Origin of the sequence: Pseudomonas sp. BF-R-30 (assembly GCF_019956175.1) — a bacterium.
GTDB classification, from domain to species: domain Bacteria; phylum Pseudomonadota; class Gammaproteobacteria; order Pseudomonadales; family Pseudomonadaceae; genus Aquipseudomonas; species Aquipseudomonas jessenii.
The window spans coordinates 1-56,734 of sequence record NZ_JAHBDE010000074.1 but is presented as its reverse complement, the minus strand read 5'-3'; the positions used below and the strand labels follow the sequence as shown (position 1 = coordinate 56,734).

The 56,734-nt window shown below is 60.5% G+C and carries 51 protein-coding genes, 2 tRNA genes and 3 pseudogenes (1 of these 56 cut by a window edge); 34 read left to right on the top strand and 22 right to left on the bottom strand.

Going from position 1 to position 56,734, the window contains the following annotated elements; all coding sequences use genetic code 11:
- Together upp and KGB20_RS25995 are read left to right on the top strand one after the other, a co-directional pair.
- Positions 1–177, top strand: the 3' end of a protein-coding gene (gene upp / locus KGB20_RS26000) for a uracil phosphoribosyltransferase (RefSeq protein WP_053159679.1). Its footprint begins 462 nt before the window's first position; the window shows 177 of its 639 coding nt (coding positions 463–639); its start codon lies off the left edge, out of view; the stop codon is at positions 175–177.
- Between the two features lie 2 nt (positions 178–179).
- Entirely contained in the window at positions 180–1,454 is a 1,275-nt protein-coding gene (locus tag KGB20_RS25995; RefSeq protein WP_057713328.1) for a uracil-xanthine permease family protein, read from the top strand.
- A gap of 103 nt (positions 1,455–1,557) precedes the next feature.
- Here the strand turns inward: KGB20_RS25995 and hemH are convergent, their stop codons facing one another.
- Positions 1,558–2,580 carry a ferrochelatase gene (gene hemH / locus KGB20_RS25990; RefSeq protein WP_154860512.1) on the bottom strand — a complete coding sequence of 341 codons (1,023 nt, stop codon included), beginning with the start codon at positions 2,578–2,580 and terminating at the stop codon, positions 1,558–1,560.
- A 13-nt stretch (positions 2,581–2,593) separates the two neighbouring features.
- Positions 2,594–3,496, bottom strand: a complete 903-nt coding sequence (locus KGB20_RS25985) for a TIGR01777 family oxidoreductase (RefSeq protein ID WP_090457644.1) — start codon at positions 3,494–3,496, stop codon at positions 2,594–2,596.
- Between the two features lie 196 nt (positions 3,497–3,692).
- Here KGB20_RS25985 and KGB20_RS25980 point away from each other — a divergent pair, with 196 nt between their 5' ends.
- From KGB20_RS25980 to KGB20_RS25950, 7 genes and pseudogenes are all read left to right on the top strand, one after another.
- On the top strand, positions 3,693–4,679 hold the full coding sequence (locus tag KGB20_RS25980) for an NAD(P)/FAD-dependent oxidoreductase (RefSeq protein WP_057713325.1): 987 nt from the start codon (positions 3,693–3,695) through the stop codon (positions 4,677–4,679).
- A 153-nt stretch (positions 4,680–4,832) separates the two neighbouring features.
- Entirely contained in the window at positions 4,833–5,792 is a 960-nt protein-coding gene (locus tag KGB20_RS25975) for a YbgA family protein (protein WP_154860513.1), read from the top strand.
- Positions 5,792–6,733 carry a MerR family transcriptional regulator gene (locus KGB20_RS25970; RefSeq protein WP_057713323.1) on the top strand — a complete coding sequence of 314 codons (942 nt, stop codon included), beginning with the start codon at positions 5,792–5,794 and terminating at the stop codon, positions 6,731–6,733. Before KGB20_RS25975 ends, KGB20_RS25970 begins: the two co-directional genes overlap by 1 nt.
- Positions 6,734–6,754: 21 nt before the next feature.
- A complete protein-coding gene (phrB, locus tag KGB20_RS25965; RefSeq protein WP_154860514.1) occupies positions 6,755–8,197 on the top strand; it encodes a deoxyribodipyrimidine photo-lyase in 1,443 nt (480 codons plus the stop codon).
- Positions 8,198–8,199: 2 nt separating this feature from the next.
- Positions 8,200–8,298: pseudogene (locus KGB20_RS25960) on the top strand (nuclear transport factor 2 family protein); the annotation flags it as partial.
- Positions 8,295–9,077, top strand: coding sequence for an SDR family NAD(P)-dependent oxidoreductase (locus tag KGB20_RS25955; protein ID WP_223533214.1), 783 nt, complete (start codon positions 8,295–8,297; stop codon positions 9,075–9,077). The pseudogene KGB20_RS25960 and the gene KGB20_RS25955, both read left to right, overlap by 4 nt.
- Positions 9,078–9,176: 99 nt before the next feature.
- Positions 9,177–9,482, top strand: coding sequence for a YkgJ family cysteine cluster protein (locus tag KGB20_RS25950; RefSeq protein ID WP_056726267.1), 306 nt, complete (start codon positions 9,177–9,179; stop codon positions 9,480–9,482).
- Positions 9,483–9,614: 132 nt separating this feature from the next.
- Here the strand turns inward: KGB20_RS25950 and KGB20_RS25945 are convergent, their stop codons facing one another.
- From KGB20_RS25945 to hemA, 6 genes are all read right to left on the bottom strand, one after another.
- Positions 9,615–10,133 carry an acyloxyacyl hydrolase gene (locus tag KGB20_RS25945; RefSeq protein WP_150814907.1) on the bottom strand — a complete coding sequence of 173 codons (519 nt, stop codon included), beginning with the start codon at positions 10,131–10,133 and terminating at the stop codon, positions 9,615–9,617.
- Positions 10,134–10,255: 122 nt separating this feature from the next.
- Positions 10,256–11,047 (bottom strand): glutamate racemase, encoded by a 792-nt coding sequence (gene murI / locus KGB20_RS25940; RefSeq protein WP_150814906.1) that lies wholly within the window; start codon positions 11,045–11,047, stop codon positions 10,256–10,258.
- On the bottom strand, positions 11,040–11,795 hold the full coding sequence (locus KGB20_RS25935) for a molybdopterin-synthase adenylyltransferase MoeB (protein WP_154947307.1): 756 nt from the start codon (positions 11,793–11,795) through the stop codon (positions 11,040–11,042). The genes murI and KGB20_RS25935 overlap by 8 nt, the downstream gene beginning before the upstream one ends.
- The gene (gene prmC, locus KGB20_RS25930; protein ID WP_090457656.1) at positions 11,789–12,619 is read right to left on the bottom strand and encodes a peptide chain release factor N(5)-glutamine methyltransferase; all 831 of its coding nucleotides are present in this window, start codon (positions 12,617–12,619) and stop codon (positions 11,789–11,791) included. Before prmC ends, KGB20_RS25935 begins: the two co-directional genes overlap by 7 nt.
- Positions 12,620–13,702 carry a peptide chain release factor 1 gene (prfA, locus tag KGB20_RS25925; RefSeq protein WP_007981853.1) on the bottom strand — a complete coding sequence of 361 codons (1,083 nt, stop codon included), beginning with the start codon at positions 13,700–13,702 and terminating at the stop codon, positions 12,620–12,622. It abuts the gene before it with no gap.
- Positions 13,699–14,988: a glutamyl-tRNA reductase gene (gene hemA / locus KGB20_RS25920; RefSeq protein WP_154860518.1), complete on the bottom strand. Its 1,290-nt coding sequence runs from the start codon at positions 14,986–14,988 to the stop codon at positions 13,699–13,701. The genes prfA and hemA overlap by 4 nt, the downstream gene beginning before the upstream one ends.
- A 235-nt stretch (positions 14,989–15,223) precedes the next feature.
- Here hemA and KGB20_RS25915 point away from each other — a divergent pair, with 235 nt between their 5' ends.
- From KGB20_RS25915 to ychF, 8 genes are all read left to right on the top strand, one after another.
- Positions 15,224–16,948: a tetratricopeptide repeat protein gene (locus KGB20_RS25915; RefSeq protein WP_154860519.1), complete on the top strand. Its 1,725-nt coding sequence runs from the start codon at positions 15,224–15,226 to the stop codon at positions 16,946–16,948.
- A 4-nt stretch (positions 16,949–16,952) separates the two neighbouring features.
- Positions 16,953–17,570 (top strand): lipoprotein insertase outer membrane protein LolB, encoded by a 618-nt coding sequence (lolB, locus tag KGB20_RS25910; RefSeq protein WP_057713315.1) that lies wholly within the window; start codon positions 16,953–16,955, stop codon positions 17,568–17,570.
- A gap of 1 nt (position 17,571) precedes the next feature.
- Positions 17,572–18,423: a 4-(cytidine 5'-diphospho)-2-C-methyl-D-erythritol kinase gene (gene ispE, locus KGB20_RS25905; RefSeq protein ID WP_057713314.1), complete on the top strand. Its 852-nt coding sequence runs from the start codon at positions 17,572–17,574 to the stop codon at positions 18,421–18,423.
- 36 nt (positions 18,424–18,459) lie between these two features.
- Positions 18,460–18,534 (top strand) — tRNA-Gln (locus KGB20_RS25900).
- Positions 18,535–18,580: 46 nt separating this feature from the next.
- Positions 18,581–19,522, top strand: coding sequence for a ribose-phosphate pyrophosphokinase (locus KGB20_RS25895; protein ID WP_003171603.1), 942 nt, complete (start codon positions 18,581–18,583; stop codon positions 19,520–19,522).
- Between the two features lie 142 nt (positions 19,523–19,664).
- Positions 19,665–20,264 carry a 50S ribosomal protein L25/general stress protein Ctc gene (locus KGB20_RS25890; protein ID WP_007973891.1) on the top strand — a complete coding sequence of 200 codons (600 nt, stop codon included), beginning with the start codon at positions 19,665–19,667 and terminating at the stop codon, positions 20,262–20,264.
- A gap of 169 nt (positions 20,265–20,433) precedes the next feature.
- Positions 20,434–21,018 carry an aminoacyl-tRNA hydrolase gene (gene pth, locus KGB20_RS25885; protein WP_154860520.1) on the top strand — a complete coding sequence of 195 codons (585 nt, stop codon included), beginning with the start codon at positions 20,434–20,436 and terminating at the stop codon, positions 21,016–21,018.
- 22 nt (positions 21,019–21,040) lie between these two features.
- Positions 21,041–22,141 carry a redox-regulated ATPase YchF gene (gene ychF / locus KGB20_RS25880; RefSeq protein ID WP_007981836.1) on the top strand — a complete coding sequence of 367 codons (1,101 nt, stop codon included), beginning with the start codon at positions 21,041–21,043 and terminating at the stop codon, positions 22,139–22,141.
- A 187-nt stretch (positions 22,142–22,328) separates the two neighbouring features.
- Here ychF and KGB20_RS25875 read toward each other — a convergent pair whose 3' ends face one another.
- Positions 22,329–23,546 (bottom strand): MFS transporter, encoded by a 1,218-nt coding sequence (locus tag KGB20_RS25875; protein WP_154860521.1) that lies wholly within the window; start codon positions 23,544–23,546, stop codon positions 22,329–22,331.
- A gap of 333 nt (positions 23,547–23,879) precedes the next feature.
- Here KGB20_RS25875 and KGB20_RS25870 point away from each other — a divergent pair, with 333 nt between their 5' ends.
- Positions 23,880–25,937, top strand: coding sequence for a methyl-accepting chemotaxis protein (locus KGB20_RS25870; RefSeq protein ID WP_154860522.1), 2,058 nt, complete (start codon positions 23,880–23,882; stop codon positions 25,935–25,937).
- Between the two features lie 15 nt (positions 25,938–25,952).
- Here the strand turns inward: KGB20_RS25870 and KGB20_RS25865 are convergent, their stop codons facing one another.
- Complete coding sequence (locus KGB20_RS25865; RefSeq protein WP_057713310.1) at positions 25,953–26,858, bottom strand: LysR substrate-binding domain-containing protein; 906 nt, start codon at positions 26,856–26,858, stop codon at positions 25,953–25,955.
- A 228-nt stretch (positions 26,859–27,086) separates the two neighbouring features.
- Here KGB20_RS25865 and KGB20_RS25860 point away from each other — a divergent pair, with 228 nt between their 5' ends.
- The 6 genes from KGB20_RS25860 to KGB20_RS25835 all read left to right on the top strand — a co-directional run bounded on the left by KGB20_RS25860 (position 27,087) and on the right by KGB20_RS25835 (position 32,700).
- A complete protein-coding gene (locus KGB20_RS25860; protein WP_154860523.1) occupies positions 27,087–28,205 on the top strand; it encodes an ABC transporter ATP-binding protein in 1,119 nt (372 codons plus the stop codon).
- Positions 28,206–28,220: 15 nt separating this feature from the next.
- On the top strand, positions 28,221–29,141 hold the full coding sequence (locus KGB20_RS25855; RefSeq protein WP_007981819.1) for an ABC transporter permease: 921 nt from the start codon (positions 28,221–28,223) through the stop codon (positions 29,139–29,141).
- A complete protein-coding gene (locus tag KGB20_RS25850) occupies positions 29,141–29,947 on the top strand; it encodes an ABC transporter permease (RefSeq protein WP_057713307.1) in 807 nt (268 codons plus the stop codon). Before KGB20_RS25855 ends, KGB20_RS25850 begins: the two co-directional genes overlap by 1 nt.
- A 27-nt stretch (positions 29,948–29,974) precedes the next feature.
- The gene (locus KGB20_RS25845; protein WP_150814898.1) at positions 29,975–31,021 is read left to right on the top strand and encodes an extracellular solute-binding protein; all 1,047 of its coding nucleotides are present in this window, start codon (positions 29,975–29,977) and stop codon (positions 31,019–31,021) included.
- A 60-nt stretch (positions 31,022–31,081) separates the two neighbouring features.
- The gene (locus KGB20_RS25840; RefSeq protein ID WP_154860524.1) at positions 31,082–32,536 is read left to right on the top strand and encodes an amidase; all 1,455 of its coding nucleotides are present in this window, start codon (positions 31,082–31,084) and stop codon (positions 32,534–32,536) included.
- Positions 32,537–32,623: 87 nt separating this feature from the next.
- A tRNA-Met gene (locus KGB20_RS25835) sits at positions 32,624–32,700 on the top strand.
- 98 nt (positions 32,701–32,798) lie between these two features.
- Here KGB20_RS25835 and KGB20_RS25830 read toward each other — a convergent pair.
- Positions 32,799–33,908 (bottom strand): DUF2817 domain-containing protein, encoded by a 1,110-nt coding sequence (locus tag KGB20_RS25830; RefSeq protein WP_154860525.1) that lies wholly within the window; start codon positions 33,906–33,908, stop codon positions 32,799–32,801.
- Between the two features lie 166 nt (positions 33,909–34,074).
- Between KGB20_RS25830 and ggt the strand changes: the two genes are divergently transcribed.
- From ggt to KGB20_RS25815, 3 genes are all read left to right on the top strand, one after another.
- Positions 34,075–35,907: a gamma-glutamyltransferase gene (gene ggt / locus KGB20_RS25825; protein ID WP_154860526.1), complete on the top strand. Its 1,833-nt coding sequence runs from the start codon at positions 34,075–34,077 to the stop codon at positions 35,905–35,907.
- Positions 35,908–36,082: 175 nt separating this feature from the next.
- Entirely contained in the window at positions 36,083–36,385 is a 303-nt protein-coding gene (locus KGB20_RS25820) for a type II toxin-antitoxin system HigB family toxin (protein ID WP_090457679.1), read from the top strand.
- Positions 36,386–36,388: 3 nt separating this feature from the next.
- Positions 36,389–36,760, top strand: a complete 372-nt coding sequence (locus KGB20_RS25815) for a type II toxin-antitoxin system HigA family antitoxin (RefSeq protein ID WP_057398063.1) — start codon at positions 36,389–36,391, stop codon at positions 36,758–36,760.
- Between the two features lie 57 nt (positions 36,761–36,817).
- On the opposite strand, the gene ddlA is transcribed toward KGB20_RS25815, so the two are convergent.
- The 5 genes and pseudogenes from ddlA to KGB20_RS25790 form a co-directional block, all read right to left on the bottom strand.
- Positions 36,818–37,912, bottom strand: coding sequence for a D-alanine--D-alanine ligase (ddlA, locus tag KGB20_RS25810; protein WP_154860527.1), 1,095 nt, complete (start codon positions 37,910–37,912; stop codon positions 36,818–36,820).
- A 47-nt stretch (positions 37,913–37,959) separates the two neighbouring features.
- Positions 37,960–38,559 carry a flavin reductase family protein gene (locus KGB20_RS25805; RefSeq protein ID WP_154860528.1) on the bottom strand — a complete coding sequence of 200 codons (600 nt, stop codon included), beginning with the start codon at positions 38,557–38,559 and terminating at the stop codon, positions 37,960–37,962.
- 166 nt (positions 38,560–38,725) lie between these two features.
- Positions 38,726–39,163, bottom strand: a pseudogene (locus KGB20_RS29390) (methyl-accepting chemotaxis protein); the annotation flags it as partial.
- A gap of 150 nt (positions 39,164–39,313) precedes the next feature.
- Positions 39,314–39,952 (bottom strand): annotated as a pseudogene (locus KGB20_RS29385) (PAS domain-containing protein); the annotation flags it as partial.
- Positions 39,953–40,160: 208 nt separating this feature from the next.
- Complete coding sequence (locus KGB20_RS25790) at positions 40,161–41,471, bottom strand: MFS transporter (protein WP_411566946.1); 1,311 nt, start codon at positions 41,469–41,471, stop codon at positions 40,161–40,163.
- 202 nt (positions 41,472–41,673) lie between these two features.
- On the opposite strand from KGB20_RS25790, the gene KGB20_RS25785 reads away from it, so the two are divergent.
- The 3 genes from KGB20_RS25785 to KGB20_RS25775 all read left to right on the top strand — a co-directional run bounded on the left by KGB20_RS25785 (position 41,674) and on the right by KGB20_RS25775 (position 45,184).
- Positions 41,674–43,092: a short-chain fatty acid transporter gene (locus KGB20_RS25785; protein WP_057713298.1), complete on the top strand. Its 1,419-nt coding sequence runs from the start codon at positions 41,674–41,676 to the stop codon at positions 43,090–43,092.
- Between the two features lie 249 nt (positions 43,093–43,341).
- Positions 43,342–44,514 (top strand): hypothetical protein, encoded by a 1,173-nt coding sequence (locus tag KGB20_RS25780; RefSeq protein WP_057713297.1) that lies wholly within the window; start codon positions 43,342–43,344, stop codon positions 44,512–44,514.
- 145 nt (positions 44,515–44,659) lie between these two features.
- Positions 44,660–45,184, top strand: coding sequence for a lysine methyltransferase (locus KGB20_RS25775; protein WP_154860530.1), 525 nt, complete (start codon positions 44,660–44,662; stop codon positions 45,182–45,184).
- 6 nt (positions 45,185–45,190) lie between these two features.
- On the opposite strand, the gene can is transcribed toward KGB20_RS25775, so the two are convergent.
- Entirely contained in the window at positions 45,191–45,835 is a 645-nt protein-coding gene (gene can / locus KGB20_RS25770) for a carbonate dehydratase (RefSeq protein ID WP_057713295.1), read from the bottom strand.
- Positions 45,836–46,004: 169 nt separating this feature from the next.
- On the opposite strand from can, the gene KGB20_RS25765 reads away from it, so the two are divergent.
- Complete coding sequence (locus tag KGB20_RS25765) at positions 46,005–46,412, top strand: serine kinase/phosphatase (protein WP_154860531.1); 408 nt, start codon at positions 46,005–46,007, stop codon at positions 46,410–46,412.
- Positions 46,413–46,513: 101 nt separating this feature from the next.
- Here the strand turns inward: KGB20_RS25765 and rimI are convergent, their stop codons facing one another.
- Both rimI and KGB20_RS25755 read right to left on the bottom strand, forming a co-directional pair.
- On the bottom strand, positions 46,514–46,966 hold the full coding sequence (gene rimI, locus KGB20_RS25760) for a ribosomal protein S18-alanine N-acetyltransferase (protein ID WP_007981794.1): 453 nt from the start codon (positions 46,964–46,966) through the stop codon (positions 46,514–46,516).
- Positions 46,959–47,705, bottom strand: coding sequence for an energy transducer TonB (locus KGB20_RS25755; protein ID WP_154860544.1), 747 nt, complete (start codon positions 47,703–47,705; stop codon positions 46,959–46,961). Before KGB20_RS25755 ends, rimI begins: the two co-directional genes overlap by 8 nt.
- A 219-nt stretch (positions 47,706–47,924) precedes the next feature.
- Between KGB20_RS25755 and mksB the strand changes: the two genes are divergently transcribed.
- The 3 genes from mksB to mksF are packed head-to-tail and all read left to right on the top strand — an operon-like array spanning position 47,925 to position 52,730.
- On the top strand, positions 47,925–49,202 hold the full coding sequence (mksB, locus tag KGB20_RS25750) for an Mks condensin complex protein MksB (RefSeq protein WP_174245530.1): 1,278 nt from the start codon (positions 47,925–47,927) through the stop codon (positions 49,200–49,202).
- A complete protein-coding gene (gene mksE, locus KGB20_RS25745; RefSeq protein WP_154860532.1) occupies positions 49,192–49,893 on the top strand; it encodes an Mks condensin complex protein MksE in 702 nt (233 codons plus the stop codon). Before mksB ends, mksE begins: the two co-directional genes overlap by 11 nt.
- Positions 49,890–52,730 carry an Mks condensin complex protein MksF gene (mksF, locus tag KGB20_RS25740; RefSeq protein WP_057713290.1) on the top strand — a complete coding sequence of 947 codons (2,841 nt, stop codon included), beginning with the start codon at positions 49,890–49,892 and terminating at the stop codon, positions 52,728–52,730. Before mksE ends, mksF begins: the two co-directional genes overlap by 4 nt.
- A gap of 212 nt (positions 52,731–52,942) precedes the next feature.
- On the opposite strand, the gene KGB20_RS25735 is transcribed toward mksF, so the two are convergent.
- Genes KGB20_RS25735 through KGB20_RS25725 form a run of 3 tightly spaced genes read right to left on the bottom strand, consistent with a single transcriptional unit; the run spans position 52,943 to position 56,508 of the window.
- On the bottom strand, positions 52,943–55,246 hold the full coding sequence (locus tag KGB20_RS25735; RefSeq protein ID WP_154860533.1) for an intermembrane transport protein PqiB: 2,304 nt from the start codon (positions 55,244–55,246) through the stop codon (positions 52,943–52,945).
- The gene (locus tag KGB20_RS25730; protein ID WP_007997011.1) at positions 55,239–55,862 is read right to left on the bottom strand and encodes a paraquat-inducible protein A; all 624 of its coding nucleotides are present in this window, start codon (positions 55,860–55,862) and stop codon (positions 55,239–55,241) included. Before KGB20_RS25730 ends, KGB20_RS25735 begins: the two co-directional genes overlap by 8 nt.
- Positions 55,849–56,508 carry a paraquat-inducible protein A gene (locus KGB20_RS25725; protein ID WP_154860534.1) on the bottom strand — a complete coding sequence of 220 codons (660 nt, stop codon included), beginning with the start codon at positions 56,506–56,508 and terminating at the stop codon, positions 55,849–55,851. Before KGB20_RS25725 ends, KGB20_RS25730 begins: the two co-directional genes overlap by 14 nt.
- Positions 56,509–56,734 lie beyond the last annotated feature (226 nt).

The following is a 56,734-nucleotide window of genomic DNA, read 5'->3' as shown; positions in this document are numbered from 1 at the left end:
CGCGCCATGGTGCTGGTTGCAGCCCCGGAAGGCATCGCTGCTGTAGAAAAAGCTCACCCGGACGTGATCATCTACACCGCTTCCATTGATCAAAAACTGAACGAACACGGCTACATCATCCCAGGGCTGGGCGATGCCGGTGACAAGATCTTCGGCACCAAGCAGAAGGACGCGTGACCATGCAGCAAGAGTTCAACGATCCGCTCTGGCGCACGGTGCTGTCGGGTGCACAGATGCTGTTCGTGGCCTTCGGCGCCCTGGTGTTGATGCCGCTGATTACCGGTCTCGACCCGAACGTGGCGCTGTTCACGGCCGGCCTGGGGACGATCCTGTTCCAGATCGTCACCGGGCGTCAGGTGCCGGTGTTCCTGGCATCGAGCTTTGCCTTCATCACCCCGATCATTCTCGCCAAGGGCCAGTTCGGCCTGGCCGCGACCATGGGCGGCGTGATGGCGGCAGGTTTCGTCTACACCTTCCTCGGCCTCGCGGTGAAGATCAAAGGCACCGGTTTCATTGACCGCCTGCTGCCGCCAGTGGTGATCGGGCCGGTGATCATTTCGATCGGCCTGGCCATGGCGCCGATTGCAGCCAACATGGCCATGGGCAAGGCCGGCGACGGCAGTGAGTTGATTCATTACCAGACGGCAATGATGATTTCGATGCCCGCACTGCTGACCACACTGATCGTCGCGGTATTCGGCAAGGGCATCTTTCGCCTGGTGCCGATCATCTCCGGCGTGCTGGTGGGTTTTGGCATGGCGTTCTACTTCGGTGTGGTCGACACCGCGAAGATTGCGGCGGCACCGTGGTTCGCCATCCCGCACTTCACCGCACCGGAATTCAACTGGCAGGCGATTCTGTTCATCGTTCCGGTGGCCCTGGCCCCGGCCATCGAACACATCGGCGGCGTGATTGCCGTGGGTAGCGTGACCGGTCGCGACTACCTGAAGAAGCCCGGCCTGCACCGCACCCTGCTCGGCGACGGCATCGCCACCACGGCGGCCGGTCTGTTCGGCGGCCCGCCCAACACCACCTACGCCGAAGTGACCGGCGCGGTCATGCTGACCAAGAACTACAACCCGAAAATCATGACCTGGGCGGCGATCTTCGCCATCAGCCTGGCGTTCATCGGTAAATTCGGCGCACTGCTGCAGAGCATTCCGGTGCCGGTGATGGGCGGAATTCTGTGCCTGTTGTTCGGTTCGATTGCGGCGGTGGGGATGAATACGCTGATCCGCCACAAGATCGATCTGGGCGAGGCGCGCAATCTGGTGATTGTTTCGGTGACCCTGGTGTTCGGGATCGGCGGCGTGCTGATCGGCACCGGCACCGGGCCGGACGATTTCGGCCTCAAGGGTATCGCGCTGTGCGCGGTGGTGGCGATCGGCTTGAACCTGATCCTGCCGGGCAATGACAGCTGGAAGCACAAGAAGGCGAATGAACCGCTGATCTAAGCAGACTTGGATTCTTCGCTGACTGAAAGACCCACTTCGCGAGCAAGCCCGCTCCCACAGGTTAATCACCGACCCTGTGGGAGCGGGCTTGCTCGCGAAGCTTTTAAAGCGCCAACGGCGCCCTTTCGCACAACGCACTCAACGCCTTCGCCCAATGCGGGTCATCGTTGAGGCACGGCACCAGCACCAGATCCTCTCCCCCTGCTGCGCGGAATTGCTCCTTGCCGCGATCACCGATCTCTTCCAGGGTCTCGATGCAATCGGCTACGAACGCCGGGCACATCACCAGAATCTTTTTCACGCCGCTTTTGGCCAACTCATCGAGGCGCGCTTCGGTGTAGGGTTCGATCCATTTGGCGCGCCCCAGCCGCGACTGAAACGACACCGACCACTTGCCCTCCGGCAATCCCATGCGCTTGGCAAACTCTGCCGCCGTACGCAGGCATTGGCCTCGATAACAGGTGGCGACCACCTCCGGCGGCGCACCGGCGCAGCAATCACCGCCACCCTCGAAGCTGTGACCGGGGTTGAGCTTCTTCAGATGCCGTTCCGGCAAGCCATGAAAGCTCATCAGCAAGTGATCGAAATCCTGCTGCAAATGCGGCCGGGTCGTGGCCACCAGCGCATCGAGGTATTCCGGTTGGTCGTAGAACGGCTGGAGCACCGACAACTGCACGTCGAGGTTTTTCTCGCGTACCACGCGCCGGGCCTCTTCTATGACCGTAGTCGTGGTGCTGTCGGCGAACTGTGGATAAAGCGGCGCCAGGGTGATTCGCTTGTGCCCCGCCGCGACCAGGCGCACCAGCGTCGATTCGATCGACGGCTCGCCGTAACGCATCGCCAGTTCGACCGGGCCGTGTTGCCACTGACTGGTCATCGCTTGTTGCAGGCGACGGCTGAGCACCACCAGCGGCGAGCCCTCGTCCCACCAGATCGAGGCATAAGCATGGGCCGACTGCTCGGGACGCTTGATCAGGATCAGCGATACCAGCAGCCGTCGAACCGGCCATGGCAGGTCGATCACGTACGGGTCCATCAGAAATTGATTGAGGTAGCTGCGCACATCCGCCACCGAGGTGGAGGCAGGTGAACCCAGGTTGACCAGAAGCAACGCGTGATCGGTCATGCAACGTCCTATTTCAAAGGCGACTGGACAGATCGTCCAAAGCCGCGCGCAAATCCGTGAACTTAAAAGTGAAACCAGCCTGTAACAAACGCACTGGAGTCGCGCGCTGGCCGCCCAGCAACAACGAAGACAATTCGCCCAGGCCTACTTTCAAGGCAAGGGTCGGCATCGGCATGAACGCCGGGCGATGCAGCACGCTACCCAGTGTTTTGGCAAACTCGCGATTACGCACGGGTTCGGGCGCGCACGCATTATAGGGACCGCTGGCCTCGTTGCGATGCAGAAGAAAATCAATCAGGGCGATTTGATCGTCGATATGAATCCACGGCATCCACTGCCGGCCGTTGCCGATCGGCCCTCCCAGGCCCAGTTTGAACGGCAGTAACAGCCGCGACAAAAAGCCGCCCTCTGCCGACAGCACCAACCCGGTTCGAATAAGGATGACGCGAATGCCCAGCACCTCAGCTCGCTGTGCGGTCTCTTCCCAGGCGATGCATAACTGACTGGCAAAATCATCGATGACCGGTGGCGACTCTTCGGTCAACTCACGTTCGCCACCATCACCATACCAACCGATTGCAGAACCGGAGATCAGCACCTGCGGTTTCTGTGCGCGGCTTTCAAGCCAGGCCAGAAGGGTTTCGGTCAGCGTGATGCGGCTACTCCACAGCAGGGCTTTGCGTTTGTGCGTCCAGAGTCGGTCGGCAATCGGTGCCCCGGCAAGATTGATAATCGCATCGACAGGTTCTTGCCCCAGATCCTCCAGCCGTGCAACTCCACGCACTTGGGCACCACATATTTTCGCGACATTTTCAGGTTGGCGACTCCAGACCGTCAGGCGATATCCCTGACCCGACCAGTGCCGGCAAAGCTGACGTCCTATCAAACCAGTACCGCCGGTCAGCAATATGTGCATGACTTCTTCCTCGCGTGGCGTTTTACCTTGTCCATTAGTCTATTTTTATAAGCAGGGATCTTTGGTATCGAGCAGGCTCTATGTTTAACAATAGGCCAAGCTGTCAGATCGAGAACGCTAAAAGTTATACCAAAAAACAATATTGTACAGGTTTGAACCCCGGCGTAGTCTGTACAGAAAGGTAAACGAGGCCCCTATGACTGTACCTATCGCAATCATCGGCACCGGCATTGCCGGACTCTCCGCCGCCCAGGCCCTGACGGACCTCGGGCACGTGGTCCAACTGTTCGATAAAAGTCGCGGCAGCGGCGGGCGCATGTCGAGCAAGCGCAGCGATGCGGGTGCTCTGGACATGGGCGCGCAGTATTTCACTGCCCGCGACCGGCGTTTTGTCAACGAAGTCCAGCGCTGGCAAGCCAAGGGCTGGGTCGCCGAATGGACGCCGCAGCTGTACACCTACCATGGCGGCCAACTCAACCTGTCGCCGGACGAGCAGACCCGCTGGGTCGGCACGCCTCGCATGAGCGCCATCACCCGCGCCCTGCTCGGTGACCTCGAAGTGCATTTCGCCTGCCGGATCACCGAGGTCTATCGCGGTGAAGAACACTGGCACCTGCAGGACGCCGAAGGCTTCACCCACGGACCGTTCAGCCATGTGGTCATCGCCACGCCGGCCCCACAGGCCACGGCTCTGCTGGCATCTGCGCCGAAACTCGCCGGGGCCGCCGCCGGGGTGAAAATGGACCCGACCTGGGCCATCGCCCTGGCCTTCGAAACGCCGCTGGAAACGCCCATGGAAGGCTGCTTCGTACAGGACAGCCCCCTCGACTGGCTGGCCCGAAACCGCAGTAAACCCGGACGCGACAACACCCTCGACACCTGGGTCTTGCATGCCACCAGCGCCTGGAGTCGCCAGCACATTGACCTGTCCAAGGAAGCGGTGATCGAACAGTTGCACGGCGCATTTGCCGAACTGCTGCACGATTCAATGCCCGCGCCGAGCTTCAGCCTCGCCCACCGCTGGCTCTACGCCCGCCCCGCCAGCAGTCACGAATGGGGCACCCTGGCCGATGCCGACCTGGGGCTGTACGCCTGTGGCGACTGGTGCCTGTCCGGACGCGTCGAAGGGGCCTGGCTCAGCGGTCAGGAGGCCGCCCGTCGCTTGCATGAGCACCTGCAGTAAAGAGCATCAACCCGAGCAAATCGCTGCTGTCGCCCTGACAGCAGCCCGCCAAAAACCTATACAAAGAATTTGACTTGTAGAACTTCGAATCTATGATGAAGTTATCTTGTACAGACCCGAATGTTTGTACAGGTTTAGATTCGAGGTGCTCCGATGTTCCACTCCCCCGCCAAACCGAAAATCGCCATCAGCGCCTGCCTGATGGGGCTCGACGTACGCTACAACGGCGGACACAAGGAATCGCGGTTGTGCAGCCGCACCCTCACTGACTACTTCGATTTCATCCCGGTATGCCCGGAAGTGGCCATCGGCCTGGGCGTACCCCGCCAACCGATTCGGCTGGTGGGCAGTGCAGATCAACCCGAAGCCCTGGGCACCCTCGATCACAACCTTAACGTGACACAACCGCTGGCCACCTACGGCCAGGAAATGGCAGTGCAGCTGGGGGAAATTTGCGGCTACATCTTCATGCAAAATTCTCCGTCCTGCGGCCTGGAGCGGGTCAAGGTCTACCACGCCAACGGCGCACGGGCGGACAGTGGCGGGCGCGGGATCTACGCCCGGGCTTTCTGCCTGCGGCACCCGGACTTGCCGGTGGAGGAAGACGGCCGGCTCAACGATCCGGTGCTGCGGGAAAACTTCCTCACCCGGGTGTTCGCCTACAACGCCTGGCAGCAGCTACGCCAAGAGGGCATGAGCCGGCGCAGTCTCACGGACTTTCATTCGCGCTACAAATACCTGCTGATGGCCCACAACCCGGTGCAATACAAAACCCTGGGCAACCTGCTGGGCAACATGGGCAAAACCGATCCGCAGGAACTGGGCCCCCGATATTTCAGCGAACTGATGGCGGCGCTGAAAAAATGCGCCACACGTCGCACTCACACCAACGTCCTGCAACACCTCAGCGGCTACCTGAAACAGGCCATCAGCGGCGAAGACAAGCGGGAAGTGCAGCACGTGATCAGCCAGTACCGTCTGGGCATCGTGCCGCTGGTGGTGCCGCTGACACTGCTCAAGCATCACTTTCGCCAACACCCCGATCCGTACATCGCACAGCAGGTTTACCTGCAACCGCACCCGGAAAACCTCAGCCTGCGAAACGCCATTTGATGAAAAAAGCACTCGACACCAGCGCCCGCGAAGACCTCGGCGATGACTTTAAAAAGGCGCTGGACGAAGGCTGGCTGCCGATCCGTGAAGTGGCGCGGCAAACCGGGGTCAATGCCGTGACCTTGCGTGCCTGGGAGCGGCGCTACGGTCTGATCGTGCCGCTACGCACGCCCAAGGGCCATCGGTTGTTCTCGGCCGACCACGTACAACGCATCCAGACCATCCTCACCTGGCTCAACCGTGGCGTTGCCGTCAGCCAGGTCAAACCATTGCTCGACACGCCGCAAGCCTTCAGCGAGTCCGTCGACAACGATTGGCACGCCTTGCTGCAAACGTTGCTGCAGGCAGTCAGTCGATTGCAGGAACGCGCCCTGGATGACAGCGTCAATCAGGCGATGGCGCTGTATCCGCCGCGAACCCTGTGCGAGCAATTGCTGATGCCCTTGCTGGCCGCTCTGGAGCAACGCTGGCAAGGCCAGTTCGGGGCGCAGATGGAGCGGGGCTTTTTTTGTGCCTGGCTGCGCAGCAAGTTCGGTGCGCGCATCTACCATAACAATCGTCAGTTGCGCACCGCGCCGCTGCTGCTGGTCAACCACTCGGACCTGCCCGTGGAACCGCACCTGTGGCTCACGGCCTGGCTGATCAGCAGCGCTGATTGCCCGGTGGAGGTCTTCGACTGGCCGCTGCCTGTCGGAGAATTGGCATTGGCGGTCGAACTTCTGCAACCCCGAGGGGTTCTGCTGTACTCAAGCAAAGCCCTGAATCCGGCGCAGCTGCCGAAACTTTTCAAAGGTGTCAGTTGCCCAAAAATGATTGCTGGACCAACGGTATGCATCCACCACACCGAGTTGTCCGCAAGTACTGCCGTGATCGCTGATCTGTACCTGGCCGAAGATCCGTTGTCGGCACATCAGGCACTCGTTCAGCGCGGGCTGATTTAAATGAATCGCGTGGATACCAAAATGCAATTGATCTGGCTGCGCAGCGACTTGCGCCTACATGACAACACCGCCCTCTCGGCCGCCGCGGCTCGCGGCCCGTGCGTGGCGGTGTACCTGCTGAGTCCGGAGCAATGGCTGGAACACGACGATGCGCCCTGCAAAGTGGACTTCTGGCTGCGTAACCTGCGCGAGTTGAGCCGCGAACTGGGTCAACTGAACATCCCCCTGCTGATCCGTCAGGCCCCTCGCTGGGATGACGCACCCAGCGTATTGCTGAACCTGTGCCGACAGTGGCAGGTCGATGCGTTGCACCTCAACGAGGAATACGGCATCCACGAGTCCCGTCGCGATGCAGCGGTCGCCCGGACGCTACAGGCTGAAGGGATCGAAGTTCGCCGCTACCTCGATCAATTGCTGTTCAAGCCCGGGAGCGTGCTGACCCGCACCGGCACTTACTTTCAGGTCTTCAGCCAGTTCCGCAAAGTCTGCTACGAACGACTGCACCACTCGCTGCCCAGCCTCGTACGCGCGCCGCACAAACAAGCGCCGCTGAACATTGCCAGCGATGCGATCCCCTTGAGTGTCGACGGTTTCGCAACACCCGCTGATAACCTGCGCAACCTGTGGCCGGCGGGCGAAGCCGAAGCCCGGCGTCGCCTCGACAGCTTTAGCGATGTGCAGATCGAGCACTATCAAAGCGAACGGGATTTCCCGGCGAAGCCCGGCACCAGTCAGCTTTCGGCCTATCTCGCCGCCGGGGTGATTTCTGCGCGCCAATGCCTGCACGCGGCCTTGAACAGCAATCAAGGTGAATTCGAAAGCGGCAAGATCGGCGCCGTCACCTGGATCAACGAACTGCTGTGGCGCGAGTTCTACAAACACATCCTGGTGGGCTACCCACGGGTTTCCCGGCACCGCGCGTTTCGTCCGGAAACCGAAGCGCTGGCCTGGCGCAACGCCCCCGAAGAACTGGCCGCCTGGCAACAGGCACGCACCGGCTTGCCGATCATCGACGCCGCCATGCGCCAACTGCTGGCAACCGGTTGGATGCACAACCGCCTGCGCATGGTGGTGGCGATGTTCCTGACCAAAAACCTGCTGATCGACTGGCGCGAAGGCGAACGCTTTTTCATGCGTCACCTGATCGATGGCGACCTGGCGGCGAACAATGGTGGCTGGCAGTGGAGTTCTTCCACCGGCACCGACTCGGCGCCTTATTTCCGGATTTTCAACCCGTTGAGCCAGTCGGAAAAATTCGACCCCGAAGGCGTGTTCATCAAGCAATGGCTGCCGGAACTGGCCGCTCTGAATAAAAAAGACGTGCACAACCCCGCCAATCTCGGCGGCCTTTTCGGTGTTGTGGATTACCCCTCCCCGATCGTCGACCTGGGTACTTCCCGTACGCGTGCGTTGACGGCATTCAAAAACCTGCCCTCGCGGCAATACGCCGCCGTTGGGTCATGAATTACCGCCACCGGGATTACTTCGATGCCGGGGCTCTGCTTTATGAACATTTACCCGTATTGAGCCGGGCAATTGCCTGGTTGAAAAGGAGATTGGGATGAGTCGCACACTCGCACGACGATACTGGTTGACCGGTGCAAGCAGCGGCATCGGTGCCGCCCTGACCGAAGAAATCCTGAAAACCGGTGCGCACCTGGCCGTCAGTTCGCGCACCGTGGCCCCCCTGAATGACTTGTCGCTACGTTATCCGGGGCAAGTGCTGGTGGTCCCCGGAGACCTGACCAACAGCCAGACCGTACGCGAGATCAGCGAGCAGATTGCCGAGGACTGGGGCTCGCTGGACACCGTGATACTGAACGCCGGCACCTGCGAGTACGTGGATGCCAAGCAGTTCGATGCGTCGATTGTCGAGCATGTGGTGCGCACTAACCTGTTGGCCAGCAGCTATTGCATCGACGCCGCCCTGCCATTGCTGCGTGCCGGCACCGCACCGCATATGGTGGCCATGGCCAGTACGGTGACCTACCTGCCGCTGCCCAAGGCAGAAGCCTACGGCACTTCGAAGGCCGGGCTACGTTATCTGTTCGAATCCCTGCGCATCGACCTGGCCCCGGAAGGCATAGAACTCACGGTAATCAGCCCCGGGTTTGTCGAGGCGCCGCTGACGGCAAAAAACGACTCGCCCATGGCCTTGAGCTGGCCGGTGGAGAAAGCCGCGCGGCACATCTTCGAAAAACTCAAGGACCGCCCGTTGGAAATCGCTTTCCCCGCAGCGTTCATGACCGCCCTCTGGCCACTCTCCAAACGGCCGGACCAAGTAAAACTGGAGATCGGCAAACGCATGGTGCGCAGCCAGCCGCCGATCAAGGATCAACCCTGAAAGTCGTCATCAATGGCGGCGGTGTCTCGGACGCTCCGATATTTGAGCGTCCGTCAGACCTTTCACACAGTACCCGGTGACTGCCTTACACTGCGCGCCATGAAAACCATCCCCCATACGCAAATCGCGGAACCCGCGGTCACCTGCTCGACCTGCGCAGCCTGCTGCTGCCAGCTCGAAGTCATGCTGATCACAGATACGGGCGTGCCTGAACGGTTCATCGATACCGATGACTGGGGCGGGGAAGTGATGTTGCGCCTGGATGACGGTTGGTGTGCCGCGCTGGATCGCAACACGATGATGTGCACGATCTACGAAAAACGCCCGCTGATCTGCCGGGAGTTCGAGATGGGCGCTCCGGAGTGCATCGAAGAACGCCAGGGGATTTCGACGGCGTATCGCTAGTTTGAAGTTGTCCCAATACCAATGTGGGAGCGGGCTTGCTCGCGAAAGCGTCAGGTCAGTCGATTACAGTGTCGACTGATCCACTGCTTTCGCGAGCAAGCCCGCTCCCACATTTAGTACAGCGTTGCTGTCTTACAACGGCATCGTGTAATGCAATGCGTAACTTTCTACACCATCGTTCGGAGTGGTGATCCCGGCGTTGGAATAGTGCGTCGCACGAACCCCGACTTCATGTCCGCCGGCAAAGCGCAAACCGAAACCAAAGCGGTCTTCGAACTGGAAGGCGCTGCCCAGATCGTTGCTTTCGACTTCGGTGCTGGCAAACGCCGCCACGCCAATCCCAAACTCAATGTAGGGTTTGACGTTCTGGCCGGCAAATTCATAAACAAGCACGGGTGAGAACGACAGGCTGTGGTTACTGGATTTCTCGTCACCCTCCCAATAGGTATAGGCGCCGTCCCAGTAACCGGTCAGACGACCAACGTCGCTCTGCCACCAGCTCTGGTCCCAATCGAATTGCACCCCCAATCGATAGGTCATGGTCGACTCGCCGGTTTGCCCCACGGCAAATTCCACACCTGCCGCCTGCGCGGTAAAAGTGTGCCCCAAAAGTGCGGTCGCAATCGCGGCCAAGCAGAATAGTCGCTTCACTTGAAACTTCCTTTTCCGAACGATTTCGTATGGTTTTTTTGTTACCAAGCCCTGCAAAACTATAGAAGTCAGCGATTTATCAGAAGTTTACCCCGACTCTTCGTATCCCCCCGGACAGCCATCTACCTGTTGAAGCTTCGCACAACACCAGAGGTATTCCACAGTATCGGCAAGATATTTCTGAAATGAAGCGGATCGGCGCTGGTCCAGAACTGTGCCTCACGGGAAGGTCCCTGGGCGAGCAGCTCGCCTTCGGCCAGCAGACGCTGAAGTTGTCGCGCGACGGCGGCGCCGGTGTCGATCAGGCTGATGTCCTCGGGGATCATCTGCCGCAGCATCGGCTTGAGAAAGGGGTAATGGGTGCAGCCGAGAATCAGAGTGTCCGCGCCGGCAGCCAGCAGTGGCTCGACATACCCGGCCAACAGCTGGCGCAACTCGGGGCTGCGCAGGTCGCCGTTTTCAATCAGCTCCACAAGCCCTGGACAGGGCTGGGTGATCACTTTCACATCCGTGGCGAAGCGGTCGAGCAACGCGGCGAACTTGGCGCTCTGCAAAGTGCCTGTGGTGGCCAGCACCCCCACCACGCCGGAACGGGTTGCGGCGGCGGCCGGCTTGACTGCCGGCTCCATGCCAACGATGGGCCATTCCGGATAGTCGCGACGCAGGTCGGCGACCCCGGCAACCGTCGCCGTGTTGCACGCCAGCACCAAAGCCTTGGCGCCCTGCTGCCGAAAGAAGTCGGCCATCACGCTGCAACGTTGCTGGATAAATGCCGGGGATTTTTCGCCGTAGGGAACATTTCCGCAGTCGGCGACGTACAACAGAGACTCATTGGGCAGCAAACGCTGGATCTCGGCCAGTACCGAGAGCCCACCGACACCGGAGTCGAACACGCCGATCGGCGCTTCACGCATGTTTCGGCCCACAGACGCTGCAGCCCGGATCGCGCTTGACCCGCAGTTCACGGAAGCGCGTGCCCAAGGCATCGATCAACAACAGGCGCCCCACCAGCGGCTCGCCGAATCCGGCCAGCAACTTCAACGCTTCAAGCGCTTGCAGACTGCCGACCAGCCCCACCAGCGGACCGACCACGCCGGCCTCGCTACAGGTCAATTCGGCTTCGCTGCCGTGCCCGTATAAGCAGTGGTAGCACGGACTCTCCGGTCGACGCGGATCGAACACGGACAGCTGCCCTTCGAGGCGAATCGCCGCGCCGCTGACCAGCGGTTTGCCGGCCGTCACGCAAGCGGCGTTGACCGCTTCACGGGTGGAAAAATTGTCAGAACAATCAAGGACCAGATCCACTCTGGCCACTGCGGCGGCCAGGGAGTCTTCGTCCAGCGCCGCACGATGGGCGATCAGTTGAATCTCGGGGTTGATCGCCGTCAGGCGCTTGATTGCCGAATCGACCTTGGTCATGCCGACGCTGTCGGTGTCGTGAATTATCTGGCGTTGCAGGTTGGTCAGGTCGACCGTATCGAAGTCCGCCAGGTGCAACTCACCAACGCCGGCAGCCGCCAGATACAGCGCCACTGGCGCGCCAAGGCCGCCAAGACCGACGATCAATACGCGGCTTTCCTTGAGCCGCAACTGGCCGTCGATATCGATGTGTTGCAGCAGAATCTGCCGGCTGTAGCGCAGCAATTCCTGATCATTCAGCACGGCAGGCGCCCCAGACTGATGCGTTGATGACCGCCCAGATCGGTGCGGCTGTGGACTTCTTCGAAACCCCGGGTCAGCAGCAAATCGCGAACCGCCTCGGCCTGATCATAGCCGTGTTCGAGCATCAGCCAACCGCCGGCGTCCAGATGGTCCGGTGCCTGGGCAACGATCAAGCGCAGATCGTCGAGCCCGTCGACACCCGCCACCAGGGCGCTGGCCGGTTCAAAGCGCACGTCGCCCTCGACCAGATGCGGATCGGCCGCTGCGATGTAGGGCGGATTGCTGATGATCAGTTGAAAACGCTGACCTTCCAGGGCACTGAACCAATGGCTGCTCAGCACGGTGGCGTTGTCCAGGTGCAGGCGCTGGCGATTGCGTTCGGCCAGGGCCACGGCTTCCAGAACACGATCCACGGCAGTGACGCTCCAGGCCGGACGCTCGCTGGCCAGGGCCAGGGCAATCGCGCCGCTGCCCGTGCCAAGGTCGAGTACCTTGGCCGGTGTGGCCGGCAACAGTTCCAGCGCGGCTTCCACCAGCAGTTCGGTGTCGGGGCGCGGGATCAGCGTGTGCGGTGCCACTTCCAGGTCCAGCTTCCAGAAACCCTGCTGGCCGAGGATATAGGCCACCGGCTCACCGCTGCGGCGGCGCTGCAAATACTCGGCGAACGTCAGCGCCGCTTCGCTCGGCACGATGCGCTCCGGCCAGGTATGCAGGAAACTGCGGGACTTGCCCAAGGCCGCCGCCAGCAGCAGTTCGGCATCCAGACGCGCCGTCGGCGAGTCGGGTAAATCGGCGGCGCGCAACAAACTGGCAATGATCGTCATTTACTCACCTATCGCTGCCAGTTGATCGGCCTGGTACTCGGCCAGCAACGGCTCGATCACCGCCTCGACGCCGCCGGCGAGGATCTCGTCGAGGGAATACAAGGTCAGGTTGACCCGATGATCGGTGACTCGGCCCTGGGCAAAATTATAGGTGCGGATACGCTCTGAGCGGTCGCCGGAACCGACCAGCAACTTGCGCTCGCTGGCGATGGCGTTGGCCGCGGCGGAGGTCTGCTGATCGTTCAGCTTGGCCGACAACCAGGACATCGCCCGGGCGCGGTTCTTGTGCTGTGAACGTTCTTCCTGGCACTCGACCACAATACCGGATGGCAAGTGCGTGATACGGATCGCCGAGTCGGTCTTGTTGACGTGCTGGCCACCGGCGCCGGAGGAGCGATAGGTATCGATGCGCAGATCGGCCGGGTTGATCTCGATGGCTTCCTGTTCGTCCGGCTCGGGCAATACCGCCACGGTGCAGGCCGACGTGTGAATGCGGCCTTGGGATTCGGTCGCCGGAACCCGCTGCACGCGGTGCGCGCCGGATTCGAACTTCAGCTTGCCGTAGACGTTGTCGCCCTCGACCCGGGCAATCACCTCTTTATAGCCGCCGTGTTCACCCTCGTTCTCCGAAAGGATCTCCACCCGCCAGCCACGACGCTCGGCGTAACGCGAATACATGCGGAACAGGTCGCCGGAGAAAATCGCCGCTTCGTCACCACCGGTACCGGCACGGATCTCGAGGAACACGTTGCGGCCGTCGTTCGGGTCCTTGGGCAGCAGCATGCGCTGCAGGTCGGCTTCGAGCGTGACCAGGCGTTCCTTGGCCTCGCGGACTTCTTCCACGGCCATTTCCCGCATGTCCGGGTCGCTGTCCTTGAGCAGTGCCTGGGCGCCTTCGAGGTCGTCCTGCACTTTCAGCAGTTCTTTATAGGCGCCCACGATCGGTTCAACTTCCGCGTACTCCTTGGAATAGGTGCGGAACTTGTTCTGATCGGAAATAACCTCGCCATCGCCCAACAGGGCGGTCAATTCCTCGAAACGGTCCTGGAGGATATCCAGCTTATTGAGCAGTGACGCTTTCATTGCGGTTTTTTATCCGAAAAGCTATCCGATGAGCCCTCACCGAGGGCAAAGAGTTCCTGGGCCATCGCCAGCGCATCCAGGCGACCTTCGGCAGAGAGCTTTTTCAACTGCACGCTCGGTGCGTGCAACAGTTTGTTGGTCAGCCCGCGGGCCAGTTGCACCAGCACCTCTTCGGCACTGCTACCGTTGGCCAGCATGCGCTGGGCCTTTTGCAATTCTTCGTCGCGCAGGCGTTCGCTCTGTTGACGATAGGCCTTGAGCACGTCCACCGCCGCCAACTCGCGCAGGCGGATCATGAAATCTTCGGCACCGATCGAGACCATCTCTTCGGCGGCCTGGGCTGCGCCCTGGCGGCTCTTGAGGTTCTCTGCAACCACTTCGTGGAGGTCGTCGACGCTATAGAGGTAAACGTCGTCCAGTTCGCCGACTTCTGGCTCGATGTCGCGAGGAACAGCGATATCCACCATGAAGATCGGTTTGTGCTTGCGCAGTTTCAAGGCGCTTTCCACCGCACCCTTGCCCAGAATCGGCAACTGACTGGCGGTGGAACTGATGACGATATCGCTGCGCACCAGCTCTGCCGGAATATCCGACAGCAGCACCGCATGGGCACCGAACTGTTCGGCCAGGATGCTCGCGCGCTCCAGGGTGCGGTTGGCGACCACGATGCGCTTTACACCCAGGTCATGCAGATGGCGGGCGACCAGGGTGATGGTCTCGCCGGCGCCGATCAACAAGGCCTGGCTGCGTTGCAGGTCGCTGAAAATCTGCTTGGCCAGGCTCACCGCGGCAAACGCCACCGACACCGGGTTCTCGCCGATGGCCGTGTCGGTGCGCACCTGCTTGGCCGCATTGAACGTGGCCTGGAACAACCTCCCGAGCAACGGCCCGATGGTCCCGGCTTCGCGGGCCACGGCATAGGCCGACTTCATCTGGCCGAGAATCTGCGGTTCGCCCAACACCAGCGAGTCGAGCCCGGAAGCGACCCGCATCATGTGACGAACTGCCGCATCATCTTCATGCACATAGGCGCTTTCGCGCAGCTCGTCGTAGCTCAAATGATGATATTCGGCCAGCCAGCGCAGCACGACGTCTGCCGACAGGTGATCCTGTTCTATATAGAGTTCACTGCGATTGCAGGTGGAGAGGATCGCAGCTTCGCGGCTGTCGGTGAGTCGGCAGAGCTGCTGCAAGGCCTCAACCAGCTGCTCAGGGGTAAAAGCCACGCGCTCGCGGACGTCTACTGAAGCAGTCTTGTGGTTAATACCGAGTGCAAGGAAGGCCATTCAAAGTCGCTGATTGTGACGTGAAGCCGACAATTGTCCTACTTCGACGGAATCAGAACAACTACTCGATATCTATCGCCCCATCAGGCGCCGCCGCGGGTTGCGAGCAGTTCTCGTTTACACAAGCATCAGGGCGATGCGGATCGGGCTGGCAGGTAAATTGCCGGGCCGGTTATGTTTGCTCGAAAGCTTGTGTCATGATGATCCGACCGCAGGTTAGTCGTCCTCTTCCTATATGAATAGATCCTCCGCGTTGCTCCTCGCTCTTGTCTTCCTCAGCGGCTGCCAGGCCTTGGCACCCGTTTCGTCGGACGGTGCGCCGCCGGTTGAAGACAGCACCCCGGCCCCTGAAAAGCCCAAGGTCTACAGCCCATTCAGCGAGGAAACCATCTTCAGCCTGTTGAGCGCCGAACTGGCCGGCCAGCGCAATCGTTTTGACATTGCCTTGGACAACTATGTGACCCAGGCCATCAACACCCAGGATCCGGGAATCTCCGAGCGGGCATTTCGTATCGCCGAATATCTGGGCGCCGACCAGGCAGCCCTGGATACTGCGCTGATCTGGGCCAGGAACGCCCCCGACGACCTCGAAGCGCAACGCGCCGCCGCCGTGCAACTGGCACGCGCCGGGCGTTATGACGACTCCATGGTCTATATGGAGAAAGTCCTGCAAGGCAAAGGCGACACCCATTTCGACTTCCTTGCGCTGTCCGCGGCCGACACCGACCAGGACACCCGCAACGGCTTGATGAAAAGCTTCGATCGTTTGTTGCAGCGTCATCCGGACAACGGCCAGCTGATTTTCGGCAAGGCCTTGCTGATGCAACAGGATGGCGACGCCAAGGGCGCGTTGAAGCTGCTGGAAGACAATCCGCCGGAGGACGGCGAAATTGCGCCGATCCTGCTGCGCGCACGCCTGCTGCAAACCTTGAATCGCGGTGACGAAGCCCTGCCGCTGCTGCAGAAAAGCATCAAGAAATACCCGGACGACAAGCGCCTGCGCCTGACTTACGCGCGGATGCTGGTTGAACAGGACCGCATGGACGACGCCAAGGCCGAGTTCTCGAGCCTGGTCCAGCAATACCCGGATGACGACGAACTGCGTTACTCCCTGGCGCTGGTGTGCCTGGAAGCCAAGGACTGGAACGAGGCCAAGGGTCATCTTGAAGACCTGATCGCCCGGGAAAGCCACGTCGACTCGGCGCACCTGAACCTCGGCCGCATCGCTGAAGAACAAAACGACCCGCAAGGCGCACTGATCGAATACGCCAAGGTTGGCCCGGGCAACGACTTCCTGCCGGCGCAATTGCGTCAGGCCGACATCCTGATCAACAACGGCAAGACCGCCGAAGCGCAACGCAAGCTGGCGGCAGAGCGCGATGAGCAGCCGGATTACGCTATCCAGTTGTACCTGATCGAAGTCGAAACCCTGTCCGCCAACAATCAGGGCGACAAGGCCTGGAATGCTCTGCAACAGGCCTTGCAGAAATACCCGGACGACCTGAACCTGCTCTACACCCGCGCCATGCAGGCGGAAAAACGCAATGACCTGGCGCAGATGGAAAAAGACCTGCGTACGATCATCAAGCGCGACCCGGACAATGCCATGGCGTTGAATGCCCTGGGCTACACCCTGTCCGACCGCACCACGCGCTACGCTGAAGCCAAGGCCCTGATCGAACAGGCACACCAGATCAGTCCGGAAGACCCGGCGGTACTCGACAGCCTTGGCTGGGTGAATTACCGCTTGGGCAATCTCGACGAAGCCGAGCGCCTGCTGCGCCAGGCCCTGGATCGCTTCCCCGATCAGGAAGTCGCCGCTCACCTGGGTGAAGTCCTGTGGGCCAACGGCAAACAGCGTGAAGCGAAACAAGTCTGGGGCAAGTTCCTCAAGGAACAGCCTGACAGCCCGACCCTGCGCGGCACCATCAAACGCCTGACCGGATCAGAGACTCTTTAAAATTATGTTTTTGCGCCATTTCATCGTTTTCAGCTTTATCGCCCTGCTCGCCGGTTGTGCCGGCCTGGGTCCCCGTGAGTCGGTCGAGGGCCATGGCAACGCCGCCCAATGGCGCGAGCATAAACAGCAACTGACCGGCCTCGATGGCTGGCAGATCGACGGCAAGATCGGCATCCGTGCCCCGAAAGACTCGGGCAGCGGCACGCTGTTCTGGTTGCAGCGCCAGGATTACTACGACATTCGCCTGTCGGGACCACTGGGCCGCGGGGCGGCTCGCCTGACCGGACGCCCGGGCAAGGTGTCGCTGGAAGTCGCCAACCAGGGACGTTACGACGCGCCGAATCCGGAAGTGCTGCTCGAAGAACAGCTTGGCTGGAAGCTGCCGGTGTCCAACCTGGCCTGGTGGGTGCGCGGGCTCCCGGCTCCCGACAGCAAAAGTCGCCTGACCCTGGACGGCGACAGCCGCCTGGCGAGCCTTGAACAGGATGGCTGGAAGGTCGACTACACCGCCTACACCCAGCAAAACGGTTTCTGGCTACCCGAGCGCATCAAGCTCAGCGGCACCGACCTTGATGTCACGCTGGTGATCAAGATCTGGCAACCGCGCAAACTGGGGTCGTGACATGCCGGCCAATCGCCTGACGCTGCCCTCGCCAGCCAAACTCAATTTGATGCTGCACATCCTGGGTCGCCGCGAAGACGGCTACCACGAACTGCAGACGATGTTTCAGTTTCTCGATTACGGCGACGAAATCACCTACGCCCTGCGCGATGACGGTGTCATTCATCTGCACACTGAGTTCGAAGGTGTTCCCCACGACAGCAACCTGATCGTCAAGGCCGCCAGAAAACTGCAGGAGCAATCCGCTTGCTCGCTGGGCGTCGATATCTGGATCGACAAGATCCTGCCCATGGGCGGCGGCATCGGTGGCGGCAGCTCGAATGCCGCAACAACATTGCTGGGCTTGAATCATCTGTGGCAATTGGGCTGGGATGAAGATCGCCTGGCCGGGCTGGGGTTGACGCTGGGCGCCGACGTCCCGGTTTTCGTACGTGGCCACGCGGCTTTCGCCGAGGGCGTGGGGGAGAAACTGACCCCTGTGGACCCGGAAGAACCGTGGTATCTGGTGCTGGTGCCGCAAGTCTCTGTTAGTACGGCAGAAATTTTTTCAGATCCGTTGTTGACACGTAACACTCCTCCCATTAAAGTGCGCCCCGTTCCCAAGGGAAACAGTCGAAATGACTGCTTGCCGGTGGTAACAAGGCGTTATCCAGAGGTACGTAACGCTTTGAATTTGTTAGGTAAATTTACCGAAGCAAAACTCACCGGAACTGGAAGTTGTGTGTTTGGGGGCTTCCCAAGCAAAGCTGAAGCTGATAAAGTCTCGGCCCTTCTGACAGAGACCCTTACAGGTTTTGTAGCAAAAGGAAGCAACGTTTCGATGTTGCATCGCAAGCTGCAAAGTCTGCTCTAAAGGAACCGATTACTGGGTAATCGTTGCAACAGATACAGGGGCGTCGCCAAGCGGTAAGGCAGCAGGTTTTGATCCTGCCATGCGTTGGTTCGAATCCAGCCGCCCCTGCCATTTTCCTATACTCATCCAGGTTACCCTCAGCCTTCAGGTACTGCGCGTGTCCAAGATGATGGTCTTTACGGGGAACGCTAACCCCGATCTGGCTCGGCGTGTCGTACGTCAGCTGCATATCCCTCTCGGTGACATCTCTGTCGGTAAATTCTCCGACGGCGAAATTACAGCCGAGATCAATGAAAACGTTCGCGGTAAAGACGTCTTCATTATTCAGCCGACTTGCGCTCCGACCAACGATAACCTGATGGAACTGGTAGTGATGGCTGATGCCTTCCGCCGCTCCTCGGCTACTCGTATCACTGCTGTTATTCCTTACTTTGGTTATGCCCGTCAGGATCGCCGTCCGCGTTCCGCACGTGTGGCTATCAGCGCGAAAGTCGTGGCTGACATGCTTACCGTAGTCGGCATCGACCGTGTTCTCACGGTTGATCTGCATGCTGACCAAATCCAGGGTTTCTTCGATATTCCGGTAGATAACATCTACGGCTCCCCGGTTCTGGTGGATGACATCGAAGATCAGCGCTTCGAAAACCTGATGATCGTGTCCCCGGACATTGGCGGCGTCGTGCGTGCACGTGCCGTTGCCAAATCCCTGGGCGTGGATCTCGGGATCATCGACAAACGCCGTGAGAAAGCCAATCACTCTGAAGTGATGCATATCATCGGTGATGTCGAAGGGCGTACCTGTATTCTGGTCGATGACATGGTCGATACCGCCGGCACCCTGTGCCACGCGGCCAAGGCCTTGAAAGAGCATGGCGCTGCCAAGGTTTTCGCCTACTGCACGCACCCTGTGCTGTCGGGTCGGGCGATCGAAAACATCGAAAATTCCGTGCTGGACGAGTTGGTGGTGACTAACACCATTCCTCTGTCCGCTGCAGCACAAGCCTGTGCGCGTATCCGCCAACTGGATATCGCACCGGTAGTTGCCGAGGCGGTCCGCCGCATCAGCAATGAAGAATCGATCAGCGCGATGTTCCGCTAAGGGCCCTGCCCTTCTCGAAATGTCTCGTTGACGAAAAGCGCCCCGCCCCGGCATTCCTGTCGGGGCGGGGCTTTTTTGCCCATATCGCCTTTAGCGCTGGTCGCAAACGCTGGGGCGAGTGTGGTTATTTTGGAGATACAACATGAACGATTTTACTCTGAATGCTGAAGTGCGTTCCGACCTGGGGAAAGGTGCGAGCCGCCGCCTGCGTCGTCTCGCAAGCCTGGTTCCAGCTGTAGTTTACGGTGGCGACAAAGCCCCTGAATCCATCAGCATGCTGGCCAAAGAAGTTGCCAAACTGCTCGAAAACGAAGCGGCTTACAGCCACATCATCGAGCTGAACGTTGGTGGCACCAAGCAGAACGTCGTGATCAAAGCCCTGCAGCGTCACCCGGCCAAAGGCCACGTGATGCACGCTGACTTCGTACGCGTAGTAGCCGGCCAGAAACTGACCGCTATCGTTCCAGTGCACTTCATCAACGAAGAAGCACCGACCAAGAAAGGCGGCGAAATCTCGCACGTTGTTGCCGAGATCGAAGTTTCCTGCCTGCCGAAAGATCTGCCTGAGTTCATCGAAGTCGACCTGGCTAACGCTGAAATCGGTTCGATCATTCACCTGTCGGACCTCAAGGCTCCTAAAGGCGTTGAGTTCGTGGCCCTGGCACACGGTGATGACAAGGCTGTTGCCAACGTCCACGCTCCACGTGTTGCTCCAGAAGCTGCAGAAGGCGCTGCAGAGTAATTTTACTCTGTACGCCGGAGTGACCGGAAACATCGCGGACTAGAGCATAGCGAGAAAGCGGGCGAGAACGCGGAGTTTACATCATGGTAAATGAGCAATTTTCGTCCACTTTCGCCGCTATCCCTGATTGCGGCGATGTTATCCACCACTCCAAGGAAGGGCCCCTATCGTGACTGCCATCAAACTGATCGTTGGCCTGGGAAATCCAGGCGCTGAATACGAACAGACCCGGCATAACGCAGGGGCCCTTTTTGTTGAGCGCATCGCGAACGCACAAGGCGTAAACCTTGTGGCGGACCGCAAGTATTTCGGCCTGACCGGGCGCTATACGCATCAGGGTCAGGATGTTCGTCTGCTGATTCCCACCACGTACATGAACCGCAGCGGCCAGGCCGTGGCGGCCCTTGCAGGTTTCTTCCGCATCAAGCCTGAAGAAATCCTCGTGGCACACGACGAACTCGACCTGCCTCCAGGCGTCGCCAAACTCAAAGTGGGCGGCGGCCATGGCGGTCACAACGGGCTGCGCGACATCATTGCGCAACTGGGCAATCAGAACACTTTCCACCGCCTGCGGCTTGGCATCGGTCATCCGGGCGTCGCCAGTATGGTTTCAAATTTCGTCCTGGGTCGTGCGCCACGCGCCGAACAGGAAAAACTCGATGCCAGCATCGACTTTGCCCTCGGCGTGCTGCCGGATATCCTCGCCGGGGAATGGAACCGCGCGATGAAAAACCTGCACAGCCAGAAGGCCTGACTCTTATCCGAGGGGAAACACCATGGGATTCAATTGCGGCATCGTCGGCCTGCCTAACGTCGGCAAGTCCACCCTGTTCAACGCCCTGACCAAATCCGGGATCGCGGCCGAGAACTTCCCCTTCTGCACCATCGAGCCTAACAGCGGTATCGTGCCGATGCCGGATCCGCGCCTGGAAGCCCTGGCTGCCATCGTCAATCCAAAGCGCATCCTGCCGACCACTATGGAATTCGTCGACATCGCGGGCCTGGTTGCCGGCGCGTCGAAAGGTGAAGGCCTGGGCAACAAGTTCCTGGCCAACATCCGTGAAACCGATGCCATCGCCCACGTGGTCCGCTGCTTCGAAGACGAGAACGTGATTCACGTCTCCAACAGCGTCGACCCGAAACGCGACATCGAAATCATCGACCTGGAACTGATCTTCGCCGACCTCGACAGCTGCGAGAAGCAACTGCAGAAAGTCGCGCGCAACGCCAAGGGCGGTGACAAGGACGCAGTGGTCCAGAAAGGCCTGCTGGAGCAACTGATCGCTCACTTCACCGAAGGCAAGCCGGCGCGCAGCCTGATGAAGAACATGGGCACCGACGAGAAAGCGGTGATCAAGGGCTTCCACCTGCTGACCACCAAGCCGGTCATGTACATCGCCAACGTCGCTGAAGACGGTTTCGAGAACAACCCGCACCTGGACGTTGTACGCGCCATCGCCGAAGAAGAAGGCGCCGTGGTTGTTCCGGTGTGCAACAAGATCGAAGCGGAAATCGCCGAGCTCGATGACGGCGAAGAAAAAGACATGTTCCTCGAAGCCCTGGGCCTCGAAGAGCCTGGTCTGAACCGCGTGATCCGCGCCGGCTACGAAATGCTGCACCTGCAGACCTACTTCACCGCCGGTGTCGAAGAAGTCCGCGCCTGGACCGTCCGCGTCGGTGCCACCGCACCACAAGCCGCTGGCGTGATCCACACCGACTTCGAAAAAGGCTTCATCCGCGCCGAAGTGATCGCCTACAACGACTTCATCCAGTACAAGGGCGAAGCCGGTACCAAGGAAGCCGGTAAATGGCGTCTGGAAGGCAAGGATTACATCGTCAAAGACGGCGACGTGATGCACTTCCGTTTCAACGTCTAAGCCATACGCCCAAGAAAAAGCCGCGTTTGATACGCGGCTTTTTTGTGCCTGGAATATTGCCGACAACACCACCGAACCATTGTGGGAGCGGGCTTGCTCGCGAAGGCGGTGTGTCAGTTAGAGTTATACCGACTGACACTCCCTCTTCGCGAGCAAGCCCGCTCCCACAGGGGGGATTTGTGTTGGATCAGGCCTTTTTGGTTCGCGGCAGGAAGATTGCCAACACCCCGAACAGCGGCAGGAACGAACACAGGTAGTACACGTATTCGATGCCGTGAATATCCGCCAGATGGCCCAGCAACGCCGCGCCAATCCCGCCGAAGCCGAACATCAGGCCGAAGAATATCCCGGCGATCATCCCGACATTGCCCGGCACCAGTTCCTGGGCGTACACCACGATGGCCGAGAACGCCGAGGCGAGGATGAAGCCGATGACCACGCTGAGGATGCTGGTCCAGAACAGGTCGACATGGGGCAGCAACAATGTGAAGGGTGCAACGCCGAGGATCGAGAACCAGATCACCGCCTTGCGCCCGATCCTGTCACCGATCGGCCCGCCAAAGAACGTTCCCGCCGCGACCGCGCCGAGAAACAGGAACAGATGCAGCTGCGAGCTGGCCACCGACAGGTCGAACTTCTCGATCAGATAAAAGGTGAAGTAGCTGGTGAGGCTCGACATGTAGAAATACTTGGAGAACACCAGCAACCCGAGCACCACCAGCGCACTGGTCACTCGGCCCTTGGACAAGCCGTGAGTCGCCGCCTGGCCCTGCTTGAGCTTGAACAGGTTCAAATGGTTGGCGTACCAGCGGCTGATCCGGTAAAGCACGAACAGCGCAAACACCGCGAACAGGCCGAACCAGGCCACCTGCCCTTGACCGTAGGGAATGATGATCGCCGCCGCCAGCAACGGGCCGAACGCCGAGCCTGCGTTACCGCCGACCTGGAAGGTCGATTGCGCCAGCCCGAAGCGTCCGCCCGAAGCCAGGCGCGCCACGCGGGACGCTTCCGGGTGGAAGGTCGATGAACCGATGCCGATCAGCCCCGCCGCCAACAGGATTAGCGGGAAGCTGCCGACAACCGACATCATCAGAATCCCGATCAAGGTGCAGACCGTACCCGCCGGCAACAACCACGGTTTGGGATGGCGATCGGTGTAGTAGCCGACCCACGGCTGCAGCAACGAGGCCGTCAGCTGAAACGTCAGGGTGATCAGGCCGACCTGGGTGAAGGTCAGCCCATAGTTGGCCTTGAGCATCGGATAGATCGACGGCAGCACCGACTGGATCAGGTCGTTGATCAAATGCGCCAGCGCTACCGCGCCAATGATGCGCATCACCAGGGGACTGCTTTGGGGCGTAGCGGACGCCGGCACTGAGCCGGTCTGGGCGTTGCTGATAGCCATGGGAATTTCCAGACAACAGGAGGTACATACGTGCAGGTGCGCCAATGTGCCATTTTTCGGTGCGGCAACGCCATCCCCTTAGCCTGCTAACGACCTCGTTTTTCATCACCACATCCTTGATGGCGCAAAGCCATGGTCTGAATCTTGCCTTCCTTGTCTGCTTGAACGCGGCCTCCTTACAAAGGAGACCGACAATGGGAAGTTTCGCTACAGAGTCGGCCTACAGAGCGGACAAGGGTGAACTTTCGAGGCCTTTTTAGAGGGCACGAGTCGGGGGCGCGACAACCTCCGTCGCACGCCAATAGTGCGTGGTGTCCAGAGGAGTCATGGGGCATGCAGGCTTTTTTATCACCGGGGATCGGGCTGCTGGGGCGTTTTGGCTTCGCACGTAAATTCCAGCTGTTGTTTCTGCTGTTTATCCTGCCGCTGGCCGGCAGCCTGTGGATGATCGGCCAGGACTATCGCGACAAACTCAGCCTGATCTCCGGCGAACGCGCCGGGGTGCGGCAACTGCTTGCCCTCGATGCGCTGGATGACCTGCTCGCCGCCCAGCGTGATCGCGCCGCCAGGTGGCGCGCCACGGAAACCAATCGCCAGCCAACGCCGGCCACCCTCGCCGCGATGGCCGCCTTCGATGGGGTTCAGCCCGCCGTCAGCCAGGCCACTACCGAATTGGGCAATGCCCTGCAAAAAGAAAGCGCCGAGGGCGAAACCCTGTCGCGTTATCAGGCCCTGCAAACCGCCCTCGATGGCCTCGACTCAAAAAGCCTGAGCAATGTCGGCTGGTGGCCCGATGGCTACGATCGCTTTACCAACGCCTTGAGCGCCCTGCAAGCCTTGCGCGAGCAGATCGCCATGGACAATCGCCTGACGCTGGCACCGTGGCTGGAGACTTATTTGCTGACGCAGATCTCCACCCAGCATGCGCCGGACCTGATCGAACGGGTCGGTCGTCTGGCTGCTGTGGGCCAGGCCTCGGTGGTGTCCGGACAGTTCACCCTGCAAAGCCGCCTGCAACTGCGCGACCTGCGCAGCCGCATCGGCGATGCGCGAGAGCAGCTGGTGAAAACCGCAGGCCTGCTCGAAGCACGCTTGCCCAACGCCCTGCAAACCTGGGCCGGGCAATACCACGACAGCCTCAAGCGCCTGGATGCGGGCCTGAAGGTGCTGGATGACGGCGTGTTCGGCGGCAGCATCAACCTCAAGCCGGAGGACTTCGAACGCAGTCTCGACGCCCTGCTCGCCGACCTCGCCTCGTTGCGTCAGCAGTCGCTGGTGTCGCTGGATCAACGACTGGATTACTACCACGACTCGGCGATCCGCCAGTTCGTTGTTGTGGCCGCCGTGTTGGGCTGCCTGCTGTTGGCCGCGCTGTATCTGTTCATCTGTTTGCAGGCCTCGATCCGCCGCAGCGCCAGCGGCATCACGGTACTGGCCGAGGCCCTGCGCGATGGCAATCTGAGCCTGCAAGTGCCGGTTCAAGGTCGGGACGAACTGGCGGTCATCAGCACCGCGCTGAACGTCGCCGTGGTGCAACTGCGCACCAGCCTGCAAGGGGTGGATCACGAAACCCTGCAACTGAGCAACGCGGTGCAAACCCTAAACCATCATTCCAGCGACGCCCTGGGCGAAGTCGAAGCCCAGCAGTTGCAGATCAGCCAGATTGCCGCTGCGGCGACGCAACTGGCCGCCACCTCACAAGGGGTGGCCCACAGTTGCGAACAGGCGTCCGGCAGCGCCCAGCACACCCGGCGCATCGCCGCCGACAGCAGCCGTGACAGCCAGCGCACCACCGCGAGTATCCAGCAGCTCAATCAACGTCTGAACGAGACCGCTGCGGCGCTGGGCCGGGTCAGTGAACAAGGACAGCAGATTCAACTGGTGGTCGACACTATTCGCGGCGTCGCCGAGCAGACCAACCTGCTGGCACTCAACGCCGCCATCGAGGCGGCTCGGGCGGGCGAGCAAGGGCGTGGCTTCGCGGTGGTGGCCGATGAAGTGCGCAGCCTGTCGCAACGCACCCAGTCGTCGACCGCACAGATCGCCGGTACGGTCGACAGCCTGCGCAACACCGTGAATGAGGCCGTCAGCCTGATGCAAGCCGCGTGCAGTCAGGCAGAGAGCGATGCGCAAGCGGTCACCGGCCTCGGTGAACGGCTCGGGGAAATCGCCAGTGCGGTGCAGAGCGTCACCGATACCCTGGCGCAAATCGCCACGGCGGTGGAGGAACAGGCCAGTACCGCCGACGAGGTCAGCGGCAATATCCAGCAGGTCGATCAAGCGGCGGTGCGCTTGCTCGAAGGGGCCCGCGCGGTGAACCAGGCCGCGGACACCCTGAGCCACGGCAGCAAAGCCTTAAGCGACAACACTGGGCGCTTCCGCTTGAGTTGAATCGGCCAGGACTTCTCAGGCGCGGATCACCGCCTCCGGGAAGTCCTGCTCCAGTTCGCTCTTGAGCCAGTCGATAAACCACGCCGCGTCCGCCGAGAGCTCGGCGGACGGCGTCAGCACCCGATAGCTTTCCAGCTTCACTTGCGCATCCACCACCCGCACCAGCTTGCCGCTATGGAGTTCGTCGCGCACCAGCACTTCGTTGGCCAGCGCAATACCCTGCCCGCTCTCGGCCACCGACAATGCGTGGTCATTGTTGACGTAGAGCATGTCCGAATTGAGGTGCATGTCGAGGTCGTTGGCGGCGAACCACAGGTTCCACCACTCGCCGTCATCCACATGGATCAGGTTGTGTTTCACCAGGTCCGCGGGGCTGTCGATGGGCTCGACGCTGGCCAGATAGTCGGGGGAACAGATCGGAAACACCCGAGGACAAATCAGGCTGGTGCGCGAGTGCGCATATTGGCCGTCCAACCCGTAGACAATGCCCAGGTCAGCGCTTTTGCCATCCACTTCGGTGAAGGTGGAGTTGGGTTCGATGGCGAACTTCAAGCCCGGACGCAGATGACGCATGGCCTCGATGCGCGGCATCAGCCAGCGCTTGGCAAACCCCGGCACCACCATGATGCGCAGCCAGCGTTCGGCGTGTTTTGGCTGCGCCTCTTTTCCCGCTTCGATGATCAGCTGCAAGGCGGCGGTGATCTTGCGGTGGTACTTCTCCCCCGCCGTCGTCAGGTTGACCCCGCGTGAGGTGCGCTCGAACAGTTGGATGCCCAGCCAGTCTTCCAGCAACTTCACATGGCGGCCGATGGCCGGCTGGGTCACGTGCAGGGCCTTGGAGGCTTCGACATAGCTGCCCAACCGGGCCGCGGCATCAAAGGCACGCACCGCGTTGAGCGGCGGCAAACGGTGGTCAGGCATGGTTTCCGGGCGCCTTCTGCTGTTAAATTTTTTAACAGCCCCTATGTTAAAATTGAAGTTTCGCCCCCGCAACCCCTCGCTGATAATCGATCCACAGCAGAACAACAAAACAGCTGGTTACAACACCCGAACGCAATCTCGATCCTGCCCAGAAAAATAATATCCATGGCCCGACGACACAGCTGTTTTCAGCACGTGCGCAGGCGATGGGGGAATCGGAGGTAACGCATGAATGCCCTGCATTCGCTGCAAACGCTGGCGGTGTCCATCCGCTCAGTGCGCAAAGTCTACGGTGATCCAAAGACTGGCCCGGTGGCGCTCAAAAGCATCGACCTGGACATTCGCGACAACGAGTTCTTCACCCTTCTCGGCCCTTCGGGCTGCGGCAAAACCACGCTCCTGCGGATGATCGCCGGGTTCGAATTCCCTACCGAAGGCGAAATTCTGCTCTACGGCGAAAACATCGCCGACCGCCCGCCCTTCCAGCGCCCGGTCAACACGGTGTTCCAGCATTACGCACTGTTCCCGCACATGACCATCGCCGAGAACCTGGCCTTCGGCCTTGAGTCCCACCCGATGGGCAAAGTCCTGAACAAAACGCAAATGGCCGAACGGGTGCGCGAGATGCTCGCCCTGGTGCAGATGGAGCGCTTTGCCAACCGCAAGCCGGCGCAACTGTCTGGCGGTCAGCAACAGCGTGTCGCCCTCGCTCGTGCATTGGCGCCGCATCCCAAGGTCTTGCTGCTCGACGAACCGCTCTCGGCGCTGGACCTCAAGCTGCGCCAGGCCATGCGCGAAGAGCTGAAAACCATTCAGGCGCGCACCGGCATCACCTTCATCTTCGTCACCCACGACCAGGAAGAAGCCCTGACCATGTCCGACCGCATCGCCGTGTTGTCCGAAGGCGAGGTGCAGCAGGTCGGTCGTCCGGAAGACATCTACGAACGCCCGCGCAATCGATTCGTGGCGGACTTCATCGGTGAAACCAACTTCATCGAAGGCACGGTCACCCGCGTTGCAGACGGCCTCGCCTGGTTCGCCGGTCCGGCCGGTCATCCACTGCCTGCACAGCCATGCAGCGATGTGCGAGTCGGTGCCAACGTCACATTGTCCGTGCGCCCCGAGCGTTTGCATCTGGTGCCAGCCACCACTGAGAACGCTCTGCCGTGCCGGATCGAAGCGCAGATCTACCTCGGCACCGACCTGCAATACCAGGTCAGCCTGAGCGACGGTTCACGCCTCACCGTGCGCACCCCCAACTGCGTCGACCAGAGCAAACGCTTCGCCGTCGGCAGTCAGGCCGGTCTGTTGTTCGACCAAGGCAGCGCCAGCGTCCTGCACGATTGAGCACGAGGAATTGCCATGCACGCTTTACCGATTGCCAACACACTGGAACGTCGGCGGGCCTTCCAGAGCTTTCTCGGTGTCAGCCCCGCGCTGATCGCCATCGGCCTGTTTCTGATCGTGCCGATCCTGATCGTCATCGGTTACTCGCTGATGGAGGCCAACCCCTATGGCGGGGTGAACAAAGTATTCAGCAGTGACGCCTACACCTCGCTGCTGTTCGAGCGGCAACTGGACGACAGCCTGGCCTTCGCCGACTCCTACCTGATCATTGCCCTGCGTTCCATCGGCATCGCCGGGCTGACCACGCTCATCACCCTGTTGATCGGTTTTCCGGTGGCGGTATGGCTGGCCATGCAGCCGGCCCATCGCCGTGGCTTGCTGATCTTCCTGATCACCGTACCGTTCTGGGCCAACCTGTTGATCCGCACCTACGCCTGGATTCTGCTGCTGCGCAACACCGGGGTGATCAACAACAGCCTGATGGGCCTCGGGGTCATCGACCAGCCGCTGCAACTGCTCTACACCGACGGCGCGGTGCTGCTGGGGCTGGTTTATACCTATGCGCCCTTCGTCGTGCTGCCGATCTACGCCACCCTGGAAAAAATGGACATCCGCCTGCTCGAAGCCGCTCAAGACCTCTACGCCGGACGCGTTCGAACCTTGCGCAAGGTGGTGTTGCCGATTGCCAAACCGGGAATTCTCGCCGGCGCCATCCTCACTTTCGTGCCTTGCCTGGGCGCGATGATCGCTCCGGAACTGCTCGGTGGCGGCACACGAATGATGCTCGGCAACCTGATCTTCCGCCAGTTCAGCGATGCGCGTAACTGGCCTTTCGGTGCGGCCCTGTCGCTGGTGCTGATGGCGGCGGTGATGTTGGTACTGACGGTTTATGCCTTGCGTGCCGAACGCCAGCGCATCGCCAAAGGAGGTGCGTGATGATTGGCCTGTTCAAACGCAACACGCTGGGGGTGCAGGACTTCCCCGGCTTCGGCGGATTCAGTTTCCTGTTCTACCTGTACCTCTACGCGCCGATCGTGGTGCTGGTAGTGTTTTCGTTCAACGCCAACCAGTCGGCCACGGTGTGGACCGGTTTCAGCTTCGACTGGTATCGCGCGGCCTTCGCCAACCAGGCCCTGCGCCAGGCGGCCGGCAACAGCCTGTTGATCGCGGTCTGCGCCAGCATGGTCGCCACGGCCATCGCCACCCTCGCCGCTCTCGGCACTTCACGGGGTGCGAAGTTCAAAGGCCTGCAATTGTCCATGGGCGCGATCATGTTGCCCCTGGTGCTGCCGGAAATCGTGGTCGGCGTCGCCACCCTCGCGCTGTTCTCCACCATCGGTCTGTCCCTGGGCTACGGCAACCTAATCATCGCGCACACGGTGTTCTGTATCCCGTTCGCCTTTCTGCCGATACGGGCACGCCTGAACGACATGGACCTGTCCCTGGAACAAGCCTCGGCCGACCTCTATGCCGGCCCGTGGCGGACCTTTCGCAAGGTCACGTTGCCGCTGCTGATGCCGGGGATTTTCTCCGGGTTGATGCTGGCCTTCATCGTGTCGCTGGATAACTTCGTGATCTCGATGATGGTCTCCCAGGCCGGCACCACCACCTTGCCGATCTTCATCTTCGGCCTGTTGCGCATGGGTGTGACACCGGACGTCAACGCTGTCTCGACCCTGATCCTGGGTGTCTCGGTACTGTTCGTCACGCTCTCTTATCTGCTGGGCAAAAAGAAAACCTGAACCTTCTACGCACTGTGGGGAAATAGCATGAGCAAGTGGATTAAAAGCATCGGCACTTCGTTGTTCCTGACTTTACCGCTGACCATGGTCGGCAGCGTTCAGGCCGCGGAAAAACTCAACGTGGTGAGCTGGAGCGGCTACTTTTCGCCGGAGATTCTCGCCAAGTTCCAGAAGCAGACCGGCATCGAAGTCACAGTCGACTCCTACGATTCCAACGAAACCCTGCTGGCCAAATTGAAACAGGGCGGTGCCGGTTATGACGTGGCGATCCCCTCGCACCAGTTCGTGCCGATCCTGATCAAGGAAAAACTGCTGGAGCGCTTCGACCCGGTCAACCAGCCCTACTACGCCAGCGTCGTCGACAACCTGAAAAAACCCACCTGGGACCCGGAAGGTGCCTATTCCGTGCCATTCATCTGGGGCACCACCAGCGTGGTGCTCAACACCGAGCGCTACAAGGGCCCCACCGACAGCCTCAAGGTGCTTTACGAGCCACCGGCCGAGCTGCAAGGACGAATCAACATGTTCGACTCGGTCAGCGACGTGGTGGACATGGCCAGCCTGTATCTGAACATTCCACTGTGCAGCGAAGACCCGAAGCAGATGCAGCAGATTCTGACCCTGCTCAAGGCGCAGAAACCCTTCGTCAAAACCTACAGTTCCAAGGCCGGTTCGATCCGCGAAAACCTCGCCTCCGGTGAAATCGACATGTCGACCTTCTGGGGCGGCTCGTCGATGCGCGCCCGGGAGATGAAACCGAGCCTGAAATACCTGTACCCGAAAGAAGGTGTGCTGGCCTGGGTCGACAACATGGTCATCCCGACCGGCAGCAAGAACCCGGCAAACGCCAAAGCCTTCATCGCGTTCCTCAGCCAGCCTGAAAACGCGGCGATGACCCAGAACTTCCTCAAGCACCAGAGCCCGATCAAGGGTGTGGAGCCGTTCCTCGACGCGGGCCTCAAAGACGCCCCGGAACTGCACATTCCCGAAGGCACCCAGGTGGTGTTCAGCAAGACCTGCGGCGAAGGCGCGATCCGCCTGGCCGACCGTCTCTGGACCAACCTGATGCGTTGATCTCTACCGCCCCGACGCGATGACGGGGCGTTTTTCCAGCCGTCTGAAAGGCCGCTTGCAATGAACTCTAATAACATCAGCGAACTGGTCCTGTTGCAGGCCCACGAGCTCGCCGAACGCATCCGCCTGCGCCAGGTTTCCTGCCGGGAAGTGATGCAGACTTATCTTGCCCATATCGAACGCTTCAATCCGAAGGTCAATGCACTGGTGAGCCTGCAAGCGCCGCAAGACCTGCTGGCCCAGGCCGATATCCGCGACGCCGAACTGGCGAAAGGCCAATACCGCGGCTGGATGCACGGCCTGCCCCACGCCATCAAGGACTTGTCCCTGACCCAAGGCATCCGCACCACGCTGGGTTCGCCGCTGTACAAGGACTTCATCCCCGAGCGCGACGGCATCATGGTCGAGCGAATCAAAGCGGCGGGCGCGATCATCATCGGCAAGAGCAACACCCCGGAATTCGGCCTCGGTTCGCAAAGCTATAACCCGCTGTTCGGCGCGACCGGTTGCGCCTACGACCCGAGCAAGACCGCTGGCGGCAGCAGCGGCGGTGCGGCGGCGGCGCTGGCGATGCACCTGGTGCCGGTGGCCGACGGCAGCGACATGATGGGCTCGCTGCGCAACCCGGCCGCCTTCAACAATATCTTCGGGTTCCGTCCGTCCCAGGGCCGCGTGCCCTTCGATGACAGTGCCGATCTGTTTATCGACCAACTCGGCTACGAAGGCCCCATGGCTCGCAGCGTGCGCGATGCGGCGTTGCTGCTATCGGTACAGGCCGGGGCCGATGCGCGGGCGCCGCTGTCGATTGCCGAGTCTGGCCGCGCCTTTGCGGCACCGCTGGATCGGGACTTCAAAGGCACGCGTCTGGGCTGGCTCGGCGACTTCAACGGCTACCTGCCGATGGAAAAAGGCATCCTCTCGCTGTGCGAAAAGGCCTTTGCCGATTTCGAAAGCCTGGGTTGCCACATCGAACCCGTTCAGTGCGAATTCGCGCCAGAGAAACTGTGGAGCAGTTGGCGGACATTGCGCCACTGGATGGTCGCCGGCTCGTTGGGCGCGACCTATGCCGACCCGCAAAAACGTGCGCTGTTGAAACCGGAAGCCTGCTGGGAAGTGGAAAACGGCCTGAAACTCTCGGCCACCGACGTGTTTGCCGCCTCGGTGACGCGCAGCGACTGGTATCGGGCGATCTCCAGGTTGTTCGAAAAATACGACTACCTGCTGCTGCCCAGCGCCCAGGTGTTCCCCTTCGATAAAACCCAACCGTGGCCCACCACCATCGAAGGCGTGACCATGGACACCTATCACCGCTGGATGGAGGTGGTGATTCCCGGCACCTTGTCCGGCTGCCCGGTAGCCAACGTACAGGTCGGCTTCAACGCCAGCGGCCTGCCCATGGGCCTGCAAATCATCGGCAGACACCAGGCCGACTTCGCTGTCCTGCAACTGGCCCACGCCTACGAACAGGCCAGCCACTGGTTCCAGCGCTGCCCTTCACCGCTACTCAGAGGATAGATTTTGATAAACGGTTGAAAGCGCAGAGAAATATTTTAGATTTATGCTTGACGCATCCCCGTTACCGGTGAATAATGCGCGCCACTTGGCTACATAGCTCAGTTGGTTAGAGCATAGCATTCATAATGCTGGGGTCCGGGGTTCAAGTCCCTGTGTAGCCACCAAGTACTAAAAACGGCTTACCGAAAGGTAGGCCGTTTTTTTATGCCTTGAAAAAATACGCTGCGGTTGCAGGAAATCCTCAACCGCATGCGCGCATCGATCAGACGCCAATGGTCGGCAATGCCGACAACGCCCGCTCCCAGATCTGCCAAGTGCGCAACCAGACCATCGCCTGCCAATCGCTATCCGCCGGATAGAACTGCTCCAGCAGATTCAACTTGATCCCGCGCCCCGTTGCGTCGCTCGGGTTGCCATGCAAATGCAGCCAGTGATCATCGCGCAGATGCCGGTGAACGTCCGGCCCCGGGTAAGTCCCACACTCAATGACAAACGGCATCAGCCGTACCTGCGGCAGCGCATCGATCAATGCCTGCGAGGTATAGCCGGTGGCCGTTGCCGCCACGCCGGTTTCGCTCAGGGTATCGGCACTGGTTTGCAGGCTGTAGAGCCACGGGCCATAAATCGCCTGCGCATCCGCCAGCGCCGGATAGGCGGACTCGGTGATGGTCAACAACATCGGATGACCGTATTCGCCAGCGCCCGTGTGCAAGTCGAAACACATGGCGACCTCGGCATGGGCTACGTGCATTTGCACGATCTTGTGCAACGTGCGGTTCGACCAGCTCGGCGCCAGCCCGCCGAAAAACAGACCGTCGGGGTGAGCATGCTGACCGCCCTCGACAATCGACATGACTGCCGGCCAGCCGTGCAGGCGAATCTGTTCGTCGAGCAAGGCATCGGCACGATCACGCTCCGGACCTTGCAACTGTGGGCAGGCATAGATTTCATGCAGCGCGTCATAGGCCTGGTTGTCCGGCAGCGGTCGCTGGAAATCCAGGTGATTGCGGTTCAGGTCGATGTTGTCTTCGTTGACCCGGCGCAACCACGCCATGCCCCAAGGGTTGATGGCATGGATCATGACCACGGCGACATCCGCTGGCAGGGAGCGCTTGCCCAACTCCTGCAGCCATTTGATCTGGCAGCCCGAGCCGTAGAAGCCTTCGACTCCGTGGGTGCCGCTCAGCGCGATCAACAGGCGCTTGGCGCCCGGATCACCCAATACCGCCACATCCGTGCTAAGGGACTCACCAAACGGCCCCTTGAGCGGGTGTGGATACTCCGTCAGCGTTGCGCCTGCCGTGGTCGCGGCGGCCAGGAACTGTTCACGCTGGGTGCGATAGCTGGACTGGGTGGGGAACTCGGTTTGCATGTCTGCCTCTTGTTGATTTTCCGGCCTGCCTGTTGGCAACGACCCTACAGAAAATCCCGCTATTGATGAAGGATAAAAACTTCAGCGCCATGGGACCCGGTTTGCGTCCCTCCCGGTCGGTCGATAAAGTCCACTGATCGTAGATCCAACGGACGGAGTACCCCACGTGTTCTCAACCTTTCCATTGCGCCGCTATCGCCTGCCAACCCTGGTTCTGCTCGCCAGTGCCTTGACCCTGGCCGCGTGCCACAACGCTTCGGTGCCGACGCTGCCGCTCGCTCCGGAAAGCGCTTCCGGGTTCCGCACCGACCTGAAAACTCAACATGCCGACAAATACATGGCAGCGGCGGCCAATCCGCTGGCGGCCGAAGCCGGGCGGGAGATGCTGCGCCGGGGCGGCTCGGCCATCGACGCGGCGATTGCGATGCAAGCCGTGTTGACGCTAGTCGAGCCACAGTCTTCGGGCATCGGCGGCGGCGCATTGATCGTCCTCTGGGATGGCAAGGCCGTGCGCACCTACGACGGACGTGAAACCGCCCCGGCCGGCGCCACCGAAAAGCTTTTCCTGCAAGCCAACGGACAACCGATGGGGTTCACCCAGGCGCAGATTGGCGGTCGTTCGGTGGGCACACCCGGCGTGCTGCGCGCCCTGGAACTGGCCCATCAAAAACACGGACGCCTGCCCTGGGCGCAGCTGTTTGAACCGGCCATCCAGCTCGCCGAACAAGGCTTCGCCATTTCGCCACGCCTGCACCGGTTGATCGCCGCGGATTCGTCCATGCCTCGCTCCCCGGAAATGATGGCTTACTTTCGCAATGCCGATGGCAGCCCAAAAGCCGTCGGCACAAACTTGAAGAACCCGGCACTGGCCGCCGTGTTCAAACGCATCGCCCATGAAGGCCCGGATGCCCTGTACAAAGGCCCGGTCGCCGAGGAAATCGCGGCCAAGGTACAGGGGCACGCCAACCCCGGCAGCCTGTCCCTGACCGATCTCGCCAACTACCAGGCCAAGGAGCGCGCACCGCTGTGCACCGACTACAAGCGCTGGCAGGTCTGCGGCATGCCGCCGCCGTCGTCGGGCGGGATCGCCGTGGCGCAGATCCTCGGCACGCTGCAAGCCCTGGAGACCCGCGATAAACGCCTGGCGCTGGCACCGCTGCAACCGGTCAAGACCACGGCCCCGGCCGGCATCGAACCCGACCCGCAAGCCGTGCACCTGATCTCTGAGGCCGAACGCCTGGCCTACGCCGACCGCGCTCAATACTTAGCCGATACAGACTTCGTCCCCGTGCCGGCCAAGGGCCTGGTCGACCCGGCCTACCTCGCCAGCCGCGCCGCCCTGATTGGTGAACGCAGCATGGGCACGGCCAAACACGGCACTCCGCCGGGTATCCGCGTGGCCTATGCGCCGGACCGTTCGCCGCTGCGGATTTCCACCTCGCAAGTGGTGGCCGTCGATGACGCAGGCGGCGCCGTATCGATGACCACCACCATCGAGTCAGCGTTCGGCTCGCACATCATGGTTCAGGGTTTCATGCTCAACAACGAGATGACCGACTTCTCGTTCATCCCCGAGGAAAACGGGCAAAAAGTCGCCAACCGCGTCGAGCCCGGCAAACGCCCGCGTTCGTCCATGGCCCCAACCCTGATCTTCGACCGCCAGAGCGGCGAATTCCTCGCCACCGTCGGTTCCCCCGGCGGCTCGCAAATCATCGAATACGTGGCCAAATCCACCATCGGCCTGCTCGACTGGAACCTCGATGCCCAAGCCGCCATCAACCTGGCCAACTTCGGCAGCCGCAACGGCCCGACCGAACTGGAACAGGGGCAGTTCAGCCCGACGCTGATTCAGGCGCTGAAAGACAAAGGGCACAGCGTGAGCGAGATCGACATGACCAGCGGGACCCAGGCGATTGTTCGGGTCAAGGACGCCCAAGGCAAAGCGTCGCTGACAGGCGGAGCCGATCCGCGGCGTGAAGGGCAAGCGCTGGGGGATTGAGTCGTACGCGGGGATGAGAAAGGGCTTACCGGTGGGTAGGCCCTTTTTATTGGTAAAGAGTCCAGCTCGCCTCTCTCCCGCTGCTTTTTCCTACCCGCAAACAATTGCGTCCTGGTTAGAGTTTCTGCGCCTCCACAGACTTGCATCAGTCCCACGTTGGGACTAGGATCATGCCATGAGAATCATCGCCATCAATCAGCTGAAGCAATTTTGGGAGAGATACCCGAGCGCAGAACAACCCTTGTTGGCCTGGATTGACGAGGTAAGAAATGCAGCCTGGAAAACGCCTGCCGACATAAAACTGCACTTCGCTACAGCCAGTATTCTCAAAAGCCGCAGAGTCGTGTTCAACATCAAGGGTAACGACTTCAGGCTGATAGTCGCCGTAGCTTATCGCTTTGGCGCCGTGTACATAAAATTTGTCGGCACTCACAAGCAGTACGACACGGTCGACGCTGATAACGTCGAAATGGAGTAACCCATGAACATTCGCCCGATTCACACAGAAGAGGATTACCGCGCCGCCCTCAAGAGCGTGTCGGCTCTGTTTGAGAATGAACCAGAGATTGGCACTCCCGAGGGAGATTACTTTGACATCATGATTACGCTGATCGAATCGTATGAGTCGAAGCACTTCCCGGTCGACTTACCCAATCCTATCGATGCGATCAAGTTCAGAATGGAGCAGTCCGGATTGTCCGCCGCCGATCTTGCACCCGCCATCGGCCGCACAAATCGTGTTTATGAAGTACTCAATGGCAAGCGAGCGTTGACGCTTCCAATGATCTGGAAACTGCACGAGCTGTTCGGGATACCCGCCCAGAGCCTGATCAAACCGGTCAAACACGCTTGATCAGGGTCGGCTCTTGCAAGCATACCTACCGATAATACGGACGATGCAGAACTCCGCTTATCGACTGATTTTCAACCCCTGCCGAACCTGGTGCCTTTCCAGCGCCAGCTCGATCAGTCGCGTCACCAGCTCGCTGTAGGTCATGCCGGTGGCCTGCCACAGTTTCGGGTACATGCTGATGCGGGTGAAGCCGGGCAGCGAGTTGATTTCGTTGATCAGCACTTCGCCGCTGTCAGTCAGGAACACGTCGACGCGGGCCAGGCCGGAGCAGCCCAGTATCTGGAACGCTTCGACGGCCAGGGCGCGAATGCGCTCGCTGGCCTCGACGCTGATATTGGCCGGCACCACCACTTCAGCAGCCGTGTCGTCGATGTACTTGCTGTCGTAGGAATAGAACCCGCTGCGCACCACGATCTCGCCGCAGCCACTGGCGATGGCGTCTTCATTGCCGAGCACCGCGCATTCAATCTCGCGGCCGTTTACGGCAGATTCGATCAACACCTTGGTATCGAAACTCAAGGCCAGCTCCACCGCTGCGCTGTACTCAGCCTCGTCGGTGACCTTGCTCACGCCCACGGAAGAGCCCTGATTCGCCGGTTTGACGAACAGCGGCAAACCCAACTTGCCCCGCACTTCGGCAAACCCGGTGCGGGCCGCCGTGGCGCGGGTCAATGTCACGAACGGTGTCACGGCCAGGCCGGCATCGCGCAGCAGGCGCTTGCTGATGTCCTTGTCCATGCACACGGCCGAGCCCAGCACATCGGAGCCGACAAACGGCAGATCGGCCATGCGCAGCAAGCCTTGCAGGCAACCATCCTCACCGAGGGTGCCGTGGACAATCGGGAAGATCACATCGACGTGGCCGAGCATTTCCTGGCTGGAAGTTTCCACCAGTTGCTGACTGGCCTTACCCGGCACCACGGCCAGTTCGCGGTTGGACTGGTTGAGGGCGATCAGCGCCGGATTTTCCTGATTCAGCAAAAAGTTGGAAGGGTCGTTGAGGTGCCAGTGACCTTGTTTGTCGATGCCGATCAGCACTGGTTCGAAGCGAGAGCGATCGAGGGCGTCGACAATATTCTTCGCCGACTGCAGCGACACTTCGTGCTCTGCCGAGCGCCCGCCAAAGACTATCCCTACACGCAGTTTTCTCATCGCCTGGCCTCTTGGTGAATGTGCTTACAACTTGAATAGTCGAAACCTTACGGCTGCAAGGTCTTGCCGTCCACCGGGTCACCAATGGTCAAGAAGTGCCCGCCCGCCACGTGGTGCAAGGTGCGCAAGGCGTCTTGCCCTTCGAAGTGCCAGCGGCCTTCGCTGAACACGCGCTCGTCAGCCTGGGCGGCAATCACTTCAGCCAGGAACAGATCGTACTGCTGATGGTTGTTCGGCTCCGGCAACAGGCGACATTCCAGCCAGGCCACGCAGCCTTCGAGCATCGGCGCATCAACCGACTGACCGGTGAACGTCTGTAAATCGTAGGTCTCAAACTTGTCGCGCCCCTGGCCCTGGGTCAACTCCAGGCCGGAGGTCGAACCGACGGTCTGCACAATGTCGGCCTGTGCAGCGCACGGAACGTTCAGCACAAACGTGCCCGAGGCTTCCAGCAACTGGCGAGTCCATGTGGACTTGTCCAGCACCACGGCAATTTTCGGTGGTTCGAAATCCAGCGGCATGGCCCAGGCTGCCGCCATGATATTGCGTTGGCCACCGTGGGCTGCGCTGACCAGCACGGTCGGGCCATGATTGAGCAGACGATAGGCCTTGGACAAGGGAACCGAACGGCGGTGGGGAACGCTCATGGAAGTCTGCTCCTGGATAAAGAGCCGATTGTAGCGCCCACGTAACCCTGTGGGAGCGGGCTTGCTCGCGAAGGCGTCAATTCAGCCACCGCTGGGTTGAATGACACACCGCTTTCGTCGGAACGCCGCCGGAGCAAGCCCGCTTCCACCAAGAGCTGATCGCAGGTCAGTTGGTGAGTTGATTGGCAAACTGCCCCACCGCGTTGACCACTTTCTGCGCGCCGTCCTGGATCTCGACAATCACCGTACCCGCTTCCGCCGCCAGTGCCAGGCCCTGCTCGGCCTGAAGCTTGCCGTCGGTCATCAGCGCTACGGCGTTGCGCGCCATGTCCTGGTTCTGCCGCACCACGAGGACGATTTCGTCGGTGGCCTGGCTGGTGCGCGAAGCCAGTTGCCGGACCTCATCAGCCACCACGGCGAACCCCCGCCCCTGCTCGCCCGCACGGGCCGCTTCGATGGCCGCGTTGAGCGCCAGCAGGTTGGTCTGCTCGGCAATGCCGCTGATGGTTTTGACAATGGTACCGATCACCAGCGACTGCTCGTTCAGCGCTTCGATGCCATCGCCGGCGGTTTGCATATGCCTGGCCAGGTCGCGCATCACGTCCACGGCCTGGGTCACCACGGCGTTGCCGCGCTGGGCGCTTTGGTCGGTTTGCTGCGAGGTGCTGTAGGCGATGTTGGCCGCCTCCGCGACGGCTTGCTCCTGATTGACCTGATCGGTAATCACCGTGGCGAACTTCACCACCTTGTAGAGATTATTGTTGGCATCGGCCACCGGGTTGTAGGACGCCTCAAGCCAGACCGTACGACCATGGCTGTCGACACGTTTGAAACGGTCGGCCACGTACTCGCCCGCGTTCAGGCGACGCCAAAAGTTATGGTATGCGTCACTGTTGTATTCTTCCGGCAGGCAGAAGGTGCGGTGATGCTTGCCCTTGATCTGCGCCAGGCTGTAACCCATACCGCTGAGGAAGCGGTCGTTGGCGGTCAGCACGTTGCCGTTGAGGTCGAATTCGATCACCGCCGTGGAGCGCACCAGCGCGCCGATCAGGTTCTCGTGTTCGCGGGAGGCCTCGATGGTGCGGGTCAGGTCGCTGGAGAAGATCGAAAAATACCTGATCCGACCGTCCGCCGAGCGCACCGGTTGCAGGATCGAACGCAACCACGCTTCCTGGCCGGTACCGCGCAACAGACGCACTGCGCCGGCGAAGTGCTCGCCACGGGTCAACGCGTTCTTGAAGCGCAGCTGGAATTCATCGGATTTCACGTGATCCGGGACCAGATCGTCGATGTGTCGGCCAATCAGGTCGCCGCTCTTGTAATGCATTTCGCCAAGGAAGTTCTGGTTGACCGACTGAACCCGCCCGTTGCTGTCGAGGGTCAGCACCAGCATTTCGCTTTCCAGACTTTCCTTCACTTGCTGGAGGCTGGAGAGTTCTTCACGAAGAGCCGACAGCTCCTGCTTCAAGCGTTTATTGAACATGGGAAAGCACCGATGGACAGGGGTAGAAAGCGATATGCAGCCTAACCATCGGCCTTGGAAACATTTTCTTAAGCGTGCTTCAGGCTTGTCCTACAAAAAATAGTTACGACATGCCCGATCAATGCGCACCAGCCGCAGGACAGCCTGCGATTCTCGGCATCCGCGCACCGAAGTACGCCGCACTGCCCATGCCCACCGCGCCCATTACCGCACTGAACATCACGCAGATCCATGGACTCCATGGCATCAGACCGATCAACAACAGCGGTGTGACACTCGCCCATGCGGCATAGGCAATGTTGTAGGTGAACGAGATCCCCGAAACGCGAATCCGCGCCGGGAACAGGCTAACCATCACCGATGGCACCGCGCCAACTACCCCGCAGGACAGCCCGGCCACCGCGTAGGCCAAGCCGATCCAGTCGCCGCCCATGATCAGGCAGGCATACAGCACGCCGATGCCCAGCGGCAGCAGCAGGCTATAGAGCATTACTGTGCGCCAGGCGCCTATGCGATCGACCAGCAGCCCGGCGAGCACGCAGCCGATGTTCAAGAACACGATGCCCAGTGCGCTCAAGGCAAAGGTATGGCTGGCGGTCATGCCAAAGGTTTTCTGCATCATGGTCGGGGTGATGACCACGAACACCACCACCGCCGAGGTCAGCACACAAGTGAGAATCATCGCCGGCAAAATGGCCAGGCGATGCTCGCGCAAGACCGTACGCAGCGGCAGTTCGCTGGCCGCCTCGCGCTGCGCCTGCATGGCCGTGAACACTGGGGTTTCGCTGAGCCAGCGACGCAGCCACACGCCAATCACCCCAAACACGCCGCCCAACAGGAAGGGATAACGCCAGGCGTAATCGAGGATTTCCGCCGCAGTGAACGCCTGCGCCAGGAAGGTCGCGGTCAAAGCACCGATCAGGTAACCGAAGGTCAGCCCCGCTTGCAGGAAACCCAGGGCATAGCCGCGATGGGCGATGGGCGCGTGCTCGGCGACGAATACCCAGGCACTGGGTACCTCACCGCCCACCGCCGCGCCTTGGAGGATGCGCAGGGCCAACAGCAGCAAGGGTGCGAAATAGCCGATTTGCGCGTAGGTCGGCATGATCCCGATCAGCAGACAGGGCAACGCCATCATCAGGATGCTCAGGCTGAAGACTTTCTTTCGCCCCAGACGGTCGGCGAAGTGCGCCATCAGGATGCCCCCCAGCGGTCGCGCCAGGTAACCGGTGACGAAGATCCCGAAGCTTTGCAGCAATCGAAGCCACTCGGGCATTTCCGGCGGGAAGAACAACTGGCTGAGGGTCAGGGCGAAAAACACGAAGATGATGAAGTCGTAGATTTCCAGCGCCCCGCCGAGAGCGGCGAGCCCCAGGGTCTTGTAGTCCGAGCGGCTGAACGGCGTCGGGCGCGAATCGGTGTTAGTCATGAAAAGAACTCTGGCACAGGCAAAAACCAAGGCGCCCATGGTCTACGCAAATGCACCGGCGGACAACCCGTTAGACCAAAGTCCCATAGCCACGAAACAGCCCCACAAAAGTCCTCGGCTTGAATTAATGTTGGCGCCTGTCCAGACGGGCGGTTACTGCCCCGAAGACCACTACAAACATAATAAATCCGAGGTACCCCCCGTGGCCGCTGATATCGAAGATAGCCGCTCCGCCCGCTTTGCCCTGCGCTGTTCAAGTTTTGCCGAACGCTGGTTTCCCGACTCCTGGGTGTTTGCTGCCCTGGCGGTGATTATCGTGGCCCTGGCCACCATGGCGATGGGTGCCAAGCCCACCGATGCCGCGGTGGCGTTCGGTGACGGCTTCTGGAGCCTGATCCCGTTCACCATGCAGATGGCGTTCGTGGTAATCGGTGGTTACGTGGTCGCCAGTTCGCCACCAGCGGTGAAGCTGATCGACCGCCTGGCGAAAATCCCGAAAAACGGCCGTTCCGCCGTGGCCTGGGTGGCGCTGATTTCCATGGTTGCGTCGCTGCTGAACTGGGGTCTGTCGCTGGTGTTCGGCGGTTTGCTGGTGCGCGCTCTGGCCCGCAGAACCGATCTGAAGATGGACTACCGCGCCGCTGGTGCCGCTGTCTACCTGGGCCTCGGCGCGGTTTGGGCCCTGGGCCTGTCATCGTCCGCTGCGCAATTGCAGGCCAACCCGGCCAGCCTGCCGCCGTCGATCCTGTCGATCACCGGGGTGATCCCTTTCACCCAGACGATCTTTCTTTGGCAGTCCGGTGTGATGTTGCTGGCTCTGATCATCGTTTCACTGATCGTTGCCTACGCCACCGCCCCCGGCCCGAACTCCGCGCGAGACGCCAACGCCTGCGGGATCGACCCAAGCTTCAACCTGCCACCGCTGCAACCACGCACCCGCCCCGGCGAATGGCTGGAACACAGCCCGCTGCTGACGATTCTGCTGGTGCTGCTGGCAGCCGGATGGCTGTTCCATGAGTTCTCGACCAAACCGGCCATCAGCGCGATTTCCGGGCTGAACACCTACAACTTCCTGTTCATCATGCTGGGTGCGCTGCTGCACTGGCGTCCGCGCAGCTTTCTGGATGCCGTGTCCCGTGCGGTACCGACCACCACCGGTGTGTTGATCCAGTTCCCGCTGTACGGCTCGATCGCCGCACTGATGACCACGGTCAAGGGTGCCGATGCGCAGACCCTGGCGCACCACATCTCGACCTTTTTCGTCAGTATTGCCTCCCACGACACCTATGCCCTGCTGATGGGTGTGTACTCGGCGATCCTCGGCTTCTTCATTCCGTCCGGCGGCGGCAAGTGGATCATCGAAGCGCCGTACGTGATGCAGGTGGCCAATGACCTGAACTATCACCTGGGCTGGGCCGTACAGATCTACAACGCTGCCGAAGCCTTGCCGAACCTGATCAATCCGTTCTACATGCTGCCGTTGCTGGGCGTACTGGGGTTGAAGGCGCGGGACCTGATCGGTTTCTCGTTCGTGCAGTTGCTGGTGCACACGCCACTGGTGCTGTTTTTGCTGTGGGCACTGGGCACGACGCTGACGTATACGCCGCCGGTGATGCCGTGACCCAAATGGTGGTGATGACATAGAACCCTGTGGGAGCGAGCTTGCTCGCGATGACAATGTCACTGACATATTGATACTGAATGTGCCGACGCCATCGCGAGCAAACCCGCTCCCACTGTGGTTTCTCCCACATTGAGAGTGCACGTTGCCTGACAGCTTTTTACCTCCCCCCTCTAGACCAACCGCCGCCTGCGGTTTCAGTATGTAGCACCCACGCCAACGGGAAACCACGCTGAAAAGGATCTGAGCATGCTAAAACTTGCAGGACTGACTCTCGCGGCCCTAACCCTGAGCGCCGCTGCCCACGCCGATGTCGCCCTGAAACTGGGCAGTACCGAACGCGTTACCCGTCTCTTCGCCTATCCCAACAACTGCAACGTGATCTGCTTTCGCAACTGGACACTTGAACAGACCGTCGAGCATTACCTGACCCAAAGCGTGCAGCGTGATGGCTACACCGGGGCGAAGGTTCTGATCAAGACCGATAACAATCAGCTTTATGCCGAAATCAGCGGCGTACCCAACGGCTATGAAAAGCCTCTGGCCGCGCTGCTCGACGCCGGTGACCTGGCCTACAACGGCGCCAGCAAACTGAATGCCGATGGCAAGTGGGCGTATAGCTGGTACCTGTTCCTGCCGTTGGGCATGGCCCTGGAAAACCGCAAAAGCGTCGAACTGCTGCACTTCCCGCCAGACTATTCGCTGACCCAGGCCCAGGATTACCTGAGGTCCGCCACTACGGATCGCTGGGCCACGCTGCTGACTGCCAACGGCATCCCGGCCGGGCAGACGCCGGGCTACCAGACAATCATCGACATCGCCCCGATTGCCGCGCCGTCCAACGCGGGCAAAGACCTCGAAGGCGTCTACGGCTACTTCAAGGATTACCAGACCACCATGGTCAAGGAAGTCAGCCTGAACGCCAGCGGTGCAGCCCTGCCGATGGTCGCCTTCGGCGCACCGGTGCGTAACTGGATCAAAGAGCAATACGGGCAGACGGTGAACGTGTTGGGCCTGGTCCAGATCACCCCGGACAACGGCGTGAAAGTCCCCGTGCTGGGCTCCAACCATCCGAGCTACATTTGGTATGCCGCCGATCCGGCAAGCTACACCGGCAGTGACGCCCAGGCCAAGGCCGATGCGGCAGGCCTGAAAGTCATGGGTCAGGATTTGAGTGCTGCGTGCTGGCAGGCCGCCATGGGACGCCAACCGGACAGCAATCCGGACGTTGAGCTCAATACCTGCAGGCAAACCTGGCAAGTGGCCCAGAAAGAAAAAACCTGCGAGCTGTTCTACACCTCGATCCGCAACCTGTCGCCCCAACAGGCTGTGGGCAAATGCGCGACAGCTTCGATCGTGTCCCAGCTCAAGCAGCTCAAGGCCCCGGCACCCGCCACGGCGAAACCTGCTCCGCCGCTGTAACCCGATGAACGGCGAAAAAATCTGTCACTTATGACAGTAGACCGCCCATGGTATCTGCGAGAGGCTTGGGCTGAACCCATGTGCTGCTGTGCTGACAGGACCGTCGGTACAAGGAAGTCGCAGCACCCAGCAGACAGGGATTGTTATGAAAGCTCACGCCCCTCAACGAAAAAGCCCACAACCGCCGCAAGGTGTTTACCCCTTTTCGGAGCTGCCCGTTCGCCTGGGATTTCCTTCCCTGGCCGACTTCGAAATCATTGAAAACGCCAAGGGCGAAGCCACGGGTATTGCCGCACGGCGCGAATTCCCGCGAATCACCCGTATCTGCCGGGCGTCGGGGCATTTGCTGCCCTACCGCTGCCGGCATACCCGCCAGCTCGCCCCGGGCATACACGTCTACGACCCGCGCTTCTGCGGACTGTTGCGACACTCCTGCGACCCCAATGTCTTTCTGGACTTGAGCGAGTTGTGGTTATGGGCGCTAAAGGACATCAGCAAGGGGGACTGGCTGACCATGGACTTCGCCGCCACCGAAGACAAACTGCAACGCCAATTTGCCTGCCAGTGCGGCTCATACGAGTGCCGTGGCTGGATTACCGGCTACGACGAGTCGCCAAACGCCGACGGCCAGGCGTTTCTGCAACGCTGGCGTCGGCAACGTCATTATTGACGGGTATTACTGAGGGTCGACCGGACGCAGGCGGTACTGCGGCGGCAGTTGCTCGAAGCCGCTGATGGTGGTGTTCAGGCTTTTCCAGCGACCGTCCTTGATGCCGTAGATGCAACCGTGGACCGACAGGCTCTGCCCGCGATGCCAGGCATTTTGCACAATGCTGGTATGGGCGACGTTGGCCACTTGCTGAATCACGTTGAGTTCGCAGAGGCGGTCGACCTGTTCCTCTTCGGTGGCCAGTTTGGCCAGCTCTTCGCGCTTCTCGTAGTAGAGATCGCGAATCGAACGCAGCCAGCCGTCGATCAGGCCGAACTGGCGATCCTGCATCGAAGCGCGCACACCGCCGCAGCCATAATGGCCGGTGACAAGGATGTGTTTGACCTTGAGCACATCGACCGCGTACTGAATCACCGACAGGCAGTTGAGGTCGGTGTGCAGCACAACGTTGGCCACATTACGGTGTACGAACAGATCGCCCGGCAGCATGCCGACGATCTCGTTGGCCGGCACCCGGGCGTCGGAACAACCGATCCACAGGAACTCTGGGGTCTGTTGGCGAGCCAGCTTGGCGAAGAAGTCAGGATCTTCCTCCTTGATCGCAGCGGCCCAACGCTCGTTGTTATCAATCAGATCTTGTAATTCGTTCATGCTTTGAAGCCTCAAGAATGATGCGCAGCTTTGACTGACAACCGTCCGTCGGGGTCACGCGCGAAAATGCAGATGCTCTCCTGATCCGGAACACGGGGCTCCATGCCGGTGGAATTCTCGGTAGCCACGGGGGTCAACCGTAGTAGGGACTACAGTATGAGGAATTGCCATGAATGATTCACGACGTCCGTACGATGCGGTGCAACCGGAACCCGTCGATGACAACGAAGACCGCATGGGCTCGGTGCGTGAGCTGGATTTCGACGCTGAAGAACCCAGCACCAGAATCGGTGACGAACTGCCGGAAAAGGAGCGCGAGCGACTGCTGTCGCGCCAGCGCGGACGTGAAGCGGGCCTGACCGCTGCTGCCTCGACCGGTGACCATCAACCTACCGAGGACGACCTGAGCCCGGAAACCCTGATCCGTGAGGACGGCGCCCGGGATGCCCATGAGGCGGGCAATGATAGCCGTGCGGATTGGGACCTGAGCATCGTCGATGAGGACGATATCGGCGGTGGCAATGGCCTGGATGAGGCTGAACTGGCTCAGCGCGATCCGATGGACGGCAAGCGATAATTTTTTAGTGCCTGTTCAGCCGCCTTCGCGAGCAAGTCCGCTCCCACAGGGGGAATGCATTCCAAATGTGGGAGCGGGCTTGCTCGCGAAGCTTTTGAGGCTCAATCCACCAAAGTGCAGGCCATGACCACCGCATCTTCGCGCCCGCCCACCGCCGGGTAGTAATCCCGACGCCGGCCGATTTCGTTGAAGCCATAGCGTTCATACAGCTTGAACGCCGCGGTATTGCTGTCGCGCACTTCCAGGAAACACTCCCGGGCGTCTGCCTTGTAGGCGATCGACATCAAATGCTCAAGCAAGGTCAGCCCCAGGCCCCGGCCCTGGTTTTCCGGCTTGACCGTAATGTTGAGCAGGTGCGCCTCGTCGAGGATGATCTGCACCACACCGTGGCCGACCTGTTGCTGACCTTCGAACATCAGCCAGATCTGATACTTGCCCAGGCCATCGAGGAAAATCCCGCGGGTCCAGGGATGGCTATAGGCCGCATATTCGATTTTCAGTACAGCTTCCAGGTCCGCCTCGGTCATCGGGCGAAACGATACAGCGTCACTCATTCGATTCTTTCCAGCGCGCCATCAGCCGACGCATGGCTTGCCAGACATCAGCCTTACGCTGTGGCTCTTCCATTAATAATTCCAGGCCCGGCAACGCCCAGGCCGAGCCCAGGCCTTCGATCTGCAATTCGCGATTGAACGCCTCGGCATCCGCTTCGCCGGCAAATCGCACCGCAGGCAAGCCGATCAGCCACAAGCAGGCGCAGGGCGTTTCTTCCATGCGCACCGAGAGAAAACCTTGCACGAAGTCGCGGGCCGCTTCCGGGCCCTGATCCATCGTGCCACGCACCAACAACGGCCAACGCACCGGCTCACCGACGATCTGCGGGCTGTCCGGCAGACCGGCGGCGCGCAGCATGTCCTTGAGCAGCAGGTAGGCAGGATCGCGAGTCTGGAAGGATTCACCTGTGGGTAACTCCACCAGCAGCAGGCAACGCCCGGCCCGCAATAATTGCAGGGCAAAACGCGGGGGCGGCACGATGGGTGCCTTGACCACGGCTGGCGTCTCTTCGGCCTCTTCCGCCGGTTTGGCGCCGGTGCGGGTGCTGGCCAGCGATGGCCGTGGCACCTCGATCTTCACCCGCTCGGCCGGCTTGGCCACAGGCGCCACGGGCGTATCGGCCACAACAGCGGGCACGACAGGCGCGACCACAACCGGCTCGGGAATCTCCAGCAGCTCGGGCCGCGACGGCGCGGCAAAGGGCAATTCGGTGCGCGGCAGCCAGTTGACCACCTGCATGGCGGCCAGATAAGCGCGACGACGGGACTCGATAAGCAAAGGTCGGCCACTTGTGGATAACTAAAGTGCGCTGATTCTACCGCCGTTCGCTGAAGATCGCCCGCAGTTGATCGATGCACCTTACCGAAAAGAAGGCGACAGTCCGTCCCGAGAGTGAATCGCATTGCCCCCGATGCAGTACAATCGCGGCTTTTAATCGCCAACCAGCCGGCCATTCCGATGATCGAACCCAAGCGCGTCTTGCGCGCCCTCGCTGAACACTGGGCACTTCTGGAGCCACTGTGCGAGCACTTCGACCAAGGCACACTGAGCCTGAACGAACTGCGCACGCAACTGGCCGCCCAGCAACTCGACAGTACGCCGCAGGACATCACCAGCCTGCTGGATGTGTGGATTCGCCTCGACATCCTGGTTCCCGTGGCCAAAAGCCCGAACCGTTTCGAGCTCAATGCGCAGATTCACGACTTCCTCGCCTATCTGCGCCGTGAACACCGTCTGGGCCTGTGCCTGGAGATCGAAGCCTACCTGCGCCACCTCGAGCGTCTGGCCGGTTATATCCAGGACGCATTCGATATCCGCGACGGCAACGACCTCGCCCGCCAATTGCGCCTGCTCGACATGCGCGTGCGTGACGTGCTGAAAAAACTCGATAACGACGAACAGGCACTGGTGGCCGTCGCCGAACGGGCGAAAACCAGCGACCGGCAGATTCCGTTGCGCCAGCGTTATGCTGAAGTGCTGGCGACCTGGGACGAATACGTCGAGCCAATGATTGATCTGGTGAACGCCGACGGCGCCTTCGAACAAGGCGTGCGCAAGGTCGAAACCGTCCTGCTGAAGATGCTCAGCGAACAGCAGCGCCTCGGCCATCTGGTCGACGACGACATGTTGCTGCGCACCCACGCGCGCATCCTCGAAATGCAGACCAGCGCCCAGCTGACCCTGCGTCACGCCCGCGAGCTGCTGCTGCCGCTGCGCGAAGAAGCGCGCCGGCACAACGCCGTGACCCGTGGCGCCGCATTGGCCCTGTCGATGATCCGCCGCAAAGGCATCGACGCCGTGCCACAAGCGGCGATGCCGATGTTCACTCGCCCACAGAGCACCTTCCTCGGCAGTGCCAGCCAGGTCGAAGCCTACGTTTATGCCCTGGCCCGCTTCGAACCGAAACCGGCGCGCTTCCCCAAGGCTCACAAGACCCAGAAAGGCGAAGCGCCACGGGCGCCACGCACCGTTCGGGAAATGCTCGAGCGCTGCGAAGACGCCCTGCCGATGCCGGACCTGATGACCTGGCTGCTGGAGCAGGAACCGGACGGCGCCACCGACGAATTGCTGTACTGGTTCTCGCGCCTGTCGCGGGAAAAACGCTTCAAGCGCGAGCGCCTGGAACGTCGCGAATACCATACTCACGAGCACCAGGTCAGCCTGCGCTCCTTCGCCCTGCTCTCGGTCAGCGACACCGCCGCCGAGGATTCTGCGAGCACTCCCTATGCATCTTGATCTATCCGAACTGCCCCAGCTGGCGCCGATCTTTCGCGAGCTGTTCAAGGGTTATCACGTCAGCCGCCGCGATCCGGAGCTGTACGCGCAGTTGTCGAACTTCCAGGACCAGTACCGCACGCTGTTCAAGGCCCTGGGCTTTGAACTGGTCTGCGACACCCGTGGCTTCTACTACTTCGTGCCGGACCTCGCGGCGGCGGCGGTGAACAAGACCGCCCAGCGTCTGGCGCTGTTCACCTTTATCCTCGTCGAGCACCTGGCCGATCAGGGCCGCGACCCGATCGCCGTGCTCGACGGCGGCAGCCTCGGTCGCGATGAATTGCCGTCGCTGCTGGAAAAGTACCGCGACCTGTTCATCCAGGCCGAAGTGCAGACCCAGGACGAGCTCGAAGAAAAGATCATGCGCCGCATGACTCAGCTCGGTTTCGCCAGCGAAGAGAACGGCGTCTACCGTTTCCTGCCGCCGATGCACCGCTTCCTCGATGTGTGCCTGTCGGTGCAACAGGACCGCGATCTGGCCGCCAGCCTGCACAGTGTCCTGCCGTTGCCGGTGCCGGTGCTGATCGACGAAGACAGCGACGAAAAGCTGTTGCAGACCGATGACCCGCTCGACCTCGCGGGTTTTGAAGACGAAAGCGAAGAAGACGCACTGGCCCGCGCCATCGCCGAAGAACAGGAGCTCGACGCATGAGCAAGGAACGTTACGGCATCCGCCGCTTTGCCCTTTTGAACACCGCCGGCTACAGCCTCGGCCTGTTCCCGCTGGAAGAGCCGCTATCGGTATACGGCGCCAACAACCTGGGTAAATCCGCCTCGATCAACGCCCTGCAGTTCCCAATCCTGGCGCGCATGTCGGACATGAGCTTCGGCAAGTACAGCCTGGAGCAGTCCCGGCGCTTCTACTTCGCCTCGGACACCAGCTACATCCTGGTGGAGGTGAACCTGCCCCACGGCCCCCACGTGATCGGTGTGGTCGGCCGCGGCCCGGGCGGCGGCTTCGGTCACCAGTTCTTTGCCTATGCCGGCAAACTGGACCTGGCCCACTACCAGAAAAACGACACCTGCCTGCGCCAGAAAGAACTGTTCACCAACCTTGAGCGTGAAGGCCTGAAAGCCTACGAACTCAAGCCGGACGAACTGCGCCGCCTGTTGGTTGGCGGTCACACTTCGATCCCGCTGGACCTGACGCTGATCCCGCTACGCTCCACCAGCGAACAGAGCCTGAAGACCTTCCGCGCCCTGTTCATCAACCTGCTGCACATGCGCGAAATCACCGCGGCCAAGCTCAAGCAGCTGTTCCTCGATGCCTTCGAGCACAGCCTGCGCTCCGGCAGCGTCGACTACATCGCCGCGTGCGAAGAAGCGTTCCGCGATGTACGACGCATGGAGCAGGACTACAACTCGCTGGTCGCCGCCGGCCCGCTGGTCGAAGCCCTGGCCAACGGCGTGAAGCAACGCGACATTCTGCGCGGCAAACTGCACCGGATCTCACCGCTGCTCGACTCCTTGCTCGGCACCTGGTCGGACTACGCCAGTGCGCGCAAGGAAGAGCTGACCATTCAGGCCGAGCACTACCGCAACGAGCAGGATGCCCTGCAAAACGACCAGCGCGGTGGCACCCAGGAACTGATGCGTCTGGAACGGGAAATCACCGGCATCCAGCGCTGGCTCGGCGAATTGTCGGTGCTCAAGCATCGCTTTGCCCTGGTCGATGACGTCAAGGTGCTGGAGCAGCAGCTGCTGGCCGCCAAGGACGCTCACGATGAACTGGCCGGTGCGCTGGCACAGTCCCGCCAGTTCAGCGCCGAAGACCTGGACGAGCGCCTGCGCGACCTGGAAAAACGCCTGAAGTCGGTCAAGCAGCAGCTCGATCACGCCGACAACAACAGTTATGCCCGCCTGCGCGAAGAATTCTCGCAGCAAGACGTCGAACGCCTGATGCGCCTGTTCAACAGCGCACTGTTCAGCCTGCCGCTGGGTGAACACGGCATCACCCTCGACGACGACGGCGAGTGGGTCAAATCCGTGGAGCTGATCCTCGACGGTTTCAAAGGCGAACGCTTCGAAGTGCCGGGCCTGTCCATCGACATCTCGCACATCGAACCACCGGCGCTGCAGGCCTTGGCTGACCGCGCAGCCCTGCGCGACCAGAAGGAGCGCCTGGACAAAGAACTCAAGCAACTGAAGACCCAGCAGGCCGTGGCGGCCGACCGCGCCGCGAGCAAGACCCAGACCGAAGTGCTGTACCAGCAAGTGCTGGATGCGCAGAAAGCCCTGGAAGATTTCCGTCGCGCGCAAACCCTGAGCGCCGAGGAAGGCGACAAGCTGGAACAGATGGCACAGATGGAAGCCGCACAGGACGAATTGAAGCGTTCCAGCGATGCCTTTACCGAGCGCGTCCAGCAACTGTCGGCCAAGCTGCAACTGGTCGGCCGCCAGATCGGCGACATGGAAGCCAAGCAACGCACCCTCGACGACGCCCTGCGCCGCCGTCAGTTGCTGCCCGCGGACCTGCCGTTCGGCACACCGTTCATGGACCCGATCGACGATTCCATGGACAACCTGCTGCCACTGCTCAACGACTATCAGGACAGCTGGCAAGGCCTGCTGCGGGCCGACGGCCAGATCGAAGCGCTGTACGCCCAGGTACGCCTCAAGGGCGTGGCCAAGTTCGACAGCGAAGACGATATGGAGCGGCGCCTGCAACTGCTGATCAACGCCTATGCGCACCGTACCGACGAAGCCCTGACCCTGGGCAAGGCTCGCCGTGCCGCCGTGACGGACATTGCCCGGACCCTGCGCAACATCCGCAGCGACTATGACAGCCTCGAACACCAACTGGCACTGTTCAACCGCGAGATCAACAAACGCCAGGTCTCCAACCTGCAAAGCTTCCGCATCGTGCTCGCACCGAACAAGGAAGCGCTCAAGCACATCGACCAGATCATTCACAGCGCAGGTCAGTACGAAGAAGGCGAAACCCTGTCGGTCTTCGATCTGAGCCAAAGTGCCGAGCAGGACAACAAGAACGAAGAGGCCAAGGAATACCTGGCGCGGCTGGTGGCGGCCAACCACAACCAGCTCGGCCTCAAGGACTTGTTCGAACTGGCGTTCGAGATCACCAAGGTCAACGGCCAACCGGTGATCCACACCGACATCGACGGCGCGGCGTCCAACGGCACCACCATGACCATCAAGGCACTGACCAACATGTACTTGTTGCTGCACTTGATGGACCGTGACCAGGCCGGTCGCGTACGCCTGCCGTACTACCTCGACGAGGCGGCGGACATCGATGAGAAGAACCAGGCCGCATTGCTGGAAACCAGCCTGCAACTGGGCTTCGTGCCGATCCTGGCGAGCGTGAAGCCGCAGGTCTGCGCCAGTGTCGCCATCGACCTGGAAGGTGGCAGCGGTCCGGCTGGCATCTACATCGATGAGGCGGACTGGAAGTACATCCGTCGTCACGATCAGGTAAGGGCGACGATCAACGAACAAGCGGATGAACCGGAGCTGGATGCGGTCTGAGGCTTGAATCGAAGGCAATAAAAAGGCCGCGGTCCAATGGATCGCGGCCTTTTTTCATAGGTGTGTGATTTAGCTTTGCAGTGAACTTCAGGGCCTCTTCACGGGCAAGCCCGCTCCTACATTTGATCGCATATCTTCAGGAACAACCCAGTCCCCTGTGGGAGCGGGCTTGCCCGCGAAGGCGTCATCACTGACGCCACATAACCCTCCGACTATTTACCGAGGGAGATCTTCGGCGCCCAGCCCAGCCACTCCTCTTCGAACTTGTCGAACAGCGCGAACGTCTGCTCCGGTCGCGCCGGGCTACCCATGCGCTCGCCATCCGGCGTGGCAAAGGCGACACCGCCCTGAATCATCGTCTCCAGTGATTCAGTACGCACCGTTGCACCTTTGAACAGGCCGACATCGAAGTCGAAACCGCTGGTGTTCCAGAATCGTGTACCGCTGCGTACCAATGGCGCGTACTTCGGCTCGATCAGGATATGGATCAGCACGCGATCAGCGGTCTGGCCCAGTTCATAACTGGTCACCTTGCCCACGGTGATTTCGCGATACGTCACCGGCACACCGGCCTTGAGCGAACCGCGACGTGCCGCGCTCAGCACCAGACTCAATCCCGCTTCCTGCTTGGCAGTTTCGGGCGCGGCGGCCAAAACGACAAAGTTCTTCTGCGGACCCAGGCTCTTCGGCGCCGGTTGTACCTCGATGTATTGCCCGGTCACCAGGGTTTCGAGGTTGGACGTCTTGATCAGGCCCAGTTCAGGCTTGACCACCCAGAACTGACTGCCGACCCGGGCAATGCGCTCTGGCACTTCGGTAATCCGCGCGGTCAACAGCACCGATTGCAGGTCCTCGCTGAGATCAACATCCTCCACCTTGCCGACATCCAGCCCCTTGAAACGAATCGGAGTGCCGGTACGCAGGCCATCAGCGCGATCGAGCTTGAGCGTGATGACTTCGCCCTTCTGCGTAGCGTCTTCATGGTTCGCGAACAGACGGAAACGTGGAATACGCTTCTGCAACGGGGCGTTGTCCTGCGGGGTCTCGAAGGCAATGCCGCCGGCCATCAAGCTCTGCAATGACTCGCTTTTAACCTGGACCCCGCCGGTCAGTCCGCCCGTGAGGGTGATGCCACTGGCGTTCCAGAAGCGCGTCGAGGCGTTGACCAGGCCTTCATATTCCTTCTCGATGTGCACGCCAATGATCAGTTGTTTCTTTTTGCGGGAGAACTGATAGCTCTGTACGGAGCCGACTTTGACCTGCTTGTAGAGAACCGGGCTGCCGACTTCCAGCGAACCGAGGCTTTCCGTGAACAAAACAAGGTGCAGGCCTGGCGCACGCAGATCCAGCGGCGGTGCCTTGGCCCGGGCTACAAACTCCCGCTGTGGCGCCGAACCCTTGTCGCCAGGCCGCACAGCGATGTAGTTACCTTTGACCAACGCCTCGAGGCCGGTAATCCCCGCCAGGGAAATCGACGGCTTCACCACCCAGAACTGAGTGCCTTCGACCAGGTAATCCTCGGCCAATGGGTCCATCGTCAACTCGGCGGTTGCGCCAGACAGATCCGCATCGACCTTCAGCGTTTTCAGGCTGCCCACCTGAATACCCTTGTACATCACCGGTGTGCGACCGGCCTGCAAGCCGTCGAAATCACTGAGCTTGACCTTCACCCGGATACCGGCGGCGGCGGCGTCAAAGTCTTCATAGAGTCTGAACGGCAGGCTCGGATCGGTAGGCGGACTGTCCTTGCGGTTTTCGGGTGTGGCGAACGCAATACCACCGGCGACGATGCTGGCCAGGGACTCACTGCGGACCTTCACACCCGACAGATTGGCGTCGATGCTGATGCCGCTGGCATTCCAGAAACGTGTGTGTTTGCGCACCAGTTTGGCGTAAGTCGGCTCAATGAAGACCTTGAGCTCGACAGTGTTCTGGTCCTCGGACAATACATAGCTTTTGATCTGGCCCACTTTGATCTGTTTGTAAAACACCGGACTGCCACGGTTCAGCGAGCCCAGGCGGTCGGCCTTGATAGTCAAGTGCAGACCGGGCTGGGCATCGGAGAGCGGCGGTTCCTGGGCCAGGGCCTTGAACTTGCGGACCGGCTCGCCTTCCCCCGGGCTGATGGCGACATAGTTACCTGAAACCAGCGTCTCGAGACCGGTAATCCCTGCCAGCGTCACGCTCGGCTTGACCAGCCAGAAACGCGTGCTGGTTCGCAGGTATGGCTCTACGTCCTTGTTCATTTCGATGCTGGCGATCACGCCTTTGGAACTGCCTTCGTCATCGAGCTTGAGACTTTTGACCTTACCGACCGACATGCCTTTATAGACAACTTCGGTCTTGTTGGCCTGAATGCCCTCGCCGCTCTCAAAACGCACCTGAATCTCGATACCGGTCTCGTTATAGGCACGCCAGCCGAGCCAGCCGCCGATGATCAAGGCGATCAGGGGCAACACCCAAATGGCAGACCAGTTCGAAGCCGGTCGGGTTTTCGCTACAGGCAAATCAGTCATGGTCGTCGTCCGACTCCGTGTTATCCCAAATCAGTCGGGGATCAAAAGTTACCGCGGCAAGCATCGTCAGAATCACCACCGTGGCGAAAGCGATGGCGCCAAGATTGGCTTCGATGCTGGCAAGCCGCCCAAAATTCACGACCGCCACGAGGATGGCAATCACAAAGATATCGAGCATCGACCAGCGGCCGATGAATTCAATGAAACGGTACATCCAGATACGCTGGCGAGCCGAAAGGGGCTGACGGCGCTGCACGGAAAACAGCAGCAGAGCGATACCCACCAGTTTGAACGTGGGCACCACGATACTGGCGATAAACACCACGGCCGCAATGGGGAACATTCCGTAGTGCATCAGTTCGATCACACCTGCCATGATCGTGCTCGGCGCACCTTTGCCCAAGGAGTTCACGGTCATGATCGGCAGCAAATTGGCCGGTATGTAAAGAATGGCGGCGGTAATCAGCAATGCCCAGGTGCGCACCAGGCTATTCGGGCTGCGGGCGTGTACCAGCGCCCCGCAGCGCGTACAGACTTGCTCATCGGTATCAGCTTCCTGCCTGTTCAATTCATGACATTCCTTGCAAATCAGAATGCCCGCATCAATCGCCCGCATGGGCATCCTCTCCTGATAACGCCTGCCAGATCTGGTGTGGAGACATTACGACCTCCAGCCAGACTTGAATCAGCAACAAACCAATGAAGCACACCAGGCCGAGGCCTACGGTGATGGCTGCCATATCTGCCAGTTTTACGATCGCCACCAGTACGCCCATGAAGTAAACCTCGAGCATCCCCCATTCGCGTATATGGTGATAAATGCGATAGAGCAGCAAGCCGTAGCTGCGTCCGACATCAAAACGGATACTCAACAATACGGCCAGTTGGCACAGCAGCTTGAGCAGCGGGATCCCCATGCTGCACAGGAATACAATCACTGAAACGCTTTGCATACCCGTGTCAAAAAGGGCGACAACGCCGCTCCAGACAGTGTCTTGCGAAGACTGCCCGAGTAGATTGAGCTGCATGATGGGTAAAAAGTTCGCCGGAATAAACAACAACAAGGCGGCTATGACAAGGGCGAGACTGCGCTGTACGACGTTGTACCGATTGGCATAAAGCTCGTAGCCACAGCGCGGGCACATGGCTTTTTCGCCATGGGCGAGTTCGGGTTTACGCATGAGCAAGTCGCACTCATGGCAGGCAACCAGATTTTCCAGTGGTATTTCTGACAGCTCTTTGGCGTCAACCGAATCCGGCATAAGCGCTCTGACTCTGAAAAAGTTGGACCTATTCTAGTGTCCCGTGACAAAAATAACTGCGCCAATTTGTGCTTGATTGATCGTGCTTTTTCTACGACAAAAACAAAACCCCTACCTGCATACGCAGATAGGGGTTTCGGAATTTAATCTTGACGATGACCTACTCTCACATGGGGAAACCCCACACTACCATCGGCGATGCATCGTTTCACTGCTGAGTTCGGGA

Excerpts from the sequence above, each read along its gene's own strand:
- KGB20_RS25995 (WP_057713328.1), top strand. The coding sequence starts at position 180 with ATGCAGCAAGAGTTCAACGATCCGCTCTGGCGCACGGTGCTGTCGGGT.
- hemH (WP_154860512.1), bottom strand. The coding sequence starts at position 2,580 with ATGACCGATCACGCGTTGCTTCTGGTCAACCTGGGTTCACCTGCCTCC.
- KGB20_RS25985 (WP_090457644.1), bottom strand. The coding sequence starts at position 3,496 with ATGCACATATTGCTGACCGGCGGTACTGGTTTGATAGGACGTCAGCTT.
- KGB20_RS25980 (WP_057713325.1), top strand. The coding sequence starts at position 3,693 with ATGACTGTACCTATCGCAATCATCGGCACCGGCATTGCCGGACTCTCC.
- KGB20_RS25975 (WP_154860513.1), top strand. The coding sequence starts at position 4,833 with ATGTTCCACTCCCCCGCCAAACCGAAAATCGCCATCAGCGCCTGCCTG.
- KGB20_RS25970 (WP_057713323.1), top strand. The coding sequence starts at position 5,792 with ATGAAAAAAGCACTCGACACCAGCGCCCGCGAAGACCTCGGCGATGAC.
- phrB (WP_154860514.1), top strand. The coding sequence starts at position 6,755 with ATGCAATTGATCTGGCTGCGCAGCGACTTGCGCCTACATGACAACACC.
- KGB20_RS25955 (WP_223533214.1), top strand. The coding sequence starts at position 8,295 with ATGAGTCGCACACTCGCACGACGATACTGGTTGACCGGTGCAAGCAGC.
- KGB20_RS25950 (WP_056726267.1), top strand. The coding sequence starts at position 9,177 with ATGAAAACCATCCCCCATACGCAAATCGCGGAACCCGCGGTCACCTGC.
- murI (WP_150814906.1), bottom strand. The coding sequence starts at position 11,047 with ATGCGTGAAGCGCCGATCGGCGTGTTCGACTCCGGTGTCGGTGGGCTC.
- prmC (WP_090457656.1), bottom strand. The coding sequence starts at position 12,619 with ATGACGATCATTGCCAGTTTGTTGCGCGCCGCCGATTTACCCGACTCG.
- prfA (WP_007981853.1), bottom strand. The coding sequence starts at position 13,702 with ATGAAAGCGTCACTGCTCAATAAGCTGGATATCCTCCAGGACCGTTTC.
- hemA (WP_154860518.1), bottom strand. The coding sequence starts at position 14,988 with ATGGCCTTCCTTGCACTCGGTATTAACCACAAGACTGCTTCAGTAGAC.
- KGB20_RS25915 (WP_154860519.1), top strand. The coding sequence starts at position 15,224 with ATGAATAGATCCTCCGCGTTGCTCCTCGCTCTTGTCTTCCTCAGCGGC.
- lolB (WP_057713315.1), top strand. The coding sequence starts at position 16,953 with ATGTTTTTGCGCCATTTCATCGTTTTCAGCTTTATCGCCCTGCTCGCC.
- ispE (WP_057713314.1), top strand. The coding sequence starts at position 17,572 with ATGCCGGCCAATCGCCTGACGCTGCCCTCGCCAGCCAAACTCAATTTG.
- KGB20_RS25890 (WP_007973891.1), top strand. The coding sequence starts at position 19,665 with ATGAACGATTTTACTCTGAATGCTGAAGTGCGTTCCGACCTGGGGAAA.
- ychF (WP_007981836.1), top strand. The coding sequence starts at position 21,041 with ATGGGATTCAATTGCGGCATCGTCGGCCTGCCTAACGTCGGCAAGTCC.
- KGB20_RS25875 (WP_154860521.1), bottom strand. The coding sequence starts at position 23,546 with ATGGCTATCAGCAACGCCCAGACCGGCTCAGTGCCGGCGTCCGCTACG.
- KGB20_RS25870 (WP_154860522.1), top strand. The coding sequence starts at position 23,880 with ATGCAGGCTTTTTTATCACCGGGGATCGGGCTGCTGGGGCGTTTTGGC.
- KGB20_RS25865 (WP_057713310.1), bottom strand. The coding sequence starts at position 26,858 with ATGCCTGACCACCGTTTGCCGCCGCTCAACGCGGTGCGTGCCTTTGAT.
- KGB20_RS25860 (WP_154860523.1), top strand. The coding sequence starts at position 27,087 with ATGAATGCCCTGCATTCGCTGCAAACGCTGGCGGTGTCCATCCGCTCA.
- KGB20_RS25855 (WP_007981819.1), top strand. The coding sequence starts at position 28,221 with ATGCACGCTTTACCGATTGCCAACACACTGGAACGTCGGCGGGCCTTC.
- KGB20_RS25850 (WP_057713307.1), top strand. The coding sequence starts at position 29,141 with ATGATTGGCCTGTTCAAACGCAACACGCTGGGGGTGCAGGACTTCCCC.
- KGB20_RS25845 (WP_150814898.1), top strand. The coding sequence starts at position 29,975 with ATGAGCAAGTGGATTAAAAGCATCGGCACTTCGTTGTTCCTGACTTTA.
- KGB20_RS25840 (WP_154860524.1), top strand. The coding sequence starts at position 31,082 with ATGAACTCTAATAACATCAGCGAACTGGTCCTGTTGCAGGCCCACGAG.
- KGB20_RS25830 (WP_154860525.1), bottom strand. The coding sequence starts at position 33,908 with ATGCAAACCGAGTTCCCCACCCAGTCCAGCTATCGCACCCAGCGTGAA.
- KGB20_RS25820 (WP_090457679.1), top strand. The coding sequence starts at position 36,083 with ATGAGAATCATCGCCATCAATCAGCTGAAGCAATTTTGGGAGAGATAC.
- KGB20_RS25815 (WP_057398063.1), top strand. The coding sequence starts at position 36,389 with ATGAACATTCGCCCGATTCACACAGAAGAGGATTACCGCGCCGCCCTC.
- ddlA (WP_154860527.1), bottom strand. The coding sequence starts at position 37,912 with ATGAGAAAACTGCGTGTAGGGATAGTCTTTGGCGGGCGCTCGGCAGAG.
- KGB20_RS25805 (WP_154860528.1), bottom strand. The coding sequence starts at position 38,559 with ATGAGCGTTCCCCACCGCCGTTCGGTTCCCTTGTCCAAGGCCTATCGT.
- KGB20_RS25790 (WP_411566946.1), bottom strand. The coding sequence starts at position 41,471 with ATGACTAACACCGATTCGCGCCCGACGCCGTTCAGCCGCTCGGACTAC.
- KGB20_RS25780 (WP_057713297.1), top strand. The coding sequence starts at position 43,342 with ATGCTAAAACTTGCAGGACTGACTCTCGCGGCCCTAACCCTGAGCGCC.
- KGB20_RS25775 (WP_154860530.1), top strand. The coding sequence starts at position 44,660 with ATGAAAGCTCACGCCCCTCAACGAAAAAGCCCACAACCGCCGCAAGGT.
- can (WP_057713295.1), bottom strand. The coding sequence starts at position 45,835 with ATGAACGAATTACAAGATCTGATTGATAACAACGAGCGTTGGGCCGCT.
- KGB20_RS25765 (WP_154860531.1), top strand. The coding sequence starts at position 46,005 with ATGAATGATTCACGACGTCCGTACGATGCGGTGCAACCGGAACCCGTC.
- rimI (WP_007981794.1), bottom strand. The coding sequence starts at position 46,966 with ATGAGTGACGCTGTATCGTTTCGCCCGATGACCGAGGCGGACCTGGAA.
- KGB20_RS25755 (WP_154860544.1), bottom strand. The coding sequence starts at position 47,705 with ATGCAGGTGGTCAACTGGCTGCCGCGCACCGAATTGCCCTTTGCCGCG.
- mksB (WP_174245530.1), top strand. The coding sequence starts at position 47,925 with ATGATCGAACCCAAGCGCGTCTTGCGCGCCCTCGCTGAACACTGGGCA.
- mksE (WP_154860532.1), top strand. The coding sequence starts at position 49,192 with ATGCATCTTGATCTATCCGAACTGCCCCAGCTGGCGCCGATCTTTCGC.
- mksF (WP_057713290.1), top strand. The coding sequence starts at position 49,890 with ATGAGCAAGGAACGTTACGGCATCCGCCGCTTTGCCCTTTTGAACACC.
- KGB20_RS25735 (WP_154860533.1), bottom strand. The coding sequence starts at position 55,246 with ATGACTGATTTGCCTGTAGCGAAAACCCGACCGGCTTCGAACTGGTCT.
- KGB20_RS25730 (WP_007997011.1), bottom strand. The coding sequence starts at position 55,862 with ATGCGGGCGATTGATGCGGGCATTCTGATTTGCAAGGAATGTCATGAA.
- KGB20_RS25725 (WP_154860534.1), bottom strand. The coding sequence starts at position 56,508 with ATGCCGGATTCGGTTGACGCCAAAGAGCTGTCAGAAATACCACTGGAA.